We start from the raw sequence: 57,671 nt of genomic DNA, 5'->3' as shown, positions 1-57,671 counted from the left end.
AGGGCAAAGAAAGTGGGATTTACAATATGAAAGATATTTTTAACTTCTAGTGGAGGTTTTATGGAAAAAATAAAAGTAGCTATAGTTGGATACGGAAATCTTGGAAGAGGTGCAGAAAAAGCGATTAGCCTAACTGAAGATATGGAACTTGTGGGAATTTTTACTAGAAGAAATCCAAGTTCTATAAAAAGTAATAGTGACGTATATAGTTTGGAAGATATTTTAAACTTTAAAGATAAAATTGACGTGTGTATACTCTGTGGTGGTTCTGCAACAGATTTAAAAGTGCAGGGGCCGGAAATATCTAAAAACTTTAACACTGTTGACAGCTTCGACACACATGCTAAGATACCTGATTATTTCAGTGTAATAGACAGGTCAGCCAAAGAGGGAAATAATCTCTCTATTATATCTACAGGATGGGATCCGGGACTATTTTCTATTAACAGACTATTTTCAGAGTCCATACTTCCAAAGGGAGAGACATATACATTTTGGGGTAAGGGTGTTAGCCAAGGACACAGTGATGCAATTAGAAGACTAGATGGAGTTAAAGATGCAACTCAGTATACAATTCCAGTTGAAGAAGTAATTGAGAGAATTAAAAATGGTGAAAAACTGAATTTAACAGCCAGAGATAAACACCAAAGAGTATGTTACGTAGTAGCAGAAGATGGAGCAGACAGAGAAAAAATTGAGTTTGAAATAATTACAATGCCCGATTACTTTGTAGACTACAATACAACAGTCAACTTTGTCACTCAAGAAGAATTAAATAAAAATCACAAGGGAATGATTCATGGCGGCAGAGTTTTGAGAATTGGAAATACATCAGAGGGAATAAAACAAGTATATGAATTTAAATTAAATCTTGAAAGTAATGCTGAATTTACATCTTCCATTAACGTTGCCTATGCAAGGGCAGTATATAAAATGAGAAGTGAGGGAAAAATTGGAGCAATAACAGTATTTGACGTTCCCATATCCTATTTATCTCCAATGAGTCCGGAAGAACAGAGAAAAAAATTACTATAAAAGAGCCCATAGGGTTCTTTTTTGTTAATATAAAAATAAGTTGATATAATGAAGTGAGAATAAGAAATTAGGAGGGCACTATGCTTAAAAAAATAAATGATATTGAACTGTATTATGAGGAATTTGGAGAGGGAAAACCACTTATAATGCTGCATGGTAATGGAGAAAATTTGGAAATATTTTATAAGTTAATTGACAAGCTAAAAGATAACTATAAAATTTATGCAATAGACAGTAGAAATCATGGAAAGAGTACAAAGACAGAGGATTACTCCTATACTACAATGGCATCTGATATTGAAGAATTTATTAAAGGGTTAGATGGAGGTAAAGCCAATGTACTTGGATTTAGTGATGGAGCTATTATAAGTATATTAATAGCTTTAAAGAGCCCTGAAATTCAAGAAAAATTAATATTGCTTGGACCAAATTTAAAGGCGAAAAATTTAAAAAGTGAATTATTAGATGTAATAAGAAATAAATATGTGGCAACAGGAGATCCACTTTTAAAATTAATGCTGTCTGAACCTAAAATTGAACTTGAGGAATTTAAAGGTCTAGAAAATGAAATACTATTAGTATTTGGTGAAAATGATATTTTTAAAGAAGAGTTTGTAGAAGAAATTTCAAATTCAGTTAAAAATGGCAAGGCAATTAATTTAAAAGGGCATGACCATATGTCCTATATAATAGACAATGATATGTTAGCAGAGGATATAATTGAATTTATAGGTTAATTTGCAAAGGAGTTAACTATGAAGAAGATTCTAATAATAGAGGACAATACTTCTTTAGCAAAAGAGTTAAAAGAGTTGCTCAATAGAAATGGATATAACTCTATGATTTCAGATGGAGGAGATTATAAGAGCTTAATAAATGAAAATACGGTTGACTTAATACTATTGGATATTAACTTGCCTCATGAAAGCGGATTTGAAATTTGCAGCTATGTTAAATCTACAATACAAATTCCCGTAATAATTTTAACGGGAAGAAATGCCAATATAGATGAAGTAATGGGTCTATCTTTAGGTGCGGATGACTATATAAAAAAACCCTACCACGCAGGAGTGCTACTTGCCAGAATAAAAAGACTTTTAACTGTAGAAAACACAGAAAATATAAAAAACTACAGAGGTATTTCTCTGGATATTCGCAAAAATAAAATAACATATAGTTCTAAAGAAATATTTATAACTAAGACAGAGGCTCTTATTTTAGATTATTTAATTGACAGGCCGGAGGAAGTTGTATCAAGAGTGGAATTAATAGAATTTTTGTGGGACAATCAAAGTTTTGTAGATGATAATACACTGTCTGTAAATGTGTCCAGGCTTAGAAAAAAGTTGGAGAGTATTGGAATAGAAAACATTATTAAAACCGTTCCAAAGCAGGGGTATGTAGTATGAGTTTTTTAAATTATTTAAGGGGAAAATTGATAGACATTGTAGTTCATTTACTAATAATACTACTAACTTCTGTAATAGTAATTAGCTACAGCGTTCCAACTGCAGTAATATATATGTTGTGTTTAGTTTATATTGTAATTTTTGCAGTATACTACTACTTTGACTTCAGGAAGATAAAAAATAAATTTAACAACTATTATAAAATGATAAACAGTTTAGATAAAAAATACTTGTTTCCGGAGTTGTTGTCTAATTTACCATTAGAGGAAAATGAGTGGGTTAAGTTAATAAAAATAATGGAAAAGTCCATGGTTGAGGAAGTAAAAAGAGAAAAGAAGGACAAGAGTGTCTACAAAGACTATATTGAAGTTATGATTCATGAAATTAAAAATCCGTTGGCTACAATAAATTTAATCTGTGACAACAATAAAGACGACACTTCAAGAAAGATCACAATACAAACTGAACAGATATCTAACTTAATTGAACAGGCGCTCTACTTAGCCAAACTTGAAAATATGGAGAGAGATTACTATATAAAAGAAACTAAACTTGAGAGATTAGTGAGTTTGGGAATTATGCAAAATAGGGGAGCTCTCTTAGAAAATGACTTTTTAATTGAAACATCGAATTTAGATTTTAATATATATACTGATGAAAAATGGGCAACTTTTATAATTAATCAACTAATTAGTAATTCAATAAAATATAGGAGCAACCATCCTAAAATTATATTTAAGGGTAATAAGTTAAAAGAGGCTGTAGAATTATTTGTAATTGATAATGGACAGGGATTTAATAAACATGAAATTGACAAAGTATTGGAAAAGGGCTATACAGGGGAAAGAGCTCACAATTTAAATTCAACCGGAATGGGACTATATATTACCAGAATATTAGGTGAGAGATTAAATATTTCAATATCTATAGATAGGAATACTGAAAGTGGAGCTAGTGTAAAACTAATATTTCCAGTTGAAGATTTTAATAGACAGCTGTAATCTTACAATAATGTAAGAAAAATTACAGCTGTTTTAATATGTTTTAGTTTGAGGAAATGCTAAACTTTAACAAGAGGTGGTAATATGAATTTATTAGAAGTTAAAAATGTAGAAAAGTATTATGGACAGGGAGAACTTATAGTAAAGGTTTTAAATGACGTTTCTTTTTCCATGAATAAAAATGAATTTATAGCAATAATGGGACCGTCAGGAAGTGGGAAAACTACTCTATTAAATTTAATTTCAACTATAGACACTGTCTCTTCAGGAAATATATATATAAATGGAATGGACATTACAAATGAAGGTGAAGAAAAATTAAGTGAATTTAGAGCTGATAATTTGGGATTTATATTTCAAGACTATAATTTACTGGATATTTTAACAGTGAGAGAAAATATAGAACTTGCACTTTCCATTAAGGGAGAAAAGTCAGAAGAGTCAATTGAAGAACTGGCAAAATTTTTGGGAATAGAGAATATACTATATAAATATCCAAATCAAATTTCCGGTGGAGAAAAACAGCGCTGTGCCTTTGCAAGAGCATTTATAAATGAGCCATCACTAATTCTTGCAGACGAGCCAACAGGTTCATTGGACAGTCGTTCTTCTAAGACCATACTTGAGTCAATGGAGAAGTTAAAAAGCAGAGGTGCCACAATACTTATGGTTACACATGACGCTTTTGTATCAGCATGGTGCGATAGAGTACTGTTTTTAAAGGATGGAATAATTTGGAAGGACTTATATAGATATGAACTTACACACAGAGAGTTTTACAATAAGATTATTGAAACTATGTCTGTGTTAGGTGGTGATATAAATGACCTTTAAAATACTTATTAGAAATGTAAAAAAAGACTATAGAGATTACGGGATATTTATAATTACAATGATGATATGCAGTGCAGTGTATTATGCCTTTTTTTCTATAACTTCAAAGTGGTACAATCCCGATATTTCAGTAGTATTTGACTTGTCAAGATTTAACGGAATAATTCGCTATTCAATGGCTGCAGTGAGTTTAATTTCAATATTTTTAGTAAAACACGTAACAGGCTATTTATCTCTTAGAAAGCAAAAGGAATTTGGACTTCAAAACTTAATGGGACTTAACAAGAAAAAAGTATGTTCACTGTTTTTTAATGAAATTGTAATACTTGGAACAATTGCCACACTTTTGGGAATAATTTTAGGTGGACTACTAGCTCAGTTTATTAACTTTTTTCTAATTAAAACTTTTGACGGGAACAGCACTTTTATTTTTCCCTACTACCCCGACACAATATTTTATACACTTATATTTTTTATAGCAATATTTATAGTAGTTGGAAAATTTGAAAGCTATAAATTAAAGAAGAAGAAAATAATTGACATGATTTATGCAGAAGACAGAGAACAAACTAAAAATAGAGATAGGACAATAAAAATATTTCACATACTTACATTTATAGTAAACTGTTGGCTCACTTATTCAGGCTATTTTACATTAAAAGGTTTTTATGACAGTAGAATTCCATTTATAGGGAAGTTTTTATATATTTCACTTTTTCTTATACCCCTTTGTTATGTAGTTACATTGGTAGTTATGAAACTACTAAAGAAATCTGACTATATAATTTCAAAAGCATTAGTAGTATTTGAATTTATATTAGCATTTTTAAATATTCTATATGTGTATGGACTTATGGAAATAAACTTACCCGGAGATACAAAAACTTCTTTTGGATATATTGTGAGAAGTGGTATATATGTGGGATTTCTAATATTTCACTATTTTTATATTTATAAATTTAAAGGTAAAGACAGTTCTTGGGAAAGTATATTTTTAAAAGGTCAAATTTCTTCAAAGTTAAATAGACATAGAAATGTATTTAGTTTAATTTCATTAGTAATATACTCTTCTGTGTTAATATTTATTATTCTGCCTATGATTACAGGCTGGTCTGAGGGATATTTAAATAGCAGAATGACTCAAGATGTGCAGGTTGTGGGAACTTATAAAAGCACAACTTCTGAAGATAAAATTTACAAGGACGACTTTAAAGTAGTTTTTAATTACTTAGATAAAGAAGATATCTCTATTAAGGAATATGTAGTATTGGATACTTATTTGCCAAAAAAGTCGGACTTTAAAAGACGTTTAAGATATGATTTTCCCATAGAAACATTAAAACTAAGTGAATACAATAAATTACTTCAAATAAATGGATATGAGCCTATTAAATTAGGAAGTGGAGAGTACGCAGTTCAAGTAAAGCACAATTTAGATAAAAGTGACTTTGATGAGAAAATTTTTCAAGGGTTGGAAACAGACTTTGGAGAATTTAAACTAAAAAAAGGTGGAGTTTATGATTTTTTAATTCCTGAATATATTTATAATGCTCATGTGCAGGCACTTTACATTTTAAATGATGTAGATGTAGAAAATTTAACATTTGTGGGTTCAAGTTTATATATGGACCTAACAGAAGAACTTGACTTTAAAAGAGCGGAAGAATTAGAAGGGTTATTTAACGAAGAGTATGAAATAGTAAAAGATGGTTTGGCTCAATTTATAAGAATACGTACTCTTGAAAAAAATACTATTACGACTACTGTATTTTTAATGAAATTGATTTTAAACTACTTGGCTATAATACTGCTTTTAATCAGCTTTACAATTATAGCATTAATTGAGCTGGAAGATTCCCTATACAATAAAAAGAGATATACTACACTTTGGCAGCTGGGAATTTCAAAGACGAAAATTCAAAAGCTAACTTCAAAACAACTGCTGTTTTCCTTTTGGAGACCGTTAATAATTTCAGTTACAGGAGCTCTTATAATAGGACTGATGTATATGTTCAGTATTAAAACTGTTATAAAGAGCTATGTAGGTGCTGAAATATTTGGAAGTATTGCCTTTGTACTATTTATAATATTAATACTCTTTTTAATTTACTATTTACTAACATACTATATGTTCTTAGCGAATTTAAATAGAAGGGATAACTAAATTAAATCTTTGTATGCGACCCATTTCATTTTTATAAAGTGAAGTGGGTTTTTTAATTAGCATAGAATATTTTATTTAAAAATAACTTTTGAAGATGAAATTTATTATTCACGGGTATAAATGGTAAAGGAATTTAAGTTAAGTGAGATGGTAATTAGTATTTATAAAAGAGTACAAGGAGGAATTATGTTTTTAAAGTGGATAACTTTACGAGTTAATAACTTAGAACAAAGTGTAAAATTTTATAGTGAAGTTTTAAAGTTGCCTATAGCAGCTAGATTTGAAACAAGTGTAAATAAAATAGCTATGATGGGAGAAAAGGGAAGTCCAAAGATAGAATTAATAGAAGAAAATCAGTTAAATGAGCTAAATTTGGGTGAGGGAGTTTCAATAGGATTAAAAGTAGAAAATTTAGAAGAAGAAATTAATTCTTTAAGAAAAGCAGGTATAATTCCAACAGAAATTATATCTCCAAATGAACATATTAAATTCTGTTTTTTGAAAGACCCTAATGGATATACTATTCAACTATTTGAAGAAAGTTAAAATTATATGCAGTTAAAAATAAAAATGTAAATTAAATTTAATAATTTAGTTGACTAAATTGAGATTTATATATATATTAGTAATGAGTCCTAATAAGACTATTAAAAATAATTAAAGGGGTGGATTAATGAAATTTAAAAATATTTTTTTGGCAGTATTTGGTTTAATATTTCTTGCTTTAGGAGCAATTGGGATTTTTATTCCAGTGTGGCCAACGACTCCCTTTGTAATTCTTGGAGCTGCATGTTTAAGTGGCACACCAAAGGTACATGCAAAAATTTTAAAAATACCATTTTTTAAAGAGCATATAGAAAATTATAAAACCAAAAAGGGACTTCCACTTAAAACTGTTTTAATAAGCTTAATATTCCTATGGGGTATGTTAATTTATTCTATGGTAAAGATGAATAAGCTCCTTATGAGTTTAGCATTAGGATTTATTGGAGTTGCCGTTACGATTCATATTTTATGGGTGTCTAGAGATAGAAGTGAGAAAAAGTCCTGTGGGGAATTATTGACAAATGAAAAATAATAAAAAAATATTTAAATATTTTGAATTAGGATTTGACATATTGTACTTATTATCTGCACTGGGAATAGGATTTTATTTATTACTAAGTTCAGATAAAAGTGTAAAAACTTTGTCAGGAATTATGGCAATTACATTAGTGGCAGGAGATTCATTTCACTTAATCCCCAGAATAAAAGTTATATTATATGATGAGAGAGAAAAATTTCAAAGGCAATTGGGCTTTGGAAAATTTGTAACATCTATTACAATGACTGTATTTTATATTATTTTGTGGAATATAGGGTTGATGTTATTTGAGCCTGCAAATTTTAATATTATTACAGGAGTGGTTTATATTTTAGCTATTATGAGAATTGTATTGTGTTTATTTCCGCAGAATAAGTGGCTAGATGAAGAATCATCAGTAAATTGGGGGATTTATAGAAATATACCCTTTATATTACTGGGTTCAGCAGTTTCAATGTTTTTTTATCAGTTTAGAAATGTAGTAAGTGCAACTCAGTTTATGTGGTTGGCAATTGTCTTAAGTTATTTGTTTTATATTCCGGTTGTACTTTGGAGTAAGAAAAATCCAAAAATTGGAATTTTGATGTTGCCAAAGAGTTGTGTTTATATTTGGATGTTAGTAATGTGTATTTATATATAATTATATAAATTAGTAAGATGTGTAAATTTAAAAGGGGGAGTATTATGGAAAATAAGGACAAGTATAAAAAATTGACTAACGAAGTGGGAGCGCCAATAGCCGACAATGAAAATTCAATAACAGCAGGGCCTAGAGGACCGGTAGTAATGCAAGACGTGTGGCTAATGGAAAAAATGGCACACTTTAACCGTGAAGTAATTCCTGAAAGACGTATGCATGCAAAGGGCTGGGGAGCCCACGGAAAATTTACTGTAACACATGATATTTCAAAGTACACTAGGGCAAAAGTACTACAGCCTAATACTGAAACAGAAGTGTTTATAAGATTTTCTACAGTTGCTGGTGAAAGAGGAGCTGCTGACTGTGAAAGAGATATACGTGGCGTTGCTGTAAAGTTTTACACTGAAGAGGGAAATTGGGACTTAGTTGGAAACAACACACCTACATTTTTCTTAAGAGATGTACACAACTTCACAGGACTTAACAGGGCGGTAAAGCGTGACCCAAGAACGGGAATGCGTTCAGCTCAAAATAATTGGGATTTTTGGACACTTTTACCTGAGAGTTTTCATCAGAGAACTATTGTAATGAGTGATAGAGGAATACCTGCGTCTTTTAGAAATATGCACTTTTTTGGAGAGCATACATTTAGTTTTTACAATGATAAAAACGAGCGTGTATGGTGTAAATTCCACTTTAAGACAAAACAGGGAATTAAGAATTTAACAAATGAAGAAGCTCAAAAAATAAATGGAATGGACAGAGAGTACCATGGAAGAGATTTATTTACAGCAATTGAAAGTGGAGATTTTCCAAAGTGGACAATGTACGTTCAAATTATGACAGAAGAACAAGCTAAAAATCACTATGAAAATCCATTTGATATAACAAAAATCTGGCGTCATGGAGAATATCCTCTAATAGAAGTTGGGGAGTTGGAGTTAAATAGAAATCCTGAAAACTATTTTGCAGAAGTAGAGCAAGCAGCTTTTGCTCCGGCGCACGTAGTTCCGGGAATAGGATTCTCACCGGATAAATTTTTACAAGGTAGATTATTTTCATATGGAGATGCTCAACGTTATCGCTTGGGAATAAATCACAATCAAATACCTGTAAATAAAGCTAAGGTAGATGTAAATGAGTTTCATAGAGATGGTGCAATGCGTGTAGATGGAAACTATGGAAGAACTCCTGCCTATACTCCAAATAGCTATGGATATTGGACAGCACAACCTGAAGTTCAAGAACCACCACTGGATATTGAAGGTGCAGTATGGCAGTATGACCCTAAAGATGATCCTACAGATGACAACTTTAGAGCTGGAGGAGACTTGTGGAGAATATTGGAAGAGGATAAAAAAGCTCTTTTAATAGGAAATACAGCTACGGATATAGCTCCAACAACTGTAAATATTAAATATCGCCATGCAGTTCACTGCTACTTGGCAGATAAAGAATATGGAGAGCGTATGACAAAGGCTTTAGATCTTTCAATGGACAAGGTAATAGAACTGTCAAAGCTAGACAATGAGGGGTTAATTCAAGCTACACTTTCTGAAACCATCTAAGAATATAGGTGAAAAATTATGGTGCAGCGTAGGAATACACGGCAGAGACAACTGGTTTTTGAGTCAGTACTAAGTCACAACCATGCAAGTGCTGATCAAATATATATAAGTGTAAGGGAAAAAGATAATAAAATAAGTAGGGGTACAGTATATAGAAATTTAAAATTATTAGTGGAAAGTGGAGAAATAAAACAGGTTGAAATGCCGGATGTAGATAGATATGATTGGCGCCTGGATCAACATTATCACATAGTTTGTACAAAGTGTGGCAAAATTTCAGATGTTCCAATTTCATATGAAAATGATTTAGATAGAAAAGTTGAAATGAAAACCGGATACACTATAGACAAGCACAAAACTGTTTTTGAGGGGATTTGTCCGGATTGTAAAAATAAAAACTCCACTAATAAATAAGATTGAAGAACTTCTTTAAATAACAACGTTTAAAGAAGTTCTTTTTTTATATTGTTATATTAAATTTTTAAAGTACTGAAATATTTTTAAATTGTAAATTTGTAAGGGTATATAGTAAGAGAAAATAAAATTAAATTTAATAGAAGATTTAGGAATTTATATAGTTTAAGGAGAGGATTAAATGTATTTGGGATATTTAACAGATGTTAAGGGAGTAGAAGTTGGTCATTTTGAAGACTTAGAGGCTCTTACCGGAGTTACAGTAGTTCTTCCTCCCGAAGGAAGCGTATGTGGAGTAGACGTTAGAGGAGGAGCGCCGGGAACTAGAGAAACAGACTTACTTAGACCTGAAAATTTTGTAAATAATATTCATGGGATTTTACTTGCAGGAGGTTCAGCTTTTGGATTAGATGCAGCAAGTGGAGTTATGAAGTATTTAGAGGAAAAAGATATTGGACTTGATGTTGGAGTTGCAAGAGTTCCCATAGTTCCGGGTGCAGTAATATTTGACTTAGGCTGTGGAGATTCGAAGGTGCGTCCCGATTTTAATATGGATATAGAGCTTGTGAAAAAGCATCAAGAGAAGAAAATAGACAGGGAATTATTGGGGCTGGGACTGGAGCAACTGTTGGAAAAATTTTAGGAAATGATTTTGCAATGAAGTCCGGCCTTGGTTCAGCAACTATAAAAGCTGGAGATTTAGTAGTATCTGCGCTTACTATTTGTAATGCCTTTGGAGATATATTTGACTTTGAAAAACACATTCAAATTGCAGGTTGTTATGATCGAATTAATAGAGAATTTATGAACACAATAGAAATTTATAAGGATATGAATTCAGATTACAGTGCTTTTAATCAGGGAAAGAACACAACAATTTCAGTAGTAGCTACAAATGGAATTTTTGATAAAGCGGAGTGTATGAAAATTTCATCTATGGCACACAATGGCTATGCAAATAGTATATTTCCAGTGCATACACTTTCAGACGGAGATACTATATTTACTCTTGCAACAGGTGAAGTTAAGTCAGATGTGAGTCTAGTGGGAGCACTAGCCAGTCAAGTAGTAGAAAGAGCAGTGGCAAATAGTATATATAGTTCTAAATCTATAGGTGGATTTTTGGCAAATATAGATTTGTAGATTTTTAATTTTATTAAATGAGTTACTCTTAAAATAGTTTAAAATTTAGAAATATATTAATAAAATGTTTATTGGGTAAAATATAATAGTATATTATTAATAAGGAGGATTTAAAATGAAGGAAGTAGAAATTCACATAGATTTTTCCTGTCCATTTTCAAATATGGGAGGAGAGAGATTTATACAGTATTTAGAGTCAAAGGACTTGCCACTTTCAACAGTTAGATTTAGAAGTGTTCAACTAAATCCAGACAAGGACAATGAAAATATTAATTTTATTTTAAATATGAGTAATAAATTTAATAAATCAGTAGAAGAAACTATAAAAATATATGAAAATATTACACAAAGAGCATCAGAATTAGGACTTAAATTTGATGCAGAAAAAATAGTAGATGTAAACTCAAAAAATGCTCATATAGGGTTACAATATGTGACAATGTTTGGAAAACAAGCGGAGTATTTTAGAAGAATGATGTCTGCTAGATTTGAAAGAGGAGAAGACTATTCTAAAATATCTTTTATAGAAAATGTAATAAAAGATCTGGGGTTGGACTCTAAAGACTTTAGCTCTAAATTAGAAGAATTAACTGAAAAGGTAAGTGAAGATATTAAATTGGCACAAGAGAGAAATATTAGAGGAGTGCCAACATTTGTGCAGGATGGGAAAATTCTCCCTCTTGAAAGCTCTTCAACTTTTGAAGAATTTGACAATATTATAAAATAATATTCTATTATTATGTTTTAGCGTAGTTAAAAGTTGTTAAAATTAAAATAGCTAAAAAACTTTTAAAGTTTTTTAGCTATTTTAATTTTCTATACAATGTGGCAGGACTTATATTAAAGTTGTTACATAGCGTCATTAAATTCTTATTTGACAATGGTTTAGGATATTTATCTAATTGTTCTTGAATAACAAATTTTTCATATAAATTCATATTTGTTTTAAGTGTAAGTTCATTGTTATATGTATAGGTGTTTTTAGCTTTAAAAGTATTTTTTCTTAAAGTTTTATCCTCTGATATTCTCTTTGGTAAATCTTCAGGAAATATATTGCCCTTTTCTTTAAAATTCATTGCATATTCAATGGTATTTTCGAGTTCTCTGACATTGCCGGGCCAGCTGTAATTATCAAGTATTTCTAAGGTGTCTATATCAATTCCTCTGACATTTTTATTAAATTTAGTATTGTACTTTTTAATAAAATAGGAAGCTAGCAGTTGAATGTCTTTTTTTCTTTCTCTCAATGGAGGAATGTACATGGGTATGACATTTAATCTAAAAAATAAGTCACTTCTGAATTCGTTGTTTTCAACCATGGCAGTTAAATTTTTATTTGTGGCAGATATAATTCTTATGTTTACCTTTATAGGTTTTTCACTTCCAATAGGCTCTACATAGGAATCGTTTAAAACTCTAAGTAATTTTGCTTGGAGGTAAAGGGGCATATCACCTATTTCATCCAAAAATAGTGTACCATTATTCGCTAGGACTATTTTTCCGACTTTACCGGTTTTACTAGCGCCAGTAAATGCTCCGCTGTGATATCCAAATAGTTCACTTTCTAAAAGGGATTCCGGTATAGAAGCACAATTAATTGCAACAAAAGGTTTTTTATTTCTATAGCTTGAATCGTGTACAGCTCTTGCAAATAATTCTTTACCAGTTCCTGTTTCTCCTTGAATCAATACGTTAGAATCATTATTGGAAAATGTGTTAATTTTATTTTTTAAATCTAACATTTTTTCATCTTGAGTGATAATTGTTTCAAATGTATTATTTTGTTGTGAATTTGAAAAGTTTTGTGTTTGTATTTTTTCTAATGTGTTAATTAAAACTAATACTTTATTTTCTCCTAAAAATTTTAATTCTAAAAACAACATAAAATAAATATCGTTATATTCTTCAATTATTTTAGATTCCATATCAGATCTATGTTCAAGAGATTCATCAATTTTTTGTTTAATTTTAACTATTAAATTATTGTATATATTTACTTTATTTGAGCACAATATTGATTCGGCAATAGAGTTAGTTACAATTGTACCTTTATTAAATAGCAATATCCCTTCATTAACATAATTTATAATTTCTTTTAGATTTTCATTGGATTCAAAAATTTCTTTTCTCAATTTTGACTCTAGTATTTTAGAGGTGATTAATTCTGAAATATTTTTGAGGTATTTGACAAGCTTGTCTTGATTTGAAATTAAAAATTTTTGCTGCACTTCATCAAATGATGCAATAACAAGTACGCCAAGAACATCATCATTTATTTTTATGGGTTCCAATATTATGGAATAGTAAGATTCAGAAACTTTATCTATAATTTTGGGATATGTTTTTTCAGGCTCAATTACTATTAATCTCTCTTTAGTTGTAATTACATAATCAGTGTAAGTGTTTTTCCATTCCTTTTGATTTAATGCACTTTCATATACTCCAGTTCCTGAAATTCTAGAAATGGGTTTAGAATTTATTATTGTGAACTCTAAATTTAAAACCGCAGAAAAAGAAGAGACTAAAGTATCTAAAAAAGGCTTCAATTCAAATAATATTTTCTCCATAAGCTATTACTCCTTTCAAAAATGAGAATATTCTCATATTTAATAATAAATATTCTTAAATATAAGAATGTAAATTAATTATACAATAACTATGGCTAATTAATCAAATATAAGTAAAAATTAAATTTGGAATGAAAATTGCACTATATATAAGTGAAGTAAAAATAATAAAATTAAGAAAGGATGATAGTGATGAAAAAAACTAATTTTATTAAAGAAATGACATGGAAGGAGTTTGATGAACGTAGAAAAGAGACTAAGACATTAATAGTGCCAAGTGGTGCAATAGAAGTGTATGGACCACATATGCCTTTGGGAACAGATATTATTGTAGCAAATAAACTATCTGATTTAATAGCTGAAAAAGTAGATGCTCTAGTTGCTCCCTGTTTAGAAGTGGGGCAATCGTCTAATTTATTTGGATTTCCAGGAACAGTTTATTGTAAACCTGAAAATATAAAAGAGGTGTATAGAGATATATGTGAAAGCTATATTAAGTGGGGATTTAAAGAGTTCTTTATATTAAATACTCATTTACACAATACAGCTCCGTTAAATTCACTTATGGAAGAATTGGAAAATGAATACGACGTGAAATGTGGATTAGTTGGATGGTGGCAATATATTTGGAAATTTGAAGGAATATTTGAATCTGAAGCTCCTCATGGACATGCAAGTGAATCTGGTACTTCTGTAATGTTGTATTTACATCCTGAATTAGTTGATATGGAAAAGGCTGTAAATTCTCCATCACTGTATAAAGACGAGTATCCAAGTATTCAAAAGTATAAAAAATACGATGAATATTCTGTAACAGGTACCATGGGTGATGCGACAATTGCAACAGCTGAAAAGGGGAAAATTGTAGTAGAAAAGGGGATAGAAGAAATATCAAACTTTATTAATAATTATTTAAGAAAATAAATGTAGGAGGGTTTATATGAAAAAATTTAGTATTGGTGTAGTTCAAATGCAGTCTACTGCATCTAAAGAGGAAAACTTAAAAAATATAGAAAAATATGCTTTAGAGGCAATTGAGAAAGGAGTGGATTTAATATCATTTCCTGAAAATGTAAATTATTCAGGAGAAGAATTTGAAAGTGAAAGACTAGACGGAAATACCTTTCAACTTTTTTCAAAACTGGCAAAAGAAAATAAAGTATATATTCATGGAGGGTCTATTTCTGAAGATAACGGAACAAAGAGACCATATAATACGACTATGTTTTTTGATAGAGATGGAAATATGATAGAGAAGTATAGAAAATTGCACATGTTTGATGTGGATATAGCTGATGGTCCAGCCTATAAAGAGTCTGATTCAAAGACTCCAGGGGATGAAATTGTAACAGTTGAAACTGAATTGTGTAAAATGGGTTTGAGTATATGCTATGACATAAGATTTCCTGAATTATATAGAATTTTGGCATTAGAAGGGGCAAAAGTAATATTCACTCCGGCAAATTTTGTAATGAATACTGGAAAAGATCACTGGGAGTCAATTTTAAGAGCTAGAGCTATTGAAAATACTGTATATATAGTAGCATCAGCACAAATGGGTCAACAGCCAACATATGTAGCTTATGGAAAATCTATGGTGATTGATCCTTGGGGTGACGTCATTGCAAAATCTTCAGATAAACCTGGAGTAATAGTGGCAGAAATTGATTTAGACTATTTAGATAAAGTTAGAAGTCAGGTTCCATCACTAAAAAATAGAAGGGGTGATGTATATAAGTTGGCAAATTAAGTACGCTATAATTTAGAGATTGTTAAATTAAAATGGAGGTGAGGATATGACGACATTGGTGCAAATAATGTATGATTTTGCCTCAGTGAGTATTTTACTATTACTGGGATTTTTATTGAGAAAAAAATTAAAAATATTTCAAAAGTACTTTATACCAGTTTCTTTAATTGCTGGAGCTTTAGGGCTCTTACTTGGACCTCAAGTTTTGGGACAAGTTTCTCCAATATACATACCATTTTCAGAAACAGTACCTCAATGGTCAACAGTGTTATTTTGTTTTGTGTTTGGACCAACTTTTCTTGGAATTAAAATGGGGAAAATTAATAAAAATGCAATATCTGCAACACTTATAAATGGAACACTGCATCAAATGCAGGCAGTTGTAGGTTTAGTTTGTACTCTGATATTTTCTAAGACTATTATGAAAAGCTTGCCTATGGGGTTTGGACTATTGCCAGTATATGGATTCTATGGTGGACATGGAATGGCAAATGCTGCTGGAGTAATTTTTGAAGAATCAGGATATTGGAGCGATGGTATAGGAGCAGGTATGACATTTGCAACTATAGGTATAATTTGTGGTGTAGTATTTGGCATGGTACTTATAAATAAAGGAATTAGAAAAGGATATTTAAAAAGCACTGCAAGTGTAGATAACCTTGATGAAGAAGATTTAACAGGATATATCCCTTTAGGAAAAAGGACTACAATAGGTGAGGGAGTATCAAATCCGTCAGCTTTAGATCCATTGGCATTGCAATTTGCACTTGTTGGATGTGTAATAATTTGCGGAATGATAATGAGATATTTTCTTTTAAAAATAAGCCCTGTAATGGAAAATTTTCCAATATTTGCAACAACTTTTATATGTAGTTTAATTATAGGAACTATTCTTAATAGAACTAAATATGTTGAATACGTAGACAGGAATACTATGAATAGAATTACAGGCTTGGCATTGGAATATATGATTGCTTCTGCTATTGCAACAACTTCCATAGGAATATTTAAAAAATATTGGTTACCATTTGTTGTGATTTCCGTTATAATTGTAGCTTTGGATTATATATTAGTTTATTATATGTCAAAAAAATGGAATGAATCAGATTGGTATGAAATCATGGTAGGAGCATTTGGAATGACAATGGGTGTACTAGCCACAGGTTTATTATTAATAAAAGTAATAGATCCGGAGTATAAAACATCAGCAACAGAAAGCGTTTCTATTGCAAGTACGCTGGGATATGTATACCAACTACCATATACAATTTTAATACCTTTAGTAGTAATGAAAAATCCAAATTTAGTAATAATTATAAGTGTGGTTTTACTAGTTGCATTTTTTGCAGCTGGGGAAGTAATATGTGGTAGAACAAATAAAAATAGATTGAGAGAATAAAAATAAGAATAAATAAAATATTTATAAAATATTAAGGAGGATAAATTATGTTTGACAATGAATTAAAAAAGAGATTATTGACCACAGATCCTGCTCAAATTGGACATTTTATTGAAGGTGGATATATGTCACCAGAGATAAAGCCACTTTTTAAAGAGGCTAAAATTGCCGGACCTGCATATACAGTTAGAGCTATAGGAGATGATTCTACAATAGTATATTATGCAATGGAAAGAGCGCCAAAAGGATCTGTTATAGTGATAGATAGAGGTGGAGATAAGACATTTTCTTGTTGTGGTGAAATAGTTGCTTTGTTAGCAAAGGAAATGGGAATGGAGGCAATTGTTGTAGATGGGCCTGCAACTGACAGTGTTGCGATAGGAAAGATGAATTTTCCTGTTTTTGCTTCAGGATTGTCACCAGTTACTACAAGACACGTTGGCCTTACTGGAGAAATAAATATACCAATCAATTGTGGTGGCACAGTAGTAAATCCAGGAGATATAGTTTTTGGTGATGCAGATGGAGTAATTGTAATTAATCCTGAATTACTTGAAGACTTAATAGAAAAAGCAGAAAAAGCTGACAAAAATGAAGAAGAGTGGATAAAAGCTTTTAAATCAGGAAAAATAATGAGCGATTTTATTAATATAACTAGATTAATAGAAAATGACACACAAGGTTATATTAATGAGTTAAAAAAAGTATAGAAAAATAAGAACTTCTATTTTGAAGTTCTTATTTTTATTGACAGAATAAATAAAACGTGTTAACATAGTTTTAGAAACTAGATAATATGATTTTAAATAACGAGGATAATATGGAAGATAAAATAAAAGACTTAATTCAATCGTGGAATCTACTTAGATATGAAGAAATGCCATCATTTGAACTATATAGTGATCAGCTGATTTCAATAGCTGAGGAACAAATGAAACCCTTTAGTATTATTGATTCTTATCAAAGCGTGACATCTTCTATGGTAAATAATTACGTAAAGGCCAAAATAATGCCAAAACCTGTAAAGAAAAAATACAATAAAGACCAATTGACGGTACTCTTGGTAATATCTATGTTAAAGACAGTATTTTCAATAGGAGAAATAAGTGAGGGTATTGAACTTGCCTTAGAAAATAAAAGTTATGCTGAAGCTTATGACAATTTTTGTGATTTAATGGAGTTGTCTTTAAAAGGACTTTTTTTAGAAGATTTTTCGGAAAAGAATTCTTTTAAAGATCCAATAGCAATAGCATGTAAATGTGTAGCATCAAAGTTATATGTTCAATATACTTTGATGAATATTAGGAAGTATGAAGATGAGTGATATTAGTTTAAAAAATAAAAATTTAATAGCAGAGATATTTAACAGTGTAAGTCATGGAATTGGAGTAATCATTGGAATTGTATTTTTAGTTTTAATGATTGTAAAATCAGTGGGAGTTGAAAGTACTGCAGATGTTGTAAGTTATATAGTATATGGAAGTTGTTTTATTTTAATGTTTTTAACAAGTACTATATATCACGCAATTCAAGCGCCTAATTTAAAGAAGATATTTAGAATATTTGATCATAGTGCAATATTTTTCTTTATAGCAGGGTCGTATACTCCGATAGTTGTTCACGTACTAGAAGGAAAAGCTAAGATAGCATTTTTAGTGGGAATTTGGTCTATAGCAATTTTGGGGTTTTTATTTAAAATATTTACTTATGGAAAATATGACAGATACACAAAATTGTCAGTTGCAATATATGTTGCAATGGGATGGTTGTCTCTGTTAATAATAAAGCCATTGATAGATAGGACATCGAGCATATTTTTAATATTAATTGTGGCAGGAGGAGTTTTATATACAGCGGGAACATATTTTTATAAAAAGAAATTGCCCCTATATAACCATTTAATATGGCATTTTTTTGTACTGGCTGCGGCAATTTGTCACTTTGTGGCAATATATCAATATTTAACAGTGTAAGGTAAGTTAAAAAATAAAAGCACTCTCTTTAAATAGAATTTTTCTATTTTGAAGAGAGTGCTTTTTAAATCAACTTCATTTTACGACTAAAGTATTTTTTTATAAAATCAATTGTAAATTAAATAATTTTGTCTTATTAATTTAAAATTTTCCAAGTCACTTTGATAAGAATTTACAATTTCCTCAGGACTGGCTTTAGATTTTAAAAGTTTACCCATTTTATTTGTGCCCATAATTTTTTCAAACATTGGAATTACTCCCTTAGATTCTGAGGGCACTGTGATGTCAGTAAGCTCGTTTGCAGTTGCAAGTATATATGTTCCTGTCAAGCAGGGGTTAAAAGCTTTATAGTCACTTATATTAAGTCTTACGCCATTTCTGGAGCCGCGTGTTTCAGGAGAGAAAGTAACTCCTGGAAGATTGTAAGAATTTAACTTTTCTGCAAAAGATTTTGAATCTAAAGTTTTAGATCCCACAAAATTAAATTTATCATCTTGACCAAGCCCTGTGCCTTCACCTATACCTGTGGCCATATATAAAAATGCACTTTGAATATTTGGAATATTTGGGCTTGTTGCAATAAAATCCAGGCCCGTATCTTGCCAAATCATATTCCTATTGTAGTTTTTCATCTCTACAACAGTTAAATTACAATTTATATTTCTATTAAAGTACTTTGCCAGTTCTCCTACAGTCATACCGTGGGCCATAGGTAAATTATCTACACCTACAAAAGTTTTATACTTATCTTCTAATACAAACCCCTCAACTTTATCGCCTAGAGGATTTGGTCTGTCTAGTACTACAACGGGAATATTTGCCTTAGAGGCAGCTTTCATAGCGTAGTTTAACGTTGAAATATAAGTGTAGGTTCGTGAGCCGATGTCCTGCATATCAAAAATAAGGACATCAATATTTTTAAGCATATCACTGCTTGGTTCTCTAGTTTCTCCATATAGAGAATAAACAGGTAAGTTTAAGTTTTTATCAGTATAGCTTGATACATATTTTCCGGCTGTAACAGTTCCGTCAAGTCCATGCTCTGGCGAATATAGTGCCATTAAATTTGTATTTGCATAGTCCTTTAATTTGTTGTAAGTTTTAACTCCGTTGGAGTCAATTCCGGTCATATTAGTTACAAGTCCAATATTTTTATTGTCAATTAAATTTGAATATTCACTGATTAACCTTTCATTTCCAAGAACTACTTTTCCAGTGGGCGTAGTTGAAATAACTGGAGAGATAAGGTCTGATGTTTTAATTGGCGTTGTCATAATTGCACTATTAGAACTTTCATTATAGCTAATGTCTAAACCTAAAAGTTCTCCAACATCTCTTAGTTTAAAATAATTATATCCGGAAATATTATAACAATCTACAGATGTGTTTTTAACATTGCCCGCAGATAAAATTTCCAAATTCATTTTTTTAGATGAAGCACTTACATTTTTATTTGGTATAGATTTTAAATCATTAGAGAGCTTTTTATAATTTTCACTTAAATTAATAGTGATTTTTTCAGCATCGCCTTTTAGAGAAAAATCAAGGTTTCCACTTAGTACTGCCGCCAAGTCTCGAAGTTTAAAGTAGTTATATCCACCAATGCTGTAACCTTGAAGTGGAGTTTGATTGCCATTTAAAACTAAACTTTGAGCAGATGGCTTAGCTTCAATTGCATATGATTTAGTTGTAAGTAAAATAATAAATAGAAAAGACAAAATTGATATTTTTATATTTTTCATAGTAACCTCCTTATTAAGTATTAATTTTAACATATAAAAAAATATATTAAAATTTCTTTTAATATATTATATAATTTTATAAGGGTAATATTTTACTACTATTTTTAACAAATATTAAAAAGATATTATTTATTGACAAAAATTAATAGGATAATTGCAAGACTTGTCATATAATAGAATAATTAGAGGAGGTATTTTAATGATTTTAGTTGTAGATTTTGGAGGACAATATAATCAGTTAATAGCGAGACGAATTCGAGATTTAAACGTATATTGTGAAGTTGTTCCATATAATAAAGCACTTTTAAGTATTAAGGAGAAAAAACCTTCAGGGGTAATTTTTACAGGCGGACCAAATTCAGTTTATGAAGAAAATGCACCAATGATAGAATCAGAAGTATTTGAATTGGGAATTCCAATATTAGGACTTTGCTATGGAATGCAGTTAATGGCTCATGTTTTAAATGGGAAAGTAATAGCGGCAGAGGAAAGAGAATTCGGGAAAACTGAATTAAATATTAAAGAGTCAATAATATTTAAAAATGTTCCTGATAAAAGCACTGTTTGGATGAGCCATGTTGATAGAGTTGAAAAATTGCCAGAGGGATTTGAAACAATAGCATCAACAAAAAATTCTGAAATTGCTGCAATGCAAAATACAGATAAAAAATTATATGCACTACAATTTCATCCAGAAGTAAATAACACTGAATATGGCATTGAAATGCTTGCTAACTTTGTATATAAAATTTGTGGGCAAAAAGCAGATTGGACTATGGAAAACTATGCAAAAACTGCAATAAATGACATAAAAGAAAAAGTTGGAGATGGGAAAGTTCTTCTTGCACTATCTGGTGGAGTGGACTCATCTGTTACGGCAGCACTTTTATCTAAGGCAGTTGGAGATAAATTAACTTGTATATTTGTAGACCATGGACTTATGAGAAAAGATGAAGGCGATGAAGTTGAAGCAGCATTTAAAGATTCCGGAATGCACTTTATAAGAGTTAATGCAGAAGAGAGATTTTTAAATAAATTAAAGGGAATTATTGATCCGGAAGAAAAGAGAAAAGCAATTGGTGAAGAATTTATAAGAGTTTTTGAAGATGAGGGAAGAAAAATTAAATCTGTAGACTTCTTGGCACAGGGAACAATTTATCCGGATATTATAGAGTCAGGTATTGGGGATGCAGCTGTAATTAAATCTCATCACAATGTAGGTGGGCTTCCAGATGTAGTTGACTTTAAAGACTTAGTTGAACCTTTAAAAATGTTGTTTAAAGATGAAGTAAGAGAACTGGGAAGAGAATTGGGACTTGCAGATTACCTTGTAAATAGACAGCCGTTTCCAGGACCGGGACTTGGCATTAGAGTAATAGGAGAAATTTCTAAAGAAAAACTAGACGTTTTAAGAGATGCTGACTATATATTCAGAGAAGAGTTGGAAAAAGCAGGACTTGATAAAAGTATAAATCAATACTTTGCAGTTTTAACTAATAATAGAACTGTTGGAGTAATGGGAGACTTTAGAACCTATGACTACACTCTTGCATTAAGAGCAGTTGAAACTACAGACTTTATGACGGCAGATTGGGCAAGAATTCCCTATGAAATATTAGATAAAGTTTCAAATAGAATTGTAAATGAAGTAGAACATATAAATAGAATTGTATATGATATAACAAGTAAACCCCCAGCAACGATAGAGTGGGAATAGATAGTGAAAACCCTGTAATCCTTTTATTAAGAGGTTTACAGGGTTTATTTTTTTTTACTTTGAGGACATTTTGAGTACAAATAGTATATTTAAGTAAATAGTTTTTTAGTTTAATTTTTTTCAATGTAATTATAAAAAGAAAATAAGTGAATTTATATTTTATATTACTTCATAATTAACATAAATATATTAATAATTATAGATGGGTGTATAATATAAATTAGTAATAATTTAATAAAATTATTATTTAGTGTAAATGGGGAGAAAAATGGAAAAATTAGAAATAAATAAGAATTTTTTAATGAATACACTTTTATATACAATTATATTATTATTGTTGACAGTAGTTTCTAAAAGGCAAAATTATACTGTGGTTTTTCAAGTGTCTATTTTGATATGGATTAGTATACTTGTTGTGATTATCCATGAGTTGGGGCATTTTTTTATTGGGAAAGTACTCGGTTTGCAAATGCAGTTTTTATCATTGGTAATAATATTTTTTGTCAAAAGAAAAGTGTATTTAAATCACCCAATAAGTTTAGCTACAGGTTTTTCCTTAATGTTTTCTAATAATTTAGATATCAGTATTAAAAAGTTAGTACTATATTGTTTAGGCGGTCCTGGTGCAAATTTGTTGACGACAATAGTTACATATTTCTTTTTAAAAGGGTGGTATTTAAGTAAATACTTCTTAATTATGAACATAATTATTTTTTTAGCAACAATAGTGCCCTTTATTAATGGTACGGACGGTAAGAATGTTTATAATTTAATTACGGAAAAAAAGAAAAGTGAATTTTATAAATCATTTATTAATAATAGTATTTATTATAATGAATGTCCTAATATGCTCAGCAAAGAAGTGCTATTAAAAAATTTTAAAGAATTGCCAGAATTTAACCAATCGATAATAGATATTGAACAATATTTTTTAGAAAACAATAATTTAGAAGTAGATTTTTTTAATAGAAAATATGAAAATATAGAACAAGAAACTACTATTCAGTTTTATTTAATGTTCACAAATAAAAATAATGAGCAGTATAATGAGGAATTACTTAAAAAAATAAATAAATATGATTATGGTGATACTATGTTTTATATAAAAGGATATTTGGAAGATAAAGAGAATAATGGAATTTTTTTAGAGAAATCAAAAGAACACTTGGATGAAGTAAGTGACCCACATCAAAGAAATATTTTATATCACATAATATCAACTTGTCTTTCTTAATAAGATGGAAACTATAACCTTTAACTAAAAGTTATAGAAAAGACACTCGTAAAAATGTATATTTACTTCACTTAATTGGGAGGTGGACTAAATGACACTTGGTGAAAGAATACAAGAGCTAAGAGAAGCAAAGGGTTTATCTCAAGAATTATTAGCTGAAAAAATGAACCTTAGCAAAGAAGTTATATCAAGGTGGGAGTCAGGGAAAACTAAACCCTCTATAGAAAGTCTTGTTATTTTATCCCAGATTTTCAACATAAATATGACAGAAATAGAATTTCAGAAAAGGATAGAAAAACCTTTATACACTGCATATAGTAAAATCACCTTTGATATGTATAAAAAAATGTTTTATACAATTATGGGCAAAAGAATAATGATATCCAGTTCTATCTGGGGTATCGGGTTATTACCTCTGGGAATCTCAAAGGCTGCGATAAATGATAATATTGCAGGAATATATATTTTGATTGCAGTGGGTCTATTCTGGGTGTTTATGTATATTCTTTATTGTTATATTGTTCGTAAGGCTTTCAAAAAATATAAGGCAGTACAAGGTCTGGAAACTCATTATGATTTTTTTGTGGATTATTTCACCGGACAAAATAAGGTGTCTGAATATTCTGTTTTTTATGATGATCTATATAGAATAATAGAAAACAAAACATACTTTTATTGCTTACTTGGAGAAAATGAAATAAAGAGAATAGTTCCTCTGGAAAAAAGTTCCTTTAGTGAAGGACTTTCCGAATTTTTGCAGAATATGGGGAAAAAACCACGTATAAGTGAGAAAAACATAGTTTTCTATGTATTACTTATTTTTTTGATTGTTACAGTTTTTTTTGAATTATTCATCGAATTATTTAAGCCGGAAGATTTAGTGTTTAAGAATTGGGTTTCTGTGAATTTGACTATTTTTATTTTTGTATTAATGCAAATTGTAATAGCATATGTTTTATTTATGATTAATACAGGAGAGTGGATATATAATATTAAAAGTAAAAGAAAAAGATTATTGACACGAGTTGTGAGTATTATCATGGGAGTAGTTGGCATTTTAATCTTTTCTATAATAATTATTGGTATTAATATAGACTTGGGTAATACCAAAATAACTGAAATAAAAAATGATAATGGGACAATAACAGTAGAAAGAGCTCCTTGGTTTGACAAGACAAGATACTATCTTTATGAGGACAAAGGTTTGTTTTACATGAAGTATCTTCGTCCAATGACAAATAAAGAGGATACAAATCCAAACATATCTGAAGAAGAATGGAAAAAAATTGTTAATGAAGAATGGGGAAATAAATATCCAGAAAGTAAAGATTATGAAAATACAGAAAAGAATGCATCATTAAAACAGGAAGTCGAGGAAAAAGATAATACGTATATGCAAGGCTATCAGAAAATATACGATACAGTCTTTGGCCCAAAAGGATATATTTATCGAGAAGATATTGATGCTAAAGGATATGAATATATTGTTTTGAAGGATAATGAGAATGAAATTGAATTTATTCAATATGACAGAGATTCAAAGAACAATAAGTGTGGACTTTATGTCCTTTATCGTAGTAAAAAAGTATCAGATGGAAGTTATTCCAGATTAGATGCAAAAATTTTAGATATATATGCATTTGAATATAGCAGTGGAACAGTTATATCTAGCGGTAAAATGTCATGGTCTGATGTAGGATCTAAAGAATATAAGGAATTAACGGGAGAATAAGGTTATAGAGATGATATAGATGTTAGTTTTAATAAATGAATTTGTTTTTTTATTAAAAGTCATATTTAGTAAGACACTAAACATGACTTTTATAGTTTAAAGGATAATGATAGACTTTGATCGTTAGAGTAAGCAAATACATATGCAATAAAAATTGAGTAGGATAATCGGCTATAAAAGCTTAATATGGCAGACGAGTTTTAATATAATTTTATAATTTTTACTCATAAAAATTATGTCTGTAATCTAGGGAACTGAAAAAATAGTGTAAATAGATATGTAGATTGCAACAATATTATATTGAATATATTTCAATATATATATAAATAAAAATATGATTTAGTGGTAGAATAATATTATATATAAATAGTATCTTATTAATATTTGATGATCTATTAATGGGGGTGATTGCATGTTGAAAGAATATTTTTCTAAATGGAGAAGACGTTATGAAAAGTGGAAACATAGAAATGATATTACGGACGAAACAATTCAAGAATTAGAACGGATAATAGAAGAATATCGATAAGGAATTTCTGAAAATTAAGTGTATATTGTAATAGTATTTTCTATTTATGTGGAATTCTAATAAGAAAGGTGAAAAAATTGGAGGAAAAAAGATTTCAGTTGTCAGATAATGAGAGTCAAATACTCAACACTTTATGGAAAGAAGATAGAGCGTTAACAAGAGCGGAAATAATTGAGTTTACAGAGAATAAAACTTGGAAAGCAAGTTCCATACATATTTTATTAAATCAATTATTAGGAAAAGGAGCGATTGTTGTAGAGGGATATGTTCAATCGGGGAAAAATTATGGAAGAACATATAAGGCGTCTTTGAATAAAGATGAGTATGATGCAATGATATTTAAATCTGATTATTTAAAGCTTTCACCAAGTAAAGCTGCATTAAATGACTTTTTTAAATTTTTAATATCAGTTAACAAAATAGATGAAAGCACTATTAAAAATATAAAGAGTATGTTAAAAGAGCAAGAGAAAAATAATTAGAAATTTATAATAGCAGTTAAATATTAAAAGTGTTTCACCGCCATCGTTTATTTTACTCCGCCATTATATTGAATTTGGCGGTGAAAGTTAATTATATATCTATTTATCTTATTTTAAAAAATTATAAAAACTGCAACGGTATGAAAGACGTTGCAGTTTTTGTTGTAAATAGTAATGTGATTATTTACCATAATGGTATCTACAGGAAACTATTTCAATATATTGTTCATTGTACTTATAAATTAACCTATGCTCCGAGTTTATTCTTCTAGACCAATATCCTGTCCATTCAAATCGTAAAGGTTCCGGCTTACCAATCCCTTCATAGGGAGAATCTACGATATTGTTAATTAATTCTTTTATTCTTTTTACTTTTGTAGAATCAGTTTTCTTCCAATACTCTATATCTTTAAGAGCATTTTTTGACCAACGTAACTCCATAATTAAATTTCATCCAAAGATAGAGTTTCATAGTCTTCATTTTCAAATTGCTCAATAGATTCATTTATATAATTTCTATTTGTTTCGCTGGACAATAAATATAAATTTTCCATTAAATTATCATAATCTGACTTAGATATAGCAACTATGTCTTTATTATCTTTAGATGTAACTATTAAAGCATTTGAATTTTCGTTTATACTGTGCATATATTTTTTAAGGTTTTGTCTAAAATTACTATAAGTTGTTGCTTCCATAAGACAACCCTCCTTTTCCTTTATTGTACAACATCTTGTCGAAACATGCAATATAAAAGTTATATGCTTATAAAATTTTGTTGATATAAAAAATATCATTGCAAAATAAAACTATATAATGATAATAGTAGTTAATTTATTTTTACGCTATAATATTATAAAGAGTTTGAATCTCGAATTATGGAAAAATAAATTAGATATTAAAATAAAAATATGAGGATGAATAAAAATGGAAATATAAAATATTTTCGTTCGGAAAAACTAAGGTTATAATATAGAATATTCTTTAGAAATGACAGGGACAATGCATTGAAATTATATAGTTTAAATTTGACTAAAACTTGTATATCAACATATTTATCATAATTGTATGGTTATGGAATAAGTATATATGAGAGTAAAAGTTGATTTTGTTGTAAGTTATTGGAAGGAGGAAATCATTGTTGGATCCTATTACAAAATTACCATTAAATGATACTATAGCTGTGGCAATTGCTAAGATGATTGACGATTCTCAGATAGTACCAAAACGAGAGCCGAGTCACTATGATATTGAGTGTGAGTTTAATAGATCTGGACTTAGTAATGCAGATCCTAAGCAAGCTGGTAAAGTAGTTGGAAAGGCGAAAAGAGTACGTGCAGTTTTAACTTGGTCAATAGATAATAATCTTATTGCTGGAGAAAAACTTGTTTATCTGCTGCTGACGCTGGTAAAATCCGTAGGTGGGTTTAGAAAAGAATCTCCAAATTTTGTTGGTATTGAGGGTATCGAAAATTTAAAAGTGGCTTTCAAAAGTGAAGGGTATCAATTATTTTCGGACGGGAGTATATCGAGTTTAGTTTTAGACAACTTAAGAAATATTGAAAAACATAAAGTTTTGAGGACATATGCGGAAAGGGCAATAAAAGGCGCAGACGATGCGGCTCTTTTAGTAGGAACGAGTAAAGATCTTATGGAGGCTGTTTCAGCATTTATTTTACAGTCAAAATTGGGTCATTACTCTAATCAAACTAATTTTCCTACTTTATTAGGACAAGCATTTATAACATTGGGTTTAGCAACTTCAGAGGAGGTACCTAAACCCAATGAGCCTGCACAAAAAAGAGTAGAGCGGGCACTTTATGAATTGGCATGCTCCATTAATAAATTAAGAAATAAAGAAGGAACAGGACATGGAAGGCCGTTTTTAAGTATGGTATCAGAAGATGAAGCAAAGATGGCTATTAAATCAATGGGTTTAATTTCAGAATATTTATTGTCTAAACTAGAAGAAACTGAATAATTAGCTAGTCCATAGATGGTTCATTAGATGGTTCATTTAGAAACATGAAAAATAATAATACAAATAATTTTAAGAGAACTTTCTATGGACTTATCTGATTGTAGCATGAAAAATATAATAGAGTGTTGAGTTCATTTCTTTCTAAGGTAATTATTGTCAAGTATTATTATATTTATCTTGATTAAGAAAGTGAAATAAAAGCTTTTAAAATGTTACATTTTTTATTGATCAGAGGTAACCTTCCAATAAGTGTTAAAATGGTTTTCGGAGTCATTATCAATAAATAGCTGTTTAAACATGGCTAATAAATCTTCTTTAGTTTTTCCGATCATTTCAGCAGATAAATCATCTATAGAATGTGAGTTAACGTTAAATATTTTCATATATTCTTCTTTTCCATTATAGAAAGAGTCTTGTTCTATTTTGTTGAAATTCATATAGGTTTCGATAATCCTTCGCATTGAATTAAGCATGGAGTTGAGCAAATTTCTATTGTATAACTCTTCTAATTCCATCCATAGATACTCATAGTGGGTGTTAAGGTCTTCTTTTTCGGAGGTAATCTTTCGGAAATTTCTGTTTTCTATTATATAAAAATTATTCTTATCGTATTTTGAAACTTCTATTACTTTGTTAGTTTCTTTATCTATTTTTTTATCTTTAAAGTATCCATGAGGTTGCACATTGATGTAAAAATGTGCATTATGAGTGAGACAAATAAAGAAATCTTTATCTGAATTAAATTTGTCTCTATATTTAGAGCCCTGATATAATTTCTGTAATTCTGTAATTATTAAATATTGCATTGTATCATCATTTGAGTTCATAGGATCATCTAAAATAATTATTTTGGGCTTTGACTTTTCAATTTCTAGATCACTTAAACTTTCTAAAAAATACAAAAATGCTATAATATTCTTCTCGCCAGTAGATATTTTATCAATATCTCTATAGTTATCTCCCTCTTGGATTAGATAATGTTCCACTTTATCGTCATCTTTAACAAGGTGCAACTCAAGGTTATCTTTCCCTGTGTTTTTTAGTTTCTCATTAATATTAATAGCAGATTGAGATGTATTCTTAGTCTTTTTTAATAGTTCATTCTTTTCATGTGTTTTTTCAGAAATTTCATCCTTTATGAATAATAATGTATCTTCCTTTTTATCTGGGCTTCCTTTGATCTCGGAAATTTTTGAAGCTAGTATTTTTTCAGCAGTGTTTTTAATAACTTCTAAATCATTTAATGATTTTTCTTCATTTTCATATCCAAGCCAATTATCTTTATATGTGCTAGTTTGCTCTAAATATTCGGCGACATAATGTAATCTAAGACTTTTTTGTGCTGCATTTTGTTCCATATATAAATTTTTACTGAAATTATTATTATCTGCTATTAAACTGTTAATTTCATCTTCCTCTGTGCTTAAGCATTCGGGAATCTTGACTAATGCTATCTCAACAGTTCCAAACAAGTTTTTTTCTTTTTCTTCCAATTTTTCAATCAATTGTTGAAAAAACAGCTTATATTCTGTTTTTTTTGAATTTATGTTCAAATTTGCAGCATCCACTCTTTTATAAAATTTTTCATAAAAAAGACCTTTATCTAAATCATTAATGTTGTTTAAAAACTTCAAGTTTTCGTTAATCTTCTGAACAAAACTTTTTATTAGTTTTTCTAATTTTTCAACTTCACTGACAGAAAAATAACGTTCTAACTTTGTTTTTCTTGATTCAGTAATGTGGTTACCACAAAAAGAGCATACATCAACATCTTTATGAATTCTCAATCCTTCTCTTGCAAATGCCTGTTTAGTGGGTTGGTCTTTTAATTCTTCTATAATAATTGTTTCTTTTACTTTTTTTTGCAAAACATTGTTTATTTCTTCAAGTAGATTTTTTAAATCAAACTTTGGAAAGTGAAATTTCGGAACATCTTTTTTAGTATTTTCGATTAATATTTTTTCAAGGTTTTCAATCTCTTCTCTATTTAGTCTACATTTGTTAGGGATATCATTAGAAAAATCTTGTTTGTTATATGTAGGTTTAGTAATTTGAGGTCGCTCTTTGCTCTTTAATATTCTAGCTTTTTCTTGACAAAATTTATCGATTTCTTCTTTTTTTTCTTTATACTTATGTTCATCATCTTCCTTTTTTTGTAATAATTCATGTTTTTCTATCCCGTCTTCTTTATAGGTGTCAATCCATTGCAATTGTTTCAGTAATAATTCCTGTTTTTGTTTTCTTTCACGTAACTTTTCTATTTCCTTGTCTAGAAAAAGTAAATCTGTTTGAATCTGGATATTTTCTTTTCCTAAAACAACAGCACCCAATTTATTATCAATGAGAATGTTTTCAAAGCCTGAAAAAATAAAGACATTATGTGTTTCATTAAATTGCGACTTAATTAGTTCACATAAAGTTGACTTACCTGAACCATTTTTTCCAAATATAAAATTCTTATTTTTTAACATTAATTTAGAATTTTTGGAAATGTCAAAAACTAAATATTCTTGTTTAGATAAATCTAAAGATATTTCTCCCATATATGCCACGCTCCGTACTTATTTTTTATTTATTTATACTTATATGATAACGTATTTATTTTATTATTTCATTAGTTATTAGATATTTTGTAAAATAGGCGTTGATAAAATTAAAAATGCACTTAATATTTTTGAATTTTGAAAATTAAGAAATATGAGATTATTTTTCTTCAGAGATAATAACTTTGAATTTAAAATCAATTGTGATAAAGTTGTATTTAAGAGCAGAGAAATCATATTAAGCTCTAGTATATTAGCCTAGAGTTTACAATTGATTATAGCGGAGTGTAACAAATCTATTAATCATAAATGGAGGGGTAAAATATGGATACAAATAAAATATTAATAGAATTAGGAATAGAGTTAGCTAAGATTATTTCAAAACAAACTATAACAACAATTAGCGATAAGGTTAAAAAAGTAAAAGCTTCTGGGGACAAAGATGGCATAATATTAGAGCTGGAAAGCATTATCGATGAGTTAATATCTGATAAGCGTTCACTTATAGAAATTGCTCAAAAATATGAAGAATTAACATCATTCCAGAAAATAACTGATGAAGATGTTCAGTATATTACGCAAAGTTTAATGCCTGTAATAGAAGAGTTACTGGAAAAAGCTATGAATTTTAATCAGTCCTCAACATCAACAGAAGAACTTCAGCAATTAATGGGGATTATTAAACCGATTATTTCAGTGGAAACATTCAATGTTTTACAGATGCTAGGGTTTAATTTTAGGGATGCCATTGGACAGCCATTAACAGATCTTATAAAATCATTAATTCTTTCTAAGTCTAAAAGCGAACTTGATATAGAGTTAGCTATTAGTAATAATAGAGTGAGCGCAGAATACTACAATCTTCTTCAGAATGAAGAAGCTGTTAAAATGTTGAAAGAATTTAATGAAATGAAATAGAAGTAAATTTTGAAAGAGGAATGTTATGTATTTAATGTACAGAATATCTAATGAGTCTAATATTTCAAAAAAATTATTGAAGAAAGTTGGTTTGCTTTCTATTGGGTGGTATTCAATTGTAGAGTCGGGATATTATGATGAAGTTATTGAAAAAATTAATTATTTAAATAAATATGAATTTTCAAAATATTTTATGGAATTAGGGCAAAAACTGAATTATGATTCTATGACTAGAAATAGAAGTTATTTTCTATACAACTTTTTGCGCCTAAGACCTAGTGATTATGTAGTTGTAGCAGAATCAGGAGTTTTCAATATTTATAAAGTAGTGGGAACTCCCTACAGTAATTCAAAGAGTACAGATAATATTAGACGATATGATATAGGTTTTTTAGTTAAGGTTGAAAGGGTTTTTGAAGATGTACCTCGGAGTGAATATTTAACAAGTAGATTGAATTCAGCATTAAAATTTCGAGGGACGAACTTAGTTTTAGATGATTGGGAATCTGACATTAAAATAGTAATGAAAAACATTGAGAAGAAAGAACCGGTTTTTTCTATGAGACCAATAAAAAATAATATTGCTAAAAGGGTTCATGAACATATACTTAAAAAATTAGACGAAAATCAATTTGAGATTTTGATAAAAGAATATTTGAGAAAGATAGGATCTAGTGAACCCAAAATACCTTCAAAACAAAAGAAAAACTCTAGAAATGATAGTATTGCAGATATCGATGTAATAGCTCCTTTTAATAAAATAGGTGCTATTATCTATGTACAGGCTAAACATCATGATGGAGTTTCTGATCGATATGGAATTGAACAATTGATAGGATATGTATTATGAAGAGGATGAAAAATATTTTGGATTAATGCCAATTAAATGGTTTAGTGCAATTGCTAAAGTAAGTGAAAAAGAAAAAATATTTGTCGATGATAATAGTATTAAAGTAATTTCTGAAAGTGAGTTTGCTGAACTATTAATTGAAGTAGAAATAGATTTTGATGATGAGATATATTTGAAGTGAAAAAATTGTACTATTAGCTTTTTGAATAATGCAAGAGAAAAAATATAAATTAACACTATAGCTTACAAAGGATGATAAACAAATGAAGTTAGATAGATTACGAGAAGTGAATATTAGAGATTTATGGATTCATGAACAATATGATTTTTCAACATGGCTCTCTAGAGACGAGAACATAGAACTATTGAATGAAGTTATTGGATTGACATTAGTTGATATAGACAAAGAAGTTTTTGTTGGTTCCTATCGTTGCGATTTAGTAGCTATTGATGAGACTACAGGAATTAGAGTGATTATAGAAAATCAATTAGAACCTACAAATCATGATCATTTAGGAAAAATCATTACTTATGCTTCAGGACTTGACGCGAACGTTGTTGTTTGGATTGTAAAAGAGGCAAGAGAAGAACATAAAAGTGCTGTTGAGTGGCTAAATAATAATATAGTAAAGGAAATTTCTTTCTTTTTAATAGAAATACACGTGTATCAAATTGGAGACTCTTTACCTGCCCCTAAATTTGAAGTTATTGAAAAGCCTAATGATTTCATAAAAAGTGTAAAAAGTAGTGGCGATGGAGATTTAAATAAGTCACAATCAGAAAGAATTACTTTTTGGACAGAATTTAATGAAATAGTTTCTGAATCTGGTAAACCATTTAATATTCGTAAGGTAAGTACAGACCATTGGTATGATGTGGCTTTAGGAACAAGTGAAGCTCACATAAGTATTACTTTAGTAAATAAATCTAGTAATATTGGTGTAGAAATATATTGATAATAATAAGGATTTATTTGATAGTTTGGAATTAAATAGAGAGGAAATTGAACAAAAATTAGGATTTTCTATGGAGTGGCAAAGATTAGATAATAAAAAGGCTTCTAGAATCATTTATTACATTGGTGGTTTAAATTTTAATGACCATAGTAACTATTTAGAACTCATGAAGGAAATTATAGATAAAGTAGTTATTGTTAGAAGGGTTTTTAAGGAGTATATTTGAAAGATTCTTTATACAGGTAGAACGGGAAGCATAAAAAATGATAACATTTTGATAACAAAAAATTCATTGAAGCTAAAAAATGTAAATAATATAAAGAGATTGGGTGTAAATGGGAATCAAAAACTAAACAAATATGTTTAATATTTAAATAGATTTGCCGAGTGGGAATAGAAATACGAGTAACTAGAATAATATAAGTAAACAAGAGTATTATAAAAATATATGAATAATATATATAAGCAGTGAACAACTATTTAGCCGTAAAAGGTTTTTAGTTGTTCTTTTTTAATTGAAATATCAAGTATGTAAATATCTTGATTATAATTTTATTTGATGATACAATGCACTTAAAAGACCGCTTTAAAAATCAGAAGCGGATAGAGAGGTGCGTTAGTGAATAAAATTAATCAAATGAAAAATGAATTTAAAAAGAATGGTGGAATATTGAAAACTATTGAATTAAATGAAATGGGTTTTTCTAGTAGACAGATTGGAAAATTAATGCAAGATGGTATAATTACCAGAATTAAATATGGATTTTATGAGTTGAGAGAGTATCATCCAAAAGAAGAAGTTATCATTGCAAAACTATTTCCTAAAGCAGTTATTTTTCTGGAAAGCGCACTACTTTATTATGGATATACAGATAGAATTCCTCTAAGCTGGCAAATAGCTGTGGATAAAGATAGTAATAAAAAGCAATATGAAATAGATTATCCATTCATAGAGCCATATTATATAGAGAATAAATATTTAAACGTAGGAGTAAGTACAATAGAAATAGAAGGAGTTCCAGTTAAGATATATGATAGAGATAGAACTATGTGTGATGTTCTTCGCTATGAAACAAAAATAGAACGTGAGGTATTTGCAAAAGCGATATCAAACTATGTGGCAGATAAAGAGAAAAATATAAGGAATTTGTTGAGGTATGCAGAGATATTTAACATAAAAAACAAGGTGCAGACATACATTGGGGTGAGGTTGTAGTGGGAAGTATAGAATTATCAGTTTTAGCACGACTAAAAAACAAGTCAAAAGAAAGAAAAATACCATTGCAGCAACTGTTAAATTTATTTTGCCAAGAAGAATTTTTAAGAAGGCTATCTAAATCAAAACATAGGGATCAGTTGATTTTGAAAGGTGGATTTTTGTTATATTCAATTAGTGGTTTTACAACGAGACCTACCGTTGATTCTGACTATTTATTAAAAGGATATTCAAATAATATAGAAGAAATTGAAGAACTGGTCATTGATATAATAGAATCTCCAACTGAAAATGACTTTATAAAACTTAAAATAAGAACAATTGAGATAAATCAAGAAATCCGAGAATATTCTGGAGCAAGGATAAATTTAGAAGGAACGATAGGTAGAACTAAGACACCATTTAGCATTGATTTTGGAGTAGGTGATATAGTTGTGCCTTCTTATATAGAACGGATCATTCCTGTGATACTAGGAGATTTTGAAAAACCGAAAATATTCACATATTCATTAGAATCAACAATAGCAGAAAAATTAGATTCAATTATATCATTAATGGGAGCTACGAGTAGAATGAAAGACTTTTATGATATCTATTATTTAGCAACTAATTTTGACTTTGAAGGAAAACAATTAAAAAATGCTATTTATAAGACATTATCTAATAGGAGTACACCATATAATGAAGATTCAATTCAAGGGATAAGAGAACTAGGAAACGATGAAATAATGCAAAAAAGATGGAATAACTTTTGTGATAAAGTATTAGGATATAAATTAGATTTTTCTGTAGTTTTAAATTCTATAACAAAATTAATAGAACCGCCTTTTGAGTCTATTGTAGATGAAACCAAGTTTACAAAAAAATGGGGTCATGCGGAAGGAAAATATGAATGAAAAAGATTTATTACGAAAATTTATGAGCATTTGTAGATATAGAATTGAACAATTGATAGAATATGCATATGAAAGAGGATGAAAAATATCTTGGATTAATACCAATTAAATGGTTTAGTGCAATTGCTAAAGTAAGTGAAAAGATAAAAAATTTGCCGATAATAATAGTATTAAAGTAATTTTTGAAAGTGAGTTTGCTGAATTATTAATTGAAGTAGGAATAGATTTTGATGATGAGATATATTTGAAGTGAAAAAGTTGGACTATTAGTTTTTGAATAATTCAAGAGAAAAAATATAAATTAACACAATAGCTTACAAAGGATGATAAATAAATGAAGTTAGATAGATTACGAGAAGTGAATATTAGAGATTTATGGATTCATGAACAATATGATTTTTCAACATGGCTCTCTAGAGATGAGAACATAGAACTATTGAATGAAGTTATTGGATTGACATTAGTTGATATAGACAAAGAAGTTTTTGTTGGTTCCTATCGTTGTGATTTAGTAGCTATTGATGAGACTACAGGGATTAGAGTGATTATAGAAAATCAATTAGAACCTACAAATCATGATCATTTAGGAAAAATTATTACTTATGCTTCAGGACTTGATGCGAATGTTGTTGTTTGGATTGTAAAAGAGGCAAGGGAAGAACATAAAAGTGCTGTTGAGTGGCTAAATAATAATATAGTAAAGGAAATTTCTTTCTTTTTAATAGAAATACACGCGTATCAAATTGGAGACTCTTTACCTGCCCCTAAATTTGAAGTTATTGAAAAGCCTAATGATTTTATAAAAAGTGTAAAAAGTAGTAGCGATGGAGATTTAAATAAGTCACAATCAGAAAGAATTACTTTTTGGACAGAATTTAATGAAATAGTTTCTGAATCTGGTAAACCATTTAATATTCGTAAGGCAAGTACAGACCATTGGTATGATGTGGCTTTAGGAACAAGTGAAGCTCACATAAGTATTACTTTAGTAAATAAATCTAGTAATATTGGTGTAGAAATATATATTGATAATAATAAGGATTTATTTGATAGTTTGGAATTAAATAGAGAGGAAATTGAACAAAAATTAGGATTTTCTATGGAATGGCAAAGATTAGATAATAAGAAGGCTTCTAGAATCATTTATTACATTGGTGGTTTAAATTTTAATGACCATAGTAACTATTTAGAACTCATGAAGGAGATTATAGATAAAGTAGTTATTGTTAGAAAGGTTTTTAAGGAGTATATTTGAAAGATTCTTTATACGGGCAGAACAGGAAGCATAAAAAATGATAACATTTTTGATAACAAAAAATTCATTGAAGTTAAAAAATATAAATAATATAAAGAGATTTGATGTAAATGAAAATCAAAAACTAAACAAATACGTTTAATACTTAAAAGAATTTGCCGAGTGGGAATAATACCAAGAGCCATACAAGTTTTGAAGTTTCAATGCTTATATGGCTTTTTTATTTGTTTTGATAACATTTTTATTCGAAAGGATAATAAATTTATTGATTTACTTGTTTTTTTGGAATTTCTTTCTTCTAATAAATTATTTTTAGCCGTTTTATGATTAGTATGATTGTAATGCCAATTATTATACTCTTCTTTAGTAATTTTATTATTTTCTAACTTTTCTAATTTATTTTCTCATTCATTGAACATATCCAAGAGTAAAAGGTATGTAATGCTTTTTAATTCATATAATCGTAAACAAAGTTTACCGTCAATTTTCTCTAGATTTTTATTCTAAATATGGTAATATTATATGTGATTATGACATATTATTTTAGAGATTGTACTCAGAACTACTTCTAAAATTTTAAGATGTACAAATATATTACAACAAATGTATTACAATAGGAGGAGATTTCATGAAAAACAAAAGACTTTCGCTCATCATGGCAATAATGCTCATGGGGATAGTATTATTGCAAACAAGTTGCACGGCAGTACCTAAGGGAGATGATTCCAATAAAAAGACGGAGGCAACTGCAAGCAAAGCACCACGTCTACAAGATGACTTTTACAATGCAGTCAATTATGATTGGATACAAAAAACCGTTCTAGTTGGAGACGAGCTCATAACCAGTCCAATAGCAGATATGATGAAAAATGTAGACTCTTTGCTTAAGAGTGATCTGGAAAAAACTGTAGCTGATTCAAGTGCCGCTTCCCCATATTTAAAAGAGCCTGCAAAGCTCTATACTATGTTACAAGATTATGATGCACGTAATGCAGAGGGAAATAAGTCTTATACAAATTACTTCAAAGAAATAGATGACATTGATTCTATTTCAGACTTATTTAAAAACTACAAGTCTTTATTTTTAAAAGGATATTCTATGCCGATAAACATTGATTACTATGGTGATGTTAAAGATTTCAAGAAAAACTCGCTTTATGTTTTACCACCTTCAACATCATTAGCGGATGCTTCTAGCTATGAAGATGAGGATAATATAAAGGAATACAAGGATTTGACAAAAAAACTATTTGTTTCTACAGGTTATTCTGAAGATCAGATAGAAAAAATTTTGGATGACACAATAGCATTTGATAAACTCATTATTCCATATGAAGTAGAGGGCGAGACAGCAGCTGATTTAGAGAATGACTCTACAGCTCTGTACAAACCAAGTTCGTTTGCTGAATTTGACAATAGCCTAGAAGACGTGGATTTCGCTTCTATCATAAAAAGTTTGACTGGTGTGATTCCAGAGGATATCAACGTACTGGATGCTGAATATTTTAAACACATTTCAGAGATATATAAGGATGAAAATCTTCCATTGATTAAAAATTGGATGAAATCACAATTTATAAGGGCTAACATGTCTTATGTATCGCCTGAAACTCAAGCTAAAATTGATAATTTTAAAATTCACGTTGGTGCAGTTGGAGCTACAACCATAGATATCGATCTGAATTACTTCTTAATATCGATTCTATATAGTGATGCACTAGGTCAATATTATGGAGAGACATATTTAGACGATAAATCGAAAGCGGATGTAGAAAATATGACTCAAGAGCTCATAAGTATATATAGAGATAGAATAAAAACTATAGATTGGCTTTCGGAAAACACTAAAGAAAAAGCCATTTTGAAATTGGATAATATGGAAGTTTTAGTTGGATATCCGGATAATTACGTAGACAAATACGATAATTATTCTATTAAGACATTTGAACAAGGAGGTTCTGTGCTCTCTAATGTAATAGAAATGGAAAAAATTGCCCTTGAAAATCATTGGGTGGAATTTGGAAAAACAACTCCTAGAGATACATGGCATGCAAGTCCTAAAACTGTAAATGCCTTTGCAGCGGCAGGTTCAAATTCAATTACAATACCTGCCGGCATAATTCAACCGCCTATGTATGATTCTACTAGGACTAAAAGTCAAAACTATGGTGCTCTAGGTGTAATAATCGGTCATGAAATTTCTCATATATTTGATGACTATGGTGCTAAATTTGACGAATTTGGAAATGTATCTGACTGGTGGACAACAGAAGACTATGACAAATTTTCCGAATTATCACAAAAAATGGTGAAGCAGTTTGATGGTTTAGAATATGCCGATGGAACTATTGATGGAGAAAAGACACTTTCAGAAAACATTGCAGATTTAGGTGGAATAGGTGTGGCGATTGACGCTGTGAAGAAATTACCTGACGGAAACCTTGAAGAGTTCTTCACTTCATTTGCAGAAACTTGGAAAGAAGTTAGTGGTGATATAGGAAAGGAAGCTGCTCTTATGGATAGCCATTCTCCTAGTATGTTGAGAGTGAACAATATGTTGCCTAACTTCGATGAATTTTATGAAGTGTTTAACGTAAAAGAAGGAGACGCAATGTATCGTTCAAAATCCGAAAGACTTAGAATTTGGTAATACGGTATAGTATTGCATAGTTTCTAATTTACTTAAATTTGCACTGAAATACGCGATATTATTTGGGAGTGTGGACTCAGAACCACCTACTCATTTTATAACCATAACATAATAATGAGAAGGTGTTAATTGATTTTTATAGAGATATTGAATAGATAGAGATGTTGATAGCATTTTGATAACAAAAAATTCGTTGAAGTTAAAAAATGCAAATAATATAAAGAGCCCTATAAATATTGTAAATTAAATGTTTGTAGGGCTCTTGGTTGTTTTCCAAGTTAGATGGTGTTAAAGAGGTAATACACAAAAAAATTATCAAAAGTGTGCTGATAGTCTTTGCCATTAAGTGGGAATAAATAAAATAAATCCTGTAAGCTTTTTATATAGAGCTACAGGGTTTATTTTTTCTTTTACCTTCATTTTGAGTACAAAAATTATAATTTAAGTAGATAATATTTTTCACGTTTAAATTCATGTAATGAAATTATAGAAATAAATAAGTACATTAATATTTTATATTACATCATAGTGGCATAAATGTATTAATAATGTAGATGGGTGTATAATATAAATTGAAAATAGTTAATATTTCAATTACTCACAATGATTATAAAACTAGTTACAAAACTTAAATAAATCCGACAAAGGTTTAGAAAAATTAGAAAGTTAGAAAATTATAAGTTATTTTTAAGTGAAGAGGGGGTTAGAAAGATATGGATGAAAATAAATCAGTTTTGAGAAAAAAACAAATTAAGAATATTTTGGTTGTTGTTCTGTTAGTAATTTATGTCTTTTTTATATATCAGGTATGGGAACTGTGTCAATATGGAGGGCTTTATAGTCACTTAATTAGGATTGTTCCTGCATTATGCATTCTTTTAGTTGGATTAGTTATATGGATTTTCTTAAGGTTTAATCTTTTAAAAAACAATGAAAAACATTCTTCCAATCGCTACTTTTCTTTGCTTACGCTCATTGGATTTATTTCGATAACCCTATTTTTTGGAGGAAAGATAGTTTATTCTGCAATTCCTTATAATGGTGCACTGTCTTGGAAACTAGATGAGTTTTGCCGGAAAAAAAGATTTCATTTACTCACCATAATATATATGAAGATGGCTTGGAAGGTGTACTTGCAGAATTAAATGAAAAATTAAATATGCCTGATAAATTATATATTACAGGTGATTTTGCAGTTCAATTTTATAAAAATGGAGATATAAAAGAAATCAACGCTTTCTTATATGGAGATAGTAGAAAAGGTAAAAAGCAAACTTATCTTATAAATTATGACGTCACTCAAAATGAGGAAGTTATTAATGTATGGACTGATGGGGAGGCAAATGCAGATTATAATGAAGATAAAGCGCTTGACCCAATGCTTGCTATTTTGCAACAAGTGGACCTTAAAAAACAAGTTACTGAATGGTCTAGTAATTTGGACACTGAGGTATATGAGATTGTATACTCTGGGAAAAGAAACTTTAATACGCAAGAAGGACTTGTCTTTATTCCAGGAGATGTTGATGGAGATAGAATTGTTGGAGATTCTTCAAATATAAATAAATTATCAAGTGGCGGCTTAATTAGTGGCTATGAAGTATCTTTACATGTTCCATTTGAAGATAAAACTGTGCCCATGAGATATATAATAGAACCTGAATACATATCTCAAGAAGTAGTAATTGAACAAAATTTAAGTGAGCAAGAGAAAAAAGCAAAAACGACAAAAGGTTGGACTATAGATAAAAATAATGGAACTGTTTATTTTTTCTTAGAAGATAATAATACCATTGGATGGAAACTTGAGGTAGTAGATTCAGCACTTGGCTCTAGATTTTATGAGTTAAAATACACAGAAAATGGTGGCGTTTCCTGGGAAATAAAAAATGAACATCCTTTTTCAGGAAAAGGAGGAGTTGCAGAAGGAATAGAATTCTTTGATGAGTCATATGGATACATCGGAATTGCTGGTGCATCAGGTGACTATTCCGAGATTTTTGTAACCAGAGACGGTGGAATAAGTTTTACAGAAATAATCCTACCTATGAATACCGTGACTAGTTTACCAAAAAGTGCAAAAGAATATGGTCTTTCAATAGATGATTATAAATATATTTCTATGCCGGAATATGAAAATGAAATATTGACAGTAAAAGTGAAGAGCAATTCAGTAGAGAAAGAAGGAATCATATTTGAATCTCAAGATAGAGGCGCAAATTGGAAATTCAAAGAGTAGCCTTAAGGACAGATAATTTAAAAATAACTTTAGAAAACTGCAACGATACGAAAATCATTGCAGTTTTTTCCAACACTCTATATTTTTAAAAGTATTTTTTGACCAACGCAACTTCATAATTAAATTGTTCAGTGAATTCATTTGCAAATTACATTATTTAGATACAGAGACTATATTGTTTTAAGATTTATTGTATTTCCCTTACCCACAAGATATACTAAAAGTAGAATATTCGTAACAATTATTAGGAGGTAATAAAATGTCTAACGTAACAAAAGAATTTATTGTTGGAATTCCCAAAGCGGAACTACACGTACACTTAGAAGGAACTTTGGAGCCGGAGTTAAAATTGGAACTTGCTAAAAAAAATGGGATTGATATTGGACAAAAAACCATTGAAGAAGTAAGACAGTCTTATGAATTTGATTCCTTGACATCTTTTTTGGGAGTGTACTATCCCGCAATGGAAGTTCTACAAAAAGAAGAAGATTTTTATCTATTGGCAATGGACTATTTGAAAAAAGCAAAAGATAATAATGTAAAATATGCTGAGTTATTTTTTGATCCCCAAGCTCACACTTCAAGAGGAGTACCATTTGCAGATGTCATTAATGGTTATTACCGTGCAGCAAAAGATGGCGTTGCTCTAGGAGTTGAATCACATCTTATTATGTGCTTCTTAAGGGATATGTCTCAAGAATCTGCAATTGAAACCTATGAACAAATGTTGCCATATGGAGATAAAATTATAGGAATTGGTCTGGACTCTGACGAAAGAAAAAATCCTCCTAAAAAATTTGCAGATGTTTTTGCTCGAGCAAAGGAAGATGGCTTCAATATAACTATGCATTGCGACATTGATCAAGAAAACTCTATTGAACATATCCGTCAAGCACTATTAGAAATTGGTGTACAACGAATCGATCATGGAACGAATATACTAGAGGATGCAAAACTAGTTGAATATGCAAAAGAAAATGGAATTGGATTTACTTGCTGTCCTGTTTCCAACAGTTTTGTAACAGAAGATATGAAAGGAAAAGAAATTTTGGAATTGCTACACAAGGGGTTAAAAGTCACTGTTAATTCAGATGATCCTGCTTATTTCCAAAGTTATATTTCTGATGATATGTATGTTCTTGCAACTAAATATAATTTAGAAAAAAAAGATATTATTCAACTGGCTAAAAACTCATTTGAAATAGCTTGGATACCAGCAGAAAAGAAAAATGAATATATTGATCAAATTGATGCTTATGTTGAAAATTTGTAGTTGATTCATTTTAAAATAAAAATAATGTAAGGTATATTCTTAACAGTAAGAGAATAAAGCCGAAATTAAAAAATTAATATAAAAATAGAAGGAGCATTTTAAATATATATGTTCCTTTTATTTTTACGTTTTAGTTACTTTAAATTCTCCTTACACGCTATACATTTAAAATATAGTAAGAATAAGGAATATGAGTAATATTAATATTGAGAGCATCATAAAAAAGTATTAATATTATATATAAGAAAATAACAATTATGTAGCCTTCAAGAGCTTTTAATTGTTATTGTTTTAATTCTCGCATAAATTTCCAAGTTGTAAAGTCAAGTGCAATAATAAAAAGTAGTTTATAGGACTTTTTAGTTTATGAAGGAGCATATAATGGAGATAGATTATATATTACAGGTAAGTACAAGAAAAGGATTAAGAAACTGGTTAGAGAAAAATTGTGAAATAGTTGACCATTGTTGGGTTTTAACCACTAGAGGTCAAAAACTAGAAAAAACAATTTATTATTTAGATGCAGTTGAAGAAGCAATGTGTTTTGGTTGGATAGACAGTACAATTAAAAAAGTATCTGAAACACAATTGGCTCAGAGACTATCTCCAAGGCAGAAAAAAAGTCAATGGTCTGAATTAAATAAAGAGAGAGTGAGGAGACTTGAGTATCTAAATAAAATGACGGATTGTGGGAGGAAATATTTACCTGACATGTCGGATAATGGTTTTAAGATCGATCCTTATATTTTAAAGAAAATTAAGGAGGATGAGGAGATCTATGAAAATTTTAAAAATTTTCCGGATATTTATAAGAAAGTTCGTTTAGATACTATACAAATTAAAAAAAAATCAAAATGATTTATTCGAAAAAAGATTGAACAAGTTTTTAGAAAACACTAAAAAAAATACTATGTACGGAGAATGGCATGATGACGGGAGATTATTAAACTATAAAAAGTAGGTGGTAATTATGACTATATTAATGGAAAGTACAATTATCATCTAATAGCTCTTGCATTGTCTTCAGTAATATCTTTCAGTATCTTATATATCATAATAAAAGAGTAGTCAGATATACCTGTCACACGTTTAAATGTTTTGCTATAGGCAATAAGTGTGATTTTACCATTTATACTATCGTCGTCACTAAAAGGATTCTACTTTAGCATATGGGAAGTTTCAAGATTTTCATTTTCAATTTTAATAGTATGGCCAATTTCTAATGAAAAATTCTATCTTAAATAGTAAAAATAGAACTACTATTTCCATGTACTTTTGTTAAAATATTAAATAAAATTTTTCTCCTAAATACACAAGATTCTGGGCTTGACTAATTATTACTTCTATATCATACTAAAGTAAAAGGTTGCTAATATTTTAATATAAAAAGGAGGAATTTTGATGAGTAAGAAAAATGATAATTATATTACCCTAACTGAAATGGCTGATGGTTTCAGCGAATACAACTTGCCTCAAACTTCGTATTTTTCAAAAAAGAAAGATCTAAGTGTGTTTTTGGATGATGGAAACGAACTAAAGTTTACTTTTATTGATGATGAAAATTTAGAATATACAGTTATTGGTGGAGAAGATAATGGAGTTACAGGAAAATCAGCATATATTGCAACTGAACCAAGAGAAAATATATTTTATTTAAGTTATGTTCATAAAGAAAAAATTCTTTTGACTATTATTTTAGATATGAATAAAAAAATTGCTACTGTAATTTTCGGATTATTTCCAAATGATGAAACGGATACTTTACCAATATTTAAGCGTGTAATGAATGACTTGCCTGCATATGCTTCAAGCGTTTACTTTCACAATGCTGCCGTTGATGGCCATTATGAAAATGGGAAAACTGAAACATTTCCATTTACAAATGAATTAGCTGGTAAGAACGCAACATACACATACAGTAATAAAGATGCCTACGTTCATACTTATTATGATGTAGATTTATTTACATGGTATTGCTATTCGGGTAATGAGGCTGGGTTAGGTGATACTGACTATGTTAAATTCTTAAAAATCGCAGATAATCTTTATGTAATTATATGGATTGAAAAAATTCTACATGTTATTTCAACGATTATTTTAGATTTTAATGCAAATCAATCTACTGGCTCTATGGCTAGTTATGAAGGAAAAGACTATAGAGGAAAAATCCTTAATGTTCCTTCAGGAGCAAAAATTAAAAAGATTGAAGGCTTAGATGTTACTAAACTATAATTAAATTAATAGTTGTTAATTATGGGTTATATTATAGTCTTCTTTTAAAATATATTTGTTAACAGATGGGTTGTTTTCTAATCCATCTGTTTTTTTATTTTATTATTTAGTTTCAAGATTATTTTAACAATTTTCAAACAATAGTCTGATATACTGTATTTAAGCGAGAATATGGAGGTTTGATTATGATAAATATATTAGTAGTAGAAGATGATGTAAAGTTAAATGAAATTGTGTGTACTTATCTTGAGAATAATGGCTATATGGCTAAGGGATGTTTCAACCCAAATGAAGCCTATGATTTAATGTATGGAAATTTATATGATTTGATTATATCTGATATTATGATGCCTGAAATTGACGGTTTTGAATTCGCTGAAACAGTACGTTCACTAAATGCTACAATACCAATTTTATTTATGACGGCTCGTGATGATATTACTTCAAAGCAAAAGGGATTTCGTGCAGGCATTGATGATTATATGGTAAAACCTGTAGATTTAGATGAACTTGTACTTCGTGTTGCGGCACTGCTTCGAAGGTCAAATATACTGGATGAAAAAAAGATGATAGTTGGCAATTTAATACTTGATGCTGACGATTTATCAGCTTCTATTAATGGAGAAGAAATACCAATAACACTTCGTGAATTTAATATCCTCTTTAAATTGCTCTCATATCCAAAGAAGGCCTTTTCACGTTCTCAGCTTATGGATGAATTTTGGGGATTAGAAAGTGATACTAATCTTCGAGCTGTAGATGTATATATAAATAAATTAAGAGAAAAACTTTCGGATTGTGATGGATTTGAAATTGTCACTGTGCGAGGGCTTGGTTATAAGGTGGTATTATTGTCATGATAAGAGAGAAAGATTATGAAGTAGATAGTAGAGTTAAAAAGAAAATGCTTAGTTGGCAGAGATTTGCAATAATTTATATTGTTATGCTTTTGCTTGTTGGCGTTCAAATGGGAATAATCGTTTCTCCAATATTTAACAATTTAAATTCATATATACAAGTTACAATTATTATGACTTATTGGGCTATAATTGCACTTATATTTATTTTAATAACCAGATCTCAAATAACACATGTTTACGATATTCCAATGAGAAAACTAAGTAGTGCTGCAAAAAAAGTAGCCGGAGGGGACTTTTCTGTATTTGTTGAACCAGTACACACTCCAGATGAATATGATTTTATAGATGTAATGTTTATAGATTTTAATGCAATGGTTCAAGAACTTGGGAGTATTGAAACTCTGAAAAATGACTTTGTTTCCAATGTATCTCATGAAATAAGGACACCATTAGCTATTATAAAAAATTATACAAGTTTATTAAGAAAAGGAGATTCACCAGTAGATACACAAGTGCAGTATATGGATACTATAGTTAAAGCTACAGACAATTTGACATCTCTTGTGAGTAATATTCTAAGACTAAATAAATTAGACAGTCAAGAAATAGTATCGGCTGTTGAGTCATATGATCTCTGTCGTCAACTTTCAGATTGCGTACTTGGATTTGAAAGCCTGTTAGAAGAAAAGAACATAGATTTTGAGGCTGATATAGAAGACTGTGCAATAATAAAAGCTGACAGAGAAATGCTTGAAATTGTGTGGAATAATCTTCTGTCTAACGCAATTAAATATACAGAAGTAGGTGGGAAAATTTCACTTAGTCAAATTTCAGGAGATAACAGTATAACTGTGTCTGTTTCAGATACAGGCTGTGGTATGAACAGTGAAACAATAAAACGAATTTTTGATAAATTTTATCAAGCTGATACTTCTCACTCAGGAGAAGGAAATGGACTTGGCCTTGCACTGGCATATAGGATTGTAGAAAAACTTGAAGGTAGCTTGACGGTTACAAGTGAAGTAGGTAAGGGTAGTAAATTTACTGTTACAATACCTGTTAAACGTTGAAGATAAATGATTTACATTGGAGGACACGGTGATGACATCTATATTAAATAATAAAATATTTTATATCATCAATATGCTCTTAACAGTTATGATAACTATTTTATCTTATCTCAACAATTCAAGTTTTGTAATGGCTTGTAGCATATGTTTAGCAGTATTTTTGGCTCTGCAACTTAAGGTGAAATTTATTATAAATGAAGATGAAGATATTCAGAAAATTCAATGCAGGTCCATTGGATTTTTGCTATTGATTCCACCATTAAGTTTGGTAGCAAGTGGGGTTTTATATTTTTTTGATTTCCTTTCAATGTCATCTTCTAAAAACTATGTAATTATTGCATTTTCTGGAATATTAAGCGCATTGCAGCTTGGACAAATATTTGGAGGGTGGAAAAATAAAACAGTAGCAGGAAAGTTTTATAAATTTGCTGTTGCAGCTTCCTTATCTGTGCCTATGTCAATAATTGTTACGACACTACTGCACAATACTAGTCCTGAAGGCAATACTTTAGGAATGTTATCAACAGTAGTTTTTGGCGCATTGTCAATTTTATTCTCCATTAATATTATTATGGTTTCCCTATGTGACTATAGAAGTACAAAAGATAGTATTAAATTAGTTTATCTTATAATAAAAGATAAAAAGCTTGCCTTTACAAGAGTTTCAATACTAAAAGATGTATTTCTCGTTGTGGGAAAAATGGTTCTTAGTATTATGTCGCTGTCTTTTTTTATGTTTGTTAATGCACTTTATAGTGCAGGAATGGGAATTGCAAGATATATAGCTATAAAGATGCATACGCAAGAAAAGGGAAAGCAAATTTTAAGTTACCGCATTGTAGGTATTATTATATCAGCTGCCAGTATATGCTATGTTTTATATTCTACACGTTTATTTTTTGGCGGTAAGTCTGGAGTATATAATATGAACGTTGCACTTATTATTGCACTTTATACATTTGTAGAGTTCGGAATTAATATTAGGGAAGCTCTTCGAGTTTATAAAAGTAAGGCTGTAGAAGCTAAGGCATTGCGGGCAATTGGGCTTTCATCTACTCTACTTTGCTTTGTACTTACACAAACTGCAATTATGTCCTTTAGCTCAGAAGGAGATAACAGTTTTAGTAATGCGTTGGCAGGAGTAGTATTTGGAGGATTAGCCGCTCTAGTGGGTTTATACTTAGTAGTAGATAGTTTTAAATATGAGAAAGTATCAATTTGCGAAGAATAATTTTTAAATAGTACTATTTAAGCAGTCCGTTTATGGGCTGTTTTTTTATTAATAATTTTTAAACAATTCACAAACAAAGTTCATACAATAGGTGGTTAAAATAAGAGTACAAATTAAATAGAAAAGAGGTAAAAATGGGAAAAGATAATCTTAAAGCAAAGATGTTGAAAAATGCTCTTATATTAATAATTTTCATAGGATATATAAAAAAATGTTCAAATAAGAATATAAATTAAAGATTTATAGAAAGTGGATTAAAAATTAAAAGAATATTTTTATAGTAATGACTATAGAAGTTTTTTATTAATAAATATCAAACAATTCACAAATAAAATTCATACAATAAGAGGTTAAAGTAAGAGTACAAACTAAGAGAAATAGAAAGAGGTAAAAAAAATGAAAAAAAGTAATTTTGTAGCAATGATTTTAGGTACTATTGGTGGAATATTTACTGCAATTGGAATGTGTATGTGTCTACTCCCGGAGTGGAATGCATTTAAGCCGGGTGTAGTAATGGGAGTTGTTGGAATTATAATTCTTCTAATCACATTGGGAATATGGCGAAAAATGGAAAATAAAGCTCCTATCCACATGTCGGGGAAAGTGATATTTAGTACATTGTTAGGTATAGTTGGCGCACTTATGCTGGGTATAGGCATGTCTTTAATAATGGTGTGGAATAACTTAGTATTGGGAATAATACTTGGAGTTATAGGCATTATAGGCTTACTCATGCTTATTCCACTTATTAAAGGAATTAAATAGGAAAATTTCAAAGTGTAATAGGTTAAACAGGAAAGGAAATTGATAATGGAACATAATAAATTTGTTTTATATGAATACAAAAATATAACTGTTAATTTTGACACTGCATCAATGTATAAAGACTGCTTAAAAAACTTTGGCTGGATATTAGTTGAGGAACAGACAATGGATAATTTTACAACTGAAAACCAAGTTAATAATTTAGATTCAATTAATATGGTATCCTTAAAATTCAAACGCGACCATCAAATTAACAATAAATTAGAGTTAAATAGACTAGAGCATAAATGTGAAGAGGCACTCTCTGCAATGAATAAAATAGAACGTAGAAATAGAGCATACACTATGGGAGCGACATTGGGAACGGGAATACTTGGAACAGCTTTACTTGCTATTGGAATATATAATTTCGTAGTGGGAAATCCAATTTTTAGCATATTATTTATAGCCTTAGGTGTGGTTTCTTGTGCAATTGGTTTTTTTGCATATTTTAAAGTGGGAGAAAAACAATCGAATCAGACATCAACTGTGATAGATGAACAATTTCAAATTGCATATGGAGCTTGTGAAAAAGCTTATAGAATATTAAATTAAAGATGAAAGATATAGTTTTATGTATAAGCATATAAATGAAGATCAAGACCAAGACAATTGAATTTTAGTGTCTATAAATAATGGCAAATACAAGAGGAGAGTGAAGGTATTGAATGAGACAATTTCTAGTAATGGAACTTTTGTCGGATATGAATATAGAGATATCACAGTAGACCGTGATATGGAGTCTGTATATGTAGATGGATATAAAAATTTTGGATGGATGCTGGATAAAACGTCAACACCACATGGAGGTCTTAACAATATTACGTTAAAATTTAAAAGAGATAGAAAAATTTTAAACAAAATGGAACTTACACGATTGCAAAGACAGTTTGACACCTGTGTAAATGAGGTTAGCAGCATGGAAAGGACAAAAGCAACAAATGCATCTATAGTGGCATTAGTAGTTGGATTAATTGGGACTGCTTTTATGGCGGGTTCAACCTTTGCAGTAATTGCTTCAAATATAATTCTCTGTATTATTTTGGCAATACCCGGATTTATGGGGTGGATTTTACCATATTTTTTATATAAGTCTACTTATGCAAAAAAAACTGCTGAAGTTACACCATTAATAGATAATAAGTACGATGAAATTTATGAAGTGTGTGAAAGAGCAAATCGTCTGTTAGAAAATTAAATTTGGGGGAAAGTACTATGAATAAAAAATTTATGATAGGTATTTTAATCGTTACAGTGTTGACAGTTGCTAAAATAGCGAATGTTAAATGTATAGAGAGCAGAGCGTAGTTAGTATTAAAATTTAGAGAGGAGTAAAAACATGAATCCAGTAGTTGTAGTTGCAGTAATAGCAGTAGGAGTAGTTGGTTTAGGTATTATCAAAAAGAAAAATAAATAAATATAAATCTATATTTATTTAAAGAAGAGGTGAGAATATGAAAACAATAGTTGTAATTGCAATAATTGTTGTTGTAGTAATTATTATAGGAATTAGTACGAAAAGAAAAAAATAGATAAATATATGTAACTATTAAAGAACTTATGCGTTGTCATAGGTATGTGTTAGAAAAATGATTTATTTCAACAATTTAAAAATATTATTAAAATAAAACTATATTAATATTTAGTAAGTAAAAAATACTGAAGATGGTATAATAGAAATGCAATAAAAATAAATCACCCTAGTAAAATTAAATTCAACGGAATTTTTGTATATTTAAGTGGTTTTATAGTAATATTTGAAAAGGCATATAAAAGTGAATTGTAAAAAAAATTTTATATAAAAAAACAGATTTATGAATTTACTTATTGAGAGAAGTAATATATGATTAAAATAGTTTATAAAAAATTATTAATAATGGAGGTGTCGTATATAATATGATTTGTACTTATTTAAATACCGCTGATAAATTAGAACAGCAGAGAACAGATAATAAACGCTATATATATATTCTCTTAATGCGCTATCCTGATACATTTTCAAAGGTATTTCAGTGTATATCTAGGAGTAAATACAACCATGTTTCTATAGGCATAAGCGATTCCAATGATACTTTTTATAGTTATGTTACTAAGGGATTTAGAAAAGAGCTGCCAAGACAATACCCCACCTTCAATAAAAAGGAAGTTCCCTGTGCTTTATATAGCATAGAAGTATCAGATGAAGTATATAGGATAACAAAAGCTACCTTAGATGACCATGAAAAGCAGTCCTATAAATTTAAATACAATTTGTTAGGTGTAATACTGTGTCTTTTACGAATTGTCTATCCAATGAAAAATAGATATTTTTGTTCACAGTTTGTATCGGAAATACTAGATCAAATGAAAGCTGTGCGACTGTCTAAACACAGTGCTTTATATTTACCAGATGACTTTACAAAAATGAAAGATCTGGACTTGTGTTTTTCTGGGTATTTAAGTCAACTTGTAATTCAACCTAGATATTCAAAGCTGTTAATTGCCTAAAAATTATGGCTCTAAATAAATATTATTTAGTTTGTAACATAGGTAAAAAGATTACAAATAATATATGGAAAGCAAGAATAGTAAAAACTTTAAAAGTTAATTTACTATTCTTATTTTATTTAAGAGGTATTTAAAATTTACTGTTTTTTTAATTAATCAGATATAATGAGCGAGTTAAATATCTACCAAGTTAAATATCTACCAAGTGGCAACTACTCCGTCAGCTCTTGGTTCTGTTGCTCCTGCAAGGACTCCTTCATGATTGCGCCAAATGATTTGACCTCTTCCAAATGTAAGAGATTCAGGAAGTACACTTATATTATGACCTCTATTTATTAAATCTTCTATTAAGGCACGTGAAAAATGTTGTTCAACTTGGATATTTTTTTCGCCTATCCACTGCCATCTAGGAGCATCTAGTGCTTCTTGAGGATTCATATGAAAATCTATTGTGTTTGTAATTACTTGAACATGTCCCTGAGGCTGCATAAAACCACCCATTACACCAAAGGGGCCAATAGCTTCATTATCCTTAGATAGAAATCCAGGGATTATTGTATGAAAAGCTTTTTTACCGGGTTCTAAAAAATTTTCCATATTTTTATCAAGAGTAAAACCATACCCTCTATTTTGCAAGCTAATTCCAGTTTCAGGTATAACAATGCCCGATCCAAATCCCATATAGTTACTTTGAATAAATGAAACCATATTTCCCTCTCCATCAGCAGTACATAGATATACTGTATCACCACATTGCGGATTGCCTGCCTTGGGAAGTAGGGCAGTATCACTTATTAAATTTCTACGTTCTGCTGCATATTTGTCTGACAGAAGTTGCTCTGTAGTTACTTTCATAGATTTTATATCAGATATGTATCTTTTTCCATCAGTAAACGCCAACTTCATAGCTTCTAACTGTTTATGAATTGTGTCAGCAGTATCTCTTTTAGTAAATTCAAATCCTTTTAGTATGTTTAACGCCATCAATGCTACAATTCCATTTCCATTTGGAGGAATTTCCCAGACATCATACCCTCTATAATTTATATGAATTGGGTCAACCCATTCACACCAATAATTTTCTAAATCAGATTTTCTTATATAGCCACCAGTCTTTTTAGAAAAAGTATCAATTTTATCAGCTAATTCTCCTCTATAAAATTCCGATGATTTTGATTTGGCAATTTTTCTTAATGTATCTGCAAGTTTAGTTGATTTCCATATTTCTCCCGGAGCGGGAGCTCTTCCATTTATTGTAAAAGCTTCAAACCATGGCTCGAAATTTTTTCCTTTTAAAGTGTTTTTAAATTCACTATAGGAATTATCCCATAGTTTAGATATTATTGGGCTGACAGGATATCCTTCTTCTGCATATTGGATAGCCGGTTCAAATACTTCTTCAAGTGATAATTTACCAAATTTCTCAGAAAGTTCTGCCCATGCAGCAGGAGCTCCCGGAACCATAACCGGAATCCAACCTCTCTCAGGTATTTTTTTATATCCAAGGTTTTCAATTACATCAACATTCAATGACTTTGGGACTACACCACTGGAATTTAATCCATGTAATTTGCCGTTCATCCATATTAATGCAAAGGAATCGCCTCCAATTCCATTTGAAGTTGGCTCAAGAACTGTCATGCATACAGCTGTTGCAATCGCTGCATCAACTGCATTTCCACCTTTTTTTATCATATCTAAACCTGCTTGTGCTGCTAGTGGTTGGGAAGTACAAACCATTCCCTTGCGACTATACATTAAGCTACGTCTAGAGGGATAATCATTTTTTAAAGCGTCAAAATTCATAATAATACCTCCAAAATAATTTTATTGAAAGTTAACTAAAATTCCTAATAGTATAATTAAAAACAACAAATAAATACTAAACTAAGTTTATCATAAATAATCTTTTTTCTTTGTATTTTTTAATGTTTTAATTGTTTAAATAGCGGAAACGTGGAAAATAATATAATTTTGTAATGGTGTATAATAATATTAAATTTAATGACTATTATAAAAAAATAATATAAATATTTACTATGCAATAGTTTACATATAGTTGAGAGGAGTGGTCATATGAAAAATATACTTCTAGTTGAAGATGATGAGTTGATGAATAAGATGGTCTCGAATATTATTAGGAATAGTGGATATAAAGTTTTTCAAGCTTATTCTTTAAGGGAAGCAAATAATTTTTTAGCAACAAAACATTTAGATTTAATAATTTTAGATATTAATTTACCTGATGGTTCAGGATACAATTTTCTAAAAGTAATTCAAAGTACAAAGGCTGAACTACCGATTATAATCTTAACTGCAAATGATTTAAAAGAGGATATTATTAGAGGATACCAATCTGGAGCAGTGGAATATATTACGAAACCATTTTCTAATGAAATATTGTTGTTGAAAATAAAATCTATATTCAATTTATTAGCTGCTTCAAAGGAAAGTCACTCTGGAAAACTTGACGATATATATGACAATGGAGATTTAAAGGTAAACTTTTCAAGACTCTGTGCAGAAGTTGATAGGAATTCCTTGGAACTATCTCCTTTTGAGTTCCAAATATTAAAAATATTTATTAAGAATAAAAATACATTACTAACTAGGAACAAACTTATGGATTTACTTTGGGGAAGTAGTGAAGATTTTGTAGAAGAGCATACTTTGACGGCTGCAATCAGTCGATTGAGAAGAAAGATTGACTGTGGTGAGAAAAAATATATTCAGACTGTCTATGGAATGGGATATATGTTTATAGAAGGAGAAAGCAATGAAAAGTAAGAGTCTTTCCTTAAAAAAATCATATTTTATGTTTTTAGTTGGGATATTTTTCATACAAATTCCCTTATTTGTCTTAATTTGCCTAAATGTTTCAAGGGTTCTTTTACTATCTATTAGTGTGGTGACAGTACTGTTATCCATATTTTGGAGTTTGTTATTAATGAAAAATTTAAAGACAATAAATGCAAATTTTGTAGATGAAATTTGTGAGACGATTGATGAAATGACTAAAGATAAAATAAATTTAAAATTTAATTCAGATGAGGAAACACTCTTTTCAAAGGTTGAGTATAAGCTTCGCAGACTTTATGAAATGTTACAAGTGAGAAAGAATAGTATTAATGAGGAAAAATTAAATTTAGAATCTTTAATTTCAGATATTTCTCATCAGCTAAAGACACCTGCCACCAATTTGAAAATGGTATTATCCTTTTTGAAAGAGGAGGATTTTGATGAAAAAGAAAAGTTAGAATATTTAAATACCATAGAAAGCCAAGTAGATAAAATAGAATTTTTAATTCATGCACTGATAAAGACATCCAGATTAGAAACGGGAATTATAAAATTGGAAAAATCAAAGAATTCAATTTACGAAACCATTGCTTTGGCAGTGGGCAATATTTATTTGGAGGCAAAGAAGAAGTCTTTAGATATTACTGTAAAGTGCTCAGAGGATTTGTTAATTCCCCATGATGTAAAGTGGACAGCGGAGGCAATCTTTAATATTTTAGATAATGCGGTTAAATACACACCGGAGAATGCTAGAATATCAATCTGCGTTGAAGATTGGGAACAATATACAAAAATAGATATTGAGGATTCGGGAATGGGAATTGTGGAATCATCTCAAGGGAAAATATTTCAAAGATTTTATAGAGAGGACTCTGTGCACAATATAGAGGGAATTGGTATAGGGCTATATCTATCAAGAAATATTATTTCAAAACAGGGAGGATATATTAAGGTTTCCTCCAAGATAGGAGAAGGAAGTATTTTTTCTATTTTTCTGCCCCATGAAAGCTTTAGAGATTTTTAATATTTATGCGACATTTCAATGAGGTTTGTCTTGTAAGATAAAGATACAAAAGGAAGAGGTGATTGAAATGTCAGTATTAGAAGTGATAGATTTAAAAAAGTATTATAGACAAGGTGAAATCGTAACAAAGGCCTTAGATGGCGTAAATTTGCGTGTAGAGTCTGGAGAGTTCTTGGCAATTGTTGGAACGTCGGGCTCTGGGAAAACTACATTACTTAACATGATTGGAGGATTAGATGTTCCAACTTCCGGAACGGTAATTGTAAATGGAGAAGATCTTTCAACGAAGAAAGAGGAACAACTCACTATTTTCAGACGAAGATATATTGGATTTATCTTTCAAAATTATAATTTAGTGTCTGTATTAAATGTGAGGGAAAATATAATCCTTCCGGTAAAACTGGATGGAACAAAAGTAGATGAAGAATATTTAAAACAAGTAACGGAGTTATTGGGAATCGCTGACAAGTTAAAAAATAAACCTAGTACTCTTTCAGGAGGTCAGCAACAGCGTGTTGCCATAGCAAGGGCACTGATAACAAAGCCACAGATTGTCCTTGCAGATGAACCCACAGGAAACTTAGATTCTAAGACCAGTGAGGAAGTAATTTCTCTATTAAAGATGACAAGTTATACTCTAAACCAAACATTAATTGTCATAACCCATAATGATGCCATAGCCCAACTTGCAGATAGAATTGTGAGGATTGAGGACGGCAAAATTGTGGGAGGTGCTTCTAATGTTTAAAAATACAAATAAAGAAGTGTCTAAAGAGTTATCCATAAAGACGATGTCCAGTCATAAACTTAGAAATATTATGGCAATTATAGCCATTTCTCTAACTACACTACTTATAACTACTGTATTTACAACAGGATTTAATTTTTACAGAGCATTGGATCAATCCACAGACGTTGGTCCAAGTCCAATGGCGGATGGTGGAGTTAAGGCACAAGTAGAGCGATACGAAGATGTTCTTAAAATGAAGAATATAGAATGGGCTTCCTATGTACGTCCGGGAAATTTTGGCAGCCTACACAATAAAGAAATGATAGGAATGAAAGCAATTCTACTTGCACCTGAAAAATCCTACTATGAAAATAATAAAATTGACCTAGTGGAAGGAAGACTTCCCAAGGGAGATAGAGAAATTTTAATTTCAAAAAGTATGGTGAAGAAACTTGGTGGCAGTGGAAAACTTGGGGAAATATTTGTTTTAAAGCCTGTGATTTTAGAGAATGGAAAGCAAGTAGAAAAAGAAGTACCGGCTACAATTGTGGGGATCTATTCCTCTCCCCTTGATATTTTAGCTGATACCTATGATGAAATTTATATCACCGAAGGGTTTCTCTCCCAAAATATGCCGGAGATGTTAAGTGTAGACAGCTCGATTTATATAAAATTTAGCAATATAGATTCAGAAATGGAAAAACAAGGAGCACTTTCAGAGATATCCGATAGGATAGATGGAAACGGAACTATTTTTCGACATTCAAATACAGTGTCTAATATTTATATAATTATGATACCTATTTTGTTAATTATTATGTTTTGTGGATATTTACTAATTTACAATGTCTTTTATATTTCAGTGATTAATGATATTAAATTTTTTGGAATGTTAAAAACCATTGGAGCTTCCGGAAAGCAATTGAAGACAATTATATCAAGACAGGTCTTGATGTTGTCAGTTCCCGGAATACTATTGGGTTTAAGCTTAGGAATACTACTGGGTTTTAAAATTTCTCCATTTATTTTAAATTATACGATATTTGGAAAGTTTTATAAACCTGGAATAAGTATAGCTGTAATTGTAGGAGCAATTCTATTTTCAGCAATAACTGTTTGGATTAGCAGTTTAAAATCCTATCGAACTGTAAAAAAATTATCTCCCATTGAAGCCAGTAAGTATGAATTCAAAAATACTAGAAAAAAGAAAATAGTTTCTATTTTTTCCTTTGGATTAAGT

57 protein-coding genes (2 of these 57 cut by a window edge) are annotated in these 57,671 nt (G+C 29.7%); 51 read left to right on the top strand and 6 right to left on the bottom strand.

What is annotated here, in order from left to right:
• From dapB to BUB47_RS01955, 15 genes are all read left to right on the top strand, one after another.
• A protein-coding gene (gene dapB / locus BUB47_RS02020) for a 4-hydroxy-tetrahydrodipicolinate reductase (RefSeq protein ID WP_200779462.1) crosses the window boundary here: on the top strand, positions 1-50 show its 3' portion. It extends 700 nt beyond the left edge of the window; only the last 50 of its 750 coding nucleotides appear in the window; the start codon falls outside the window, past its left edge; the stop codon is at positions 48-50.
• Positions 51-60: 10 nt separating this feature from the next.
• Positions 61-1,035: a diaminopimelate dehydrogenase gene (locus BUB47_RS02015; protein WP_073183236.1), complete on the top strand. Its 975-nt coding sequence runs from the start codon at positions 61-63 to the stop codon at positions 1,033-1,035.
• A gap of 80 nt (positions 1,036-1,115) precedes the next feature.
• Positions 1,116-1,772, top strand: a complete 657-nt coding sequence (locus tag BUB47_RS02010; protein ID WP_073183235.1) for an alpha/beta fold hydrolase — start codon at positions 1,116-1,118, stop codon at positions 1,770-1,772.
• Between the two features lie 18 nt (positions 1,773-1,790).
• Complete coding sequence (locus BUB47_RS02005; RefSeq protein ID WP_073183233.1) at positions 1,791-2,444, top strand: response regulator transcription factor; 654 nt, start codon at positions 1,791-1,793, stop codon at positions 2,442-2,444.
• Positions 2,441-3,445, top strand: a complete 1,005-nt coding sequence (locus tag BUB47_RS02000) for a sensor histidine kinase (RefSeq protein WP_073183231.1) — start codon at positions 2,441-2,443, stop codon at positions 3,443-3,445. Before BUB47_RS02005 ends, BUB47_RS02000 begins: the two co-directional genes overlap by 4 nt.
• Before the next feature lie 84 nt (positions 3,446-3,529).
• Positions 3,530-4,279, top strand: a complete 750-nt coding sequence (locus BUB47_RS01995; protein WP_073183229.1) for an ABC transporter ATP-binding protein — start codon at positions 3,530-3,532, stop codon at positions 4,277-4,279.
• Positions 4,269-6,443, top strand: coding sequence for an FtsX-like permease family protein (locus BUB47_RS01990; protein ID WP_073183228.1), 2,175 nt, complete (start codon positions 4,269-4,271; stop codon positions 6,441-6,443). Before BUB47_RS01995 ends, BUB47_RS01990 begins: the two co-directional genes overlap by 11 nt.
• Before the next feature lie 186 nt (positions 6,444-6,629).
• Positions 6,630-6,989 carry a VOC family protein gene (locus tag BUB47_RS01985; protein ID WP_073183226.1) on the top strand — a complete coding sequence of 120 codons (360 nt, stop codon included), beginning with the start codon at positions 6,630-6,632 and terminating at the stop codon, positions 6,987-6,989.
• A gap of 127 nt (positions 6,990-7,116) precedes the next feature.
• Positions 7,117-7,521 carry a YbaN family protein gene (locus BUB47_RS01980; protein WP_073183224.1) on the top strand — a complete coding sequence of 135 codons (405 nt, stop codon included), beginning with the start codon at positions 7,117-7,119 and terminating at the stop codon, positions 7,519-7,521.
• On the top strand, positions 7,511-8,167 hold the full coding sequence (locus BUB47_RS01975) for a hypothetical protein (RefSeq protein ID WP_073183223.1): 657 nt from the start codon (positions 7,511-7,513) through the stop codon (positions 8,165-8,167). Before BUB47_RS01980 ends, BUB47_RS01975 begins: the two co-directional genes overlap by 11 nt.
• A gap of 44 nt (positions 8,168-8,211) precedes the next feature.
• Positions 8,212-9,735: a catalase gene (locus BUB47_RS01970; RefSeq protein ID WP_073183221.1), complete on the top strand. Its 1,524-nt coding sequence runs from the start codon at positions 8,212-8,214 to the stop codon at positions 9,733-9,735.
• Positions 9,736-9,753: 18 nt separating this feature from the next.
• Complete coding sequence (locus BUB47_RS01965; RefSeq protein WP_083529031.1) at positions 9,754-10,149, top strand: Fur family transcriptional regulator; 396 nt, start codon at positions 9,754-9,756, stop codon at positions 10,147-10,149.
• A 181-nt stretch (positions 10,150-10,330) separates the two neighbouring features.
• Positions 10,331-10,792, top strand: a complete 462-nt coding sequence (locus tag BUB47_RS10190; RefSeq protein ID WP_327021095.1) for a P1 family peptidase — start codon at positions 10,331-10,333, stop codon at positions 10,790-10,792.
• Positions 10,750-11,292, top strand: coding sequence for a P1 family peptidase (locus BUB47_RS10185; protein WP_327021119.1), 543 nt, complete (start codon positions 10,750-10,752; stop codon positions 11,290-11,292). Before BUB47_RS10190 ends, BUB47_RS10185 begins: the two co-directional genes overlap by 43 nt.
• A gap of 115 nt (positions 11,293-11,407) precedes the next feature.
• Positions 11,408-12,019, top strand: coding sequence for a DsbA family oxidoreductase (locus BUB47_RS01955; protein WP_073183219.1), 612 nt, complete (start codon positions 11,408-11,410; stop codon positions 12,017-12,019).
• A 76-nt stretch (positions 12,020-12,095) separates the two neighbouring features.
• Here BUB47_RS01955 and BUB47_RS01950 read toward each other — a convergent pair whose 3' ends face one another.
• Complete coding sequence (locus tag BUB47_RS01950; RefSeq protein ID WP_073183217.1) at positions 12,096-13,859, bottom strand: sigma-54 interaction domain-containing protein; 1,764 nt, start codon at positions 13,857-13,859, stop codon at positions 12,096-12,098.
• 192 nt (positions 13,860-14,051) lie between these two features.
• Between BUB47_RS01950 and BUB47_RS01945 the strand changes: the two genes are divergently transcribed.
• The 6 genes from BUB47_RS01945 to trhA all read left to right on the top strand — a co-directional run bounded on the left by BUB47_RS01945 (position 14,052) and on the right by trhA (position 18,981).
• Positions 14,052-14,783, top strand: coding sequence for a creatininase family protein (locus BUB47_RS01945; RefSeq protein WP_073183215.1), 732 nt, complete (start codon positions 14,052-14,054; stop codon positions 14,781-14,783).
• Between the two features lie 16 nt (positions 14,784-14,799).
• Positions 14,800-15,609 (top strand): carbon-nitrogen hydrolase family protein, encoded by an 810-nt coding sequence (locus BUB47_RS01940; RefSeq protein WP_073183213.1) that lies wholly within the window; start codon positions 14,800-14,802, stop codon positions 15,607-15,609.
• Between the two features lie 46 nt (positions 15,610-15,655).
• On the top strand, positions 15,656-17,008 hold the full coding sequence (locus BUB47_RS01935; protein WP_073183211.1) for a sodium/glutamate symporter: 1,353 nt from the start codon (positions 15,656-15,658) through the stop codon (positions 17,006-17,008).
• A gap of 47 nt (positions 17,009-17,055) precedes the next feature.
• Positions 17,056-17,718, top strand: coding sequence for an RraA family protein (locus tag BUB47_RS01930; RefSeq protein WP_073183209.1), 663 nt, complete (start codon positions 17,056-17,058; stop codon positions 17,716-17,718).
• Positions 17,719-17,828: 110 nt separating this feature from the next.
• Complete coding sequence (locus BUB47_RS01925) at positions 17,829-18,332, top strand: DUF1836 domain-containing protein (RefSeq protein ID WP_073183208.1); 504 nt, start codon at positions 17,829-17,831, stop codon at positions 18,330-18,332.
• Positions 18,325-18,981 (top strand): PAQR family membrane homeostasis protein TrhA, encoded by a 657-nt coding sequence (trhA, locus tag BUB47_RS01920; RefSeq protein WP_083529028.1) that lies wholly within the window; start codon positions 18,325-18,327, stop codon positions 18,979-18,981. Before BUB47_RS01925 ends, trhA begins: the two co-directional genes overlap by 8 nt.
• Positions 18,982-19,088: 107 nt before the next feature.
• On the opposite strand, the gene BUB47_RS01915 is transcribed toward trhA, so the two are convergent.
• A complete protein-coding gene (locus BUB47_RS01915) occupies positions 19,089-20,723 on the bottom strand; it encodes a DUF1343 domain-containing protein (protein ID WP_073183204.1) in 1,635 nt (544 codons plus the stop codon).
• Between the two features lie 199 nt (positions 20,724-20,922).
• On the opposite strand from BUB47_RS01915, the gene guaA reads away from it, so the two are divergent.
• From guaA to BUB47_RS01895, 4 genes are all read left to right on the top strand, one after another.
• Positions 20,923-22,440: a glutamine-hydrolyzing GMP synthase gene (gene guaA / locus BUB47_RS01910; protein ID WP_073183203.1), complete on the top strand. Its 1,518-nt coding sequence runs from the start codon at positions 20,923-20,925 to the stop codon at positions 22,438-22,440.
• A 268-nt stretch (positions 22,441-22,708) separates the two neighbouring features.
• Positions 22,709-23,674 carry a site-2 protease family protein gene (locus BUB47_RS01905; RefSeq protein WP_073183201.1) on the top strand — a complete coding sequence of 322 codons (966 nt, stop codon included), beginning with the start codon at positions 22,709-22,711 and terminating at the stop codon, positions 23,672-23,674.
• Positions 23,675-23,765: 91 nt separating this feature from the next.
• Positions 23,766-25,406 (top strand): helix-turn-helix domain-containing protein, encoded by a 1,641-nt coding sequence (locus BUB47_RS01900; protein ID WP_073183199.1) that lies wholly within the window; start codon positions 23,766-23,768, stop codon positions 25,404-25,406.
• Between the two features lie 627 nt (positions 25,407-26,033).
• Positions 26,034-26,417, top strand: coding sequence for a BlaI/MecI/CopY family transcriptional regulator (locus BUB47_RS01895; protein WP_159430530.1), 384 nt, complete (start codon positions 26,034-26,036; stop codon positions 26,415-26,417).
• A 180-nt stretch (positions 26,418-26,597) separates the two neighbouring features.
• On the opposite strand, the gene BUB47_RS01890 is transcribed toward BUB47_RS01895, so the two are convergent.
• A complete protein-coding gene (locus BUB47_RS01890; protein ID WP_073183196.1) occupies positions 26,598-26,858 on the bottom strand; it encodes a Txe/YoeB family addiction module toxin in 261 nt (86 codons plus the stop codon).
• Positions 26,859-26,860: 2 nt separating this feature from the next.
• On the bottom strand, positions 26,861-27,115 hold the full coding sequence (locus BUB47_RS01885) for a type II toxin-antitoxin system Phd/YefM family antitoxin (RefSeq protein ID WP_073183194.1): 255 nt from the start codon (positions 27,113-27,115) through the stop codon (positions 26,861-26,863).
• A gap of 440 nt (positions 27,116-27,555) precedes the next feature.
• Between BUB47_RS01885 and BUB47_RS01880 the strand changes: the two genes are divergently transcribed.
• Positions 27,556-28,398 (top strand): abortive infection family protein, encoded by an 843-nt coding sequence (locus BUB47_RS01880; RefSeq protein WP_200779461.1) that lies wholly within the window; start codon positions 27,556-27,558, stop codon positions 28,396-28,398.
• A 221-nt stretch (positions 28,399-28,619) separates the two neighbouring features.
• Here BUB47_RS01880 and BUB47_RS01875 read toward each other — a convergent pair whose 3' ends face one another.
• A complete protein-coding gene (locus BUB47_RS01875; RefSeq protein WP_073183193.1) occupies positions 28,620-30,941 on the bottom strand; it encodes an AAA family ATPase in 2,322 nt (773 codons plus the stop codon).
• A gap of 324 nt (positions 30,942-31,265) precedes the next feature.
• Between BUB47_RS01875 and BUB47_RS01870 the strand changes: the two genes are divergently transcribed.
• From BUB47_RS01870 to BUB47_RS01780, 21 genes are all read left to right on the top strand, one after another.
• Positions 31,266-31,859 (top strand): hypothetical protein, encoded by a 594-nt coding sequence (locus BUB47_RS01870; protein WP_073183191.1) that lies wholly within the window; start codon positions 31,266-31,268, stop codon positions 31,857-31,859.
• Between the two features lie 25 nt (positions 31,860-31,884).
• A complete protein-coding gene (locus tag BUB47_RS01865; RefSeq protein ID WP_073183190.1) occupies positions 31,885-32,709 on the top strand; it encodes a restriction endonuclease in 825 nt (274 codons plus the stop codon).
• The gene (locus BUB47_RS01860) at positions 32,699-32,890 is read left to right on the top strand and encodes a hypothetical protein (RefSeq protein ID WP_073183188.1); all 192 of its coding nucleotides are present in this window, start codon (positions 32,699-32,701) and stop codon (positions 32,888-32,890) included. The genes BUB47_RS01865 and BUB47_RS01860 overlap by 11 nt, the downstream gene beginning before the upstream one ends.
• 82 nt (positions 32,891-32,972) lie before the next feature.
• Positions 32,973-33,665 (top strand): DUF4268 domain-containing protein, encoded by a 693-nt coding sequence (locus tag BUB47_RS01855; protein WP_200779460.1) that lies wholly within the window; start codon positions 32,973-32,975, stop codon positions 33,663-33,665.
• Positions 33,661-33,891, top strand: a complete 231-nt coding sequence (locus BUB47_RS10045; protein WP_407639556.1) for a DUF4268 domain-containing protein — start codon at positions 33,661-33,663, stop codon at positions 33,889-33,891. Before BUB47_RS01855 ends, BUB47_RS10045 begins: the two co-directional genes overlap by 5 nt.
• Positions 33,892-34,284: 393 nt before the next feature.
• The gene (locus BUB47_RS01850; RefSeq protein ID WP_073183186.1) at positions 34,285-34,881 is read left to right on the top strand and encodes a type IV toxin-antitoxin system AbiEi family antitoxin domain-containing protein; all 597 of its coding nucleotides are present in this window, start codon (positions 34,285-34,287) and stop codon (positions 34,879-34,881) included.
• On the top strand, positions 34,881-35,777 hold the full coding sequence (locus tag BUB47_RS01845) for a nucleotidyl transferase AbiEii/AbiGii toxin family protein (RefSeq protein WP_073183185.1): 897 nt from the start codon (positions 34,881-34,883) through the stop codon (positions 35,775-35,777). The genes BUB47_RS01850 and BUB47_RS01845 overlap by 1 nt, the downstream gene beginning before the upstream one ends.
• A 334-nt stretch (positions 35,778-36,111) precedes the next feature.
• Positions 36,112-37,032, top strand: coding sequence for a DUF4268 domain-containing protein (locus BUB47_RS01840; RefSeq protein ID WP_073183183.1), 921 nt, complete (start codon positions 36,112-36,114; stop codon positions 37,030-37,032).
• Between the two features lie 628 nt (positions 37,033-37,660).
• A complete protein-coding gene (locus tag BUB47_RS01835) occupies positions 37,661-39,682 on the top strand; it encodes a M13 family metallopeptidase (RefSeq protein ID WP_073183181.1) in 2,022 nt (673 codons plus the stop codon).
• 713 nt (positions 39,683-40,395) lie between these two features.
• Positions 40,396-40,827, top strand: a complete 432-nt coding sequence (locus tag BUB47_RS09970; RefSeq protein WP_083529026.1) for a hypothetical protein — start codon at positions 40,396-40,398, stop codon at positions 40,825-40,827.
• Positions 40,752-41,921, top strand: a complete 1,170-nt coding sequence (locus BUB47_RS01830; RefSeq protein ID WP_143270582.1) for a beta propeller repeat protein — start codon at positions 40,752-40,754, stop codon at positions 41,919-41,921. The genes BUB47_RS09970 and BUB47_RS01830 overlap by 76 nt, the downstream gene beginning before the upstream one ends.
• Before the next feature lie 259 nt (positions 41,922-42,180).
• Positions 42,181-43,194 (top strand): adenosine deaminase, encoded by a 1,014-nt coding sequence (add, locus tag BUB47_RS01825; protein ID WP_073183179.1) that lies wholly within the window; start codon positions 42,181-42,183, stop codon positions 43,192-43,194.
• A gap of 381 nt (positions 43,195-43,575) precedes the next feature.
• Positions 43,576-44,052, top strand: coding sequence for a YdeI/OmpD-associated family protein (locus BUB47_RS01820; RefSeq protein WP_200779458.1), 477 nt, complete (start codon positions 43,576-43,578; stop codon positions 44,050-44,052).
• Positions 44,053-44,595: 543 nt separating this feature from the next.
• Positions 44,596-45,426: a MoaF C-terminal domain-containing protein gene (locus BUB47_RS01815; RefSeq protein ID WP_073183177.1), complete on the top strand. Its 831-nt coding sequence runs from the start codon at positions 44,596-44,598 to the stop codon at positions 45,424-45,426.
• A 185-nt stretch (positions 45,427-45,611) separates the two neighbouring features.
• The gene (locus BUB47_RS01810) at positions 45,612-46,286 is read left to right on the top strand and encodes a response regulator transcription factor (RefSeq protein ID WP_073183175.1); all 675 of its coding nucleotides are present in this window, start codon (positions 45,612-45,614) and stop codon (positions 46,284-46,286) included.
• Positions 46,283-47,356 (top strand): sensor histidine kinase, encoded by a 1,074-nt coding sequence (locus BUB47_RS01805; protein WP_083529024.1) that lies wholly within the window; start codon positions 46,283-46,285, stop codon positions 47,354-47,356. The genes BUB47_RS01810 and BUB47_RS01805 overlap by 4 nt, the downstream gene beginning before the upstream one ends.
• Positions 47,357-47,384: 28 nt before the next feature.
• Positions 47,385-48,587 carry a hypothetical protein gene (locus BUB47_RS01800; protein ID WP_143270581.1) on the top strand — a complete coding sequence of 401 codons (1,203 nt, stop codon included), beginning with the start codon at positions 47,385-47,387 and terminating at the stop codon, positions 48,585-48,587.
• A gap of 396 nt (positions 48,588-48,983) precedes the next feature.
• Positions 48,984-49,352: a hypothetical protein gene (locus BUB47_RS01795; protein ID WP_073183172.1), complete on the top strand. Its 369-nt coding sequence runs from the start codon at positions 48,984-48,986 to the stop codon at positions 49,350-49,352.
• Positions 49,353-49,397: 45 nt separating this feature from the next.
• Positions 49,398-49,946 carry a hypothetical protein gene (locus BUB47_RS01790; protein WP_073183170.1) on the top strand — a complete coding sequence of 183 codons (549 nt, stop codon included), beginning with the start codon at positions 49,398-49,400 and terminating at the stop codon, positions 49,944-49,946.
• 109 nt (positions 49,947-50,055) lie between these two features.
• Complete coding sequence (locus tag BUB47_RS01785; RefSeq protein ID WP_073183168.1) at positions 50,056-50,589, top strand: hypothetical protein; 534 nt, start codon at positions 50,056-50,058, stop codon at positions 50,587-50,589.
• A 698-nt stretch (positions 50,590-51,287) separates the two neighbouring features.
• Positions 51,288-51,878: a hypothetical protein gene (locus BUB47_RS01780; protein ID WP_073183166.1), complete on the top strand. Its 591-nt coding sequence runs from the start codon at positions 51,288-51,290 to the stop codon at positions 51,876-51,878.
• 198 nt (positions 51,879-52,076) lie between these two features.
• Here BUB47_RS01780 and BUB47_RS01775 read toward each other — a convergent pair whose 3' ends face one another.
• Positions 52,077-53,684: a gamma-glutamyltransferase family protein gene (locus BUB47_RS01775; RefSeq protein WP_073183165.1), complete on the bottom strand. Its 1,608-nt coding sequence runs from the start codon at positions 53,682-53,684 to the stop codon at positions 52,077-52,079.
• Positions 53,685-53,954: 270 nt separating this feature from the next.
• On the opposite strand from BUB47_RS01775, the gene BUB47_RS01770 reads away from it, so the two are divergent.
• The 4 genes from BUB47_RS01770 to BUB47_RS01755 form a co-directional block, all read left to right on the top strand.
• Positions 53,955-54,665, top strand: a complete 711-nt coding sequence (locus BUB47_RS01770; protein ID WP_073183163.1) for a response regulator transcription factor — start codon at positions 53,955-53,957, stop codon at positions 54,663-54,665.
• Positions 54,666-54,825: 160 nt separating this feature from the next.
• Positions 54,826-55,701 (top strand): sensor histidine kinase, encoded by an 876-nt coding sequence (locus BUB47_RS01765; protein ID WP_159430529.1) that lies wholly within the window; start codon positions 54,826-54,828, stop codon positions 55,699-55,701.
• 67 nt (positions 55,702-55,768) lie between these two features.
• The gene (locus tag BUB47_RS01760; protein ID WP_073183159.1) at positions 55,769-56,449 is read left to right on the top strand and encodes an ABC transporter ATP-binding protein; all 681 of its coding nucleotides are present in this window, start codon (positions 55,769-55,771) and stop codon (positions 56,447-56,449) included.
• Positions 56,442-57,671: the 5' portion of an ABC transporter permease gene (locus tag BUB47_RS01755; RefSeq protein ID WP_073183157.1), read on the top strand. The gene runs 729 nt beyond the window's last position; the window shows 1,230 of its 1,959 coding nt (coding positions 1-1,230); its start codon is at positions 56,442-56,444; its stop codon lies off the right edge, out of view. Before BUB47_RS01760 ends, BUB47_RS01755 begins: the two co-directional genes overlap by 8 nt.

It is taken from the genome of Anaerosphaera aminiphila DSM 21120, from assembly GCF_900129925.1.
Taxonomy (GTDB): domain Bacteria; phylum Bacillota; class Clostridia; order Tissierellales; family Peptoniphilaceae; genus Anaerosphaera; species Anaerosphaera aminiphila.
This window is presented reverse-complemented; position numbering and strand designations above follow the sequence as displayed.

Bases quoted from the DNA above. Each gene is read 5' to 3' on its own strand.
- BUB47_RS01795 (WP_073183172.1), top strand. From the start codon at position 48,984: ATGAAAAAAAGTAATTTTGTAGCAATGATTTTAGGTACTATTGGTGGA.
- BUB47_RS01915 (WP_073183204.1), bottom strand. From the start codon at position 20,723: ATGAAAAATATAAAAATATCAATTTTGTCTTTTCTATTTATTATTTTA.
- BUB47_RS01860 (WP_073183188.1), top strand. From the start codon at position 32,699: ATGTATTATGAAGAGGATGAAAAATATTTTGGATTAATGCCAATTAAA.
- BUB47_RS01925 (WP_073183208.1), top strand. From the start codon at position 17,829: ATGGAAGATAAAATAAAAGACTTAATTCAATCGTGGAATCTACTTAGA.
- BUB47_RS01935 (WP_073183211.1), top strand. From the start codon at position 15,656: ATGACGACATTGGTGCAAATAATGTATGATTTTGCCTCAGTGAGTATT.
- BUB47_RS01885 (WP_073183194.1), bottom strand. From the start codon at position 27,115: ATGGAAGCAACAACTTATAGTAATTTTAGACAAAACCTTAAAAAATAT.
- BUB47_RS01875 (WP_073183193.1), bottom strand. From the start codon at position 30,941: ATGGGAGAAATATCTTTAGATTTATCTAAACAAGAATATTTAGTTTTT.
- BUB47_RS01965 (WP_083529031.1), top strand. From the start codon at position 9,754: ATGGTGCAGCGTAGGAATACACGGCAGAGACAACTGGTTTTTGAGTCA.
- BUB47_RS01840 (WP_073183183.1), top strand. From the start codon at position 36,112: ATGAAGTTAGATAGATTACGAGAAGTGAATATTAGAGATTTATGGATT.
- BUB47_RS01770 (WP_073183163.1), top strand. From the start codon at position 53,955: ATGAAAAATATACTTCTAGTTGAAGATGATGAGTTGATGAATAAGATG.
- BUB47_RS01855 (WP_200779460.1), top strand. From the start codon at position 32,973: ATGAAGTTAGATAGATTACGAGAAGTGAATATTAGAGATTTATGGATT.
- BUB47_RS01865 (WP_073183190.1), top strand. From the start codon at position 31,885: ATGTATTTAATGTACAGAATATCTAATGAGTCTAATATTTCAAAAAAA.
- BUB47_RS01955 (WP_073183219.1), top strand. From the start codon at position 11,408: ATGAAGGAAGTAGAAATTCACATAGATTTTTCCTGTCCATTTTCAAAT.
- BUB47_RS01765 (WP_159430529.1), top strand. From the start codon at position 54,826: ATGAAAAATTTAAAGACAATAAATGCAAATTTTGTAGATGAAATTTGT.
- BUB47_RS01780 (WP_073183166.1), top strand. From the start codon at position 51,288: ATGATTTGTACTTATTTAAATACCGCTGATAAATTAGAACAGCAGAGA.
- BUB47_RS01990 (WP_073183228.1), top strand. From the start codon at position 4,269: ATGACCTTTAAAATACTTATTAGAAATGTAAAAAAAGACTATAGAGAT.
- BUB47_RS01890 (WP_073183196.1), bottom strand. From the start codon at position 26,858: ATGGAGTTACGTTGGTCAAAAAATGCTCTTAAAGATATAGAGTATTGG.
- trhA (WP_083529028.1), top strand. From the start codon at position 18,325: ATGAGTGATATTAGTTTAAAAAATAAAAATTTAATAGCAGAGATATTT.
- BUB47_RS09970 (WP_083529026.1), top strand. From the start codon at position 40,396: ATGGATGAAAATAAATCAGTTTTGAGAAAAAAACAAATTAAGAATATT.
- BUB47_RS01775 (WP_073183165.1), bottom strand. From the start codon at position 53,684: ATGAATTTTGACGCTTTAAAAAATGATTATCCCTCTAGACGTAGCTTA.
- BUB47_RS01995 (WP_073183229.1), top strand. From the start codon at position 3,530: ATGAATTTATTAGAAGTTAAAAATGTAGAAAAGTATTATGGACAGGGA.
- BUB47_RS01985 (WP_073183226.1), top strand. From the start codon at position 6,630: ATGTTTTTAAAGTGGATAACTTTACGAGTTAATAACTTAGAACAAAGT.
- BUB47_RS01790 (WP_073183170.1), top strand. From the start codon at position 49,398: ATGGAACATAATAAATTTGTTTTATATGAATACAAAAATATAACTGTT.
- BUB47_RS01930 (WP_073183209.1), top strand. From the start codon at position 17,056: ATGTTTGACAATGAATTAAAAAAGAGATTATTGACCACAGATCCTGCT.
- guaA (WP_073183203.1), top strand. From the start codon at position 20,923: ATGATTTTAGTTGTAGATTTTGGAGGACAATATAATCAGTTAATAGCG.
- BUB47_RS02015 (WP_073183236.1), top strand. From the start codon at position 61: ATGGAAAAAATAAAAGTAGCTATAGTTGGATACGGAAATCTTGGAAGA.
- BUB47_RS01810 (WP_073183175.1), top strand. From the start codon at position 45,612: ATGATAAATATATTAGTAGTAGAAGATGATGTAAAGTTAAATGAAATT.
- BUB47_RS01950 (WP_073183217.1), bottom strand. From the start codon at position 13,859: ATGGAGAAAATATTATTTGAATTGAAGCCTTTTTTAGATACTTTAGTC.
- BUB47_RS01970 (WP_073183221.1), top strand. From the start codon at position 8,212: ATGGAAAATAAGGACAAGTATAAAAAATTGACTAACGAAGTGGGAGCG.
- BUB47_RS01980 (WP_073183224.1), top strand. From the start codon at position 7,117: ATGAAATTTAAAAATATTTTTTTGGCAGTATTTGGTTTAATATTTCTT.
- BUB47_RS02000 (WP_073183231.1), top strand. From the start codon at position 2,441: ATGAGTTTTTTAAATTATTTAAGGGGAAAATTGATAGACATTGTAGTT.
- BUB47_RS01870 (WP_073183191.1), top strand. From the start codon at position 31,266: ATGGATACAAATAAAATATTAATAGAATTAGGAATAGAGTTAGCTAAG.
- BUB47_RS01815 (WP_073183177.1), top strand. From the start codon at position 44,596: ATGAGTAAGAAAAATGATAATTATATTACCCTAACTGAAATGGCTGAT.
- BUB47_RS01945 (WP_073183215.1), top strand. From the start codon at position 14,052: ATGAAAAAAACTAATTTTATTAAAGAAATGACATGGAAGGAGTTTGAT.
- BUB47_RS01760 (WP_073183159.1), top strand. From the start codon at position 55,769: ATGTCAGTATTAGAAGTGATAGATTTAAAAAAGTATTATAGACAAGGT.
- BUB47_RS01905 (WP_073183201.1), top strand. From the start codon at position 22,709: ATGGAAAAATTAGAAATAAATAAGAATTTTTTAATGAATACACTTTTA.
- BUB47_RS01835 (WP_073183181.1), top strand. From the start codon at position 37,661: ATGAAAAACAAAAGACTTTCGCTCATCATGGCAATAATGCTCATGGGG.
- BUB47_RS01900 (WP_073183199.1), top strand. From the start codon at position 23,766: ATGACACTTGGTGAAAGAATACAAGAGCTAAGAGAAGCAAAGGGTTTA.
- BUB47_RS01820 (WP_200779458.1), top strand. From the start codon at position 43,576: ATGGAGATAGATTATATATTACAGGTAAGTACAAGAAAAGGATTAAGA.
- BUB47_RS01805 (WP_083529024.1), top strand. From the start codon at position 46,283: ATGATAAGAGAGAAAGATTATGAAGTAGATAGTAGAGTTAAAAAGAAA.
- BUB47_RS01975 (WP_073183223.1), top strand. From the start codon at position 7,511: ATGAAAAATAATAAAAAAATATTTAAATATTTTGAATTAGGATTTGAC.
- BUB47_RS02010 (WP_073183235.1), top strand. From the start codon at position 1,116: ATGCTTAAAAAAATAAATGATATTGAACTGTATTATGAGGAATTTGGA.
- BUB47_RS02005 (WP_073183233.1), top strand. From the start codon at position 1,791: ATGAAGAAGATTCTAATAATAGAGGACAATACTTCTTTAGCAAAAGAG.
- add (WP_073183179.1), top strand. From the start codon at position 42,181: ATGTCTAACGTAACAAAAGAATTTATTGTTGGAATTCCCAAAGCGGAA.
- BUB47_RS10190 (WP_327021095.1), top strand. From the start codon at position 10,331: ATGTATTTGGGATATTTAACAGATGTTAAGGGAGTAGAAGTTGGTCAT.
- BUB47_RS01940 (WP_073183213.1), top strand. From the start codon at position 14,800: ATGAAAAAATTTAGTATTGGTGTAGTTCAAATGCAGTCTACTGCATCT.